This is a genomic window from Variovorax paradoxus, assembly GCF_000834655.1.
In the GTDB taxonomy this organism is placed as follows: Bacteria; Pseudomonadota; Gammaproteobacteria; order Burkholderiales; family Burkholderiaceae_C; genus Variovorax; species Variovorax paradoxus_F.
The window spans coordinates 1-54,749 of record NZ_JXQQ01000038.1 but is presented as its reverse complement, the minus strand read 5'-3'; the positions used below and the strand labels follow the sequence as shown (position 1 = coordinate 54,749).

Genomic DNA, 54,749 nt, shown 5'->3' with positions numbered 1-54,749 from the left:
CGTCGCGGCGCACGGGTTGCGCTTTGGCGCCATCACCGCATCGGCCGTGGGCGCCACCGCTTTCTCTTCGGACGACGCTGTCTATCGCGGTGCCAAGCAGGCCTGCACGGCGCTCGGCTTCATCGAGGTCGACGCCGAATGCCTCGCGCTCGCCTGGCATGCGCAGACCGAATGCATCGGCCATTTCGACGCCGACCGGTGGCCTGACGCGCCCGCCGATTTCGGCATGCGCTCGTTCCCGCCCGCAGCGCGCGACGACGCTTTCCTGCCCTGCCCCGAGCGGCTCGGCCTCTACGCAGTGCTGCCCGATGCGGCATGGGTCGGCCGCATGGCGCGTGCCGGCGTGCCGACGGTGCAGCTGCGCTTCAAGTCCGACGATGCCGCGTCCATCGAGCGCGAAGTGCAGGCGGCCGTCGAGGCCGTGCAGGGCACGGGCGCCCTGCTCTTCATCAACGACCACTGGCAGGTCGCCATCGCCGCGGGCGCCTATGGCATCCACCTCGGCCAGGAAGATCTCGATGCACTGTCGCCCGATGAACTGCAGCAACTGCGCGCCTCGGGCCTGCGCCTGGGCGTCAGCACGCACGGCTACGCAGAGATGGTGCGCGCCGATGCAGTGAGCCCGAGCTACATCGCGATGGGCGCGGTCTACCCGACCACCCTCAAGAAGATGGCGACGGCGCCGCAAGGCGTGGCCCGGCTCGCGGCCTATGCACGCCTCTTGCGCGGCTATCCGCAAGTGGGCATTGGCGGCATCGACGCGGTGCGGCTGCCCGAGGTGCTCGCCACCGGCGTGGGCTCCGTCGCGGTGGTGCGCGCGCTGGTGACAGCCACCGACCCCGAGGCCACCGCCGCCCAATGGATGACGGCCATGGGTGCCGCGACCGGCAACTGAAGACATCGATGAATCAACGACGCTTTCCCTCCTCCCCTGTCTCGCGTGCCATCGCGGTCGTGCTTTTTGCAGCCAGCTGCAGCGCGCACGCGCAGCAGGCTGAGCTGCCTGCGGTTGTCGTCAACCAGGGCCCGGCCGTGCCGCAGGCCGACGTCAGCGGCTTCGGCGACGTGCCGCTGCGCGAGCTGCCGCTCTCGGCCACCGTGATCGACAGCAAGCAGCTGAGCGCCAGCGGCGCGCGCCGGCTCGCCGACCTCACGCAGTTCGACGCATCGGTCACCGACGCCTACAACTCCGCCGGCTACTGGGACTACCTCACGGTGCGCGGCTTCGTGCTGGACAACCGCTTCAACTACCGGCGCGAGGGCCTGCCGATCAGCGCCGAGACCTCGATCCCGCTGGACAACAAGGAGCGCGTGGAAATCCTGCGCGGCACCAGCGGCATCCAGGCGGGCACCAGCGCGCCGGGCGGGCTCGTCAACTACGTCGTGAAGCGCCCGACCGAGCAGGACCTTCGCACGGTGCGCATCGAGACCACGAGCCGCGGCAGCGTGCTCGGCGCGCTCGACCTGGGCGGGCGCTTCGGCGAGAACCGCCAGTTCGGCTACCGGCTTAACGTGGCGAGCGAGAACCTGAAGCCGCTCGTGCACAACCTGGACGGCAACCGCAACATGTTCTCGCTGGCTGCCGACTGGCGCATCACGCGCGACTCGGTGCTGGAGTTCGAGGTCGAGCAAAGCCGCAAGACGCAGCCGAGCCAGAACGGCTACAGCCTGCTCGGGAGCGTGCTGCCTGCGCCGGTCGATCCGCGCATCAACCTGAACAACCAGCCGTGGTCGCAGCCTTCGGTGTTCAAGGCGTTGACGGGCACGGTGCGCTTCAGCCAGGCGCTGAACGCCGACTGGCGCTGGAGCGCGCAGATCGGCCAGCAGCGCCTCAGGAGCGACGACCGGCTGGCCTATGCCTTCGGCTGCGGCGCCGAGGGCAACTACGACCGCTATTGCTCGGACGGCACGTTCGACGTCTACGACTTCCGCAGCGAGGACGAGCGGCGCACGCAGACCGCGGGCAGCCTGAACCTGAAGGGCAACGTGATGACCGGCAGCGTGCGCCACGAGCTGGGCTTCGGCCTCCTTCAAAGCCGCATGCGCAATCGCTTCCAGAACCAGGCCTACAACTACGCGGGCACGGGCAACATCTGGGCCACGGCCATGGTGCCGCCGAGCCCCGACGCCACCGCGCCGCAGACCAACCGCGACGAGCGCTCGACCGAGCTCTCGGTGCAGGACGCCATCCGCTGGAACGATCGCTTCATCACGTGGCTCGGCGCGCGCCACACGCAGCTGGACCGCAGCAGCATCGGCAACGACGGCTCGAACCCGACGGGCTACAAGCAAGGCGTGACCACGCCGTGGATTGCCGCCAGCTTCGCCATCCAGCCCGGGCTCCTCGCCTATGCGAGCTGGGGCAAGGGCGTGGAGTCGCAGGTCGTGCCGAACCGGAGCGATCAATACAGCAACGCCGGGCAGGCCCTGCCCGCGCTGAAGTCGCGCCAGTGGGAGCTGGGCATCAAGGGCGGCAACGACGCCTTCAACTGGCAGCTCGCGTGGTTCGACATCCAGCGTCCGATGACGAATCTCGACGCATGCAATCGCCTTGGCATCGCGCCGTGCGAAGCGAAGTACGACGGCCGCGCCGTGCACCGCGGCCTCGAAGCCGGCGCGCAGTGGACCGAAGGCCCCTGGCGCATCGGCGGCAGCATGACGCTGATGGACGCCAAGCGCCGCGGCAGCACCGTCGAACCCGCGATCAATGGACAGTGGCCGACCAACGTGCCCAAGCAGGTGCTGCGTGCGCAGGCGGCGTATCGCGTGCCGTCGGTGCCGGGTCTGGAAGTGGCGGGCCAGCTGTCGCACGAAGGACGGCGCAACGTGCTCGCCGACGGCTCGATCACGCTGCCCTCATGGACGCGCGTCGATGCGGTGCTGCGCTACGACACGAAGCTGCGTGGCGTGGACACGAGCTGGACGCTGGCCGTCGACAACCTGTTCGATCGCCGCTACTGGAAGGAATCGCCTTACCAGTTCGGGCATGTCTATCTGTTCCCCGGTGCGCCGCGCACGCTGCGCCTGGGCCTGAGCGTCGCGCTGTGAAAACATCCGAGCGAAAGTTTTTTGCGCAAAAGTTGGGGAGGCTTGAGAAGGCCAAAAAAACCACGCTATAATCTGAGGCTTGTTCCTCGATAGCTCAGTTGGTAGAGCGCCGGACTGTTAATCCGTAGGTCCCTGGTTCGAGCCCAGGTCGAGGAGCCACAATAAGCCGCAAGGCAACTGGATGCCCCGCTACTCAAAAGGTAGCGGGGCATTTTCAATTGGGCGTCTTGAGTTGCGGGTTCTGAAGTTTTCAAATTCCAGCACCAAGCCTGCCTTCATTGCACGTGGTGCGTATCGATCACGATCGTTCTCGTCGCGCTGATCACACCCGCGTGCGCGCATCGTCCATATCTCGCAGCGATGGATTTGGCCTCCAAAGCAGGTTCAGTCGCGCGACGTAGTGATCCGAGGCTTCTGACTCAGTTGAATCTAAGGGCTGAGATACGTGAGTTCATGCGGATGAAACGGAATGCCCCGCGTCGTCCCCATCAGCCTGACCCTGACGCAGTCGCCCACCACCCCTGTAATGACGCCGCCGCGTCCCCGAATTTCGACCGCCCCGCCTCTGCGCGCAGGGACTGAGAATTTTTGGCGCAGGCACGCCAGGTTGTCTGGTTTCTTGAGAGTCATCGAAGATCCGTGGGAACAAAAAAGAGCCAGCGGTCGCCGATCCGATCGGACGATGCGTCAGCTCCACGTTTTGCAATAAAGAGAGCTTTAGTTAACACCTCCGCCGGCATGCCACATGTCGGACGGAGGCCTGCGCCAGCGAAGTCAGCAAGCCGCCAGCGGAGAGCGAGCAACGCCGCGCCCCCCGCCGGCACAGGTCAAAAACTGTGACCTGGTTCACAAAGCGAGTCCTTATCCGCATCGGCGCGAAACGGCTCAGGGGTTCCTGGCGTTGAGCTTGCAAGTCCGCATGGCCAGTCTGCGGTTCACAAACAGCCAAGGATCACCATGCCACTCTATTTCTTGATGAGGCTCCAACACCTCCAGCTGCCGCTGCGCGTTCAGACGCCGGAGGAAATCAAGCTCGTGTCGGTTCTGAAGGCAACGGGAATGATCGAAGCCGAGATCTACCCGCTCGAGGCGACCGAGTCGTACGCCCCCGCGCAGATGGCGATCGTCAACTGCATCACCGAGGAAGGCGTGGCCGAGCTCGGGCATTGGATCTACGAGCAAGGCCCGAAGGGGCGCCAGGCCGAGCACAAGCACCTTGGCGCCACCGAGCGTTGCTGAGGTGACGCTAGACTCGCCCCTCGTCCATCGAATCGAGGTCTTGAATGAAAAGCACGAGTCAATACGAATTCAGCCTGCCTCTTTGCAACGAAGAGCAGCAGCTCCAGGTGCAGAAGGTGCTCATGTTCCCCGGTGCAATCACGACGGCCACGGTCAACCGGACCCACGGCGCAGCCGGCGTGATCGTGCAGGCCAGCTTCACCCCGGCCCGGTCCCTCGGGCTCATGCACGCGGAGATCGTTTCGCGCATCGCGCCCCTGGGCCTCGTGCCGATGCGGGCCCCGTCCGTTGCGGCCTGATCTGGAAAATACACAAACCCTTCGCGGTTCCTGAATGCCTCGTTGCCCGAAGGGCAGCGAGGCATTTTCAATCGGAGCCCTTTGCCGCATAGACTCGGCGCGCAACGAAAGCTGACATGCCCGCCATCTCCCGCATCCAGAAAGAGCAGGCCCTGCGCGCCGCAGGAATCGCGCTCAGGCCATACCCGACGCTGGCGACCCTGGCGCCTGCAGGGGACCAGCGCGCAGCCGACCTCGCGCTGCTCGACGCAGGCACGGCCTGGGAACGCGAACTCGAGCGCCTTTACCTGCAACTGCTCATGACCCAGGCGCAGGCCGCTTCGGGCGATGCGGGCCAGGTGTTCGTGGAGTTCTCCCGGAAAGAGGGGCTGGCGGCCGGGCTGGAGCAACTGAACCGTCGCGTGCCGCACAGGTACACCGCGGTGTACCGCCTCGAGGGCAATCTGCTGCGGAACATCGAGCTCATCGACAAGGCTCATGAAGTCACACCTGAATTCCTGGCCGAGGTCCCGTTGGGCACGAGCTTTTGCCAGTACGTGCTGCGGGACGGCCTGTTCCTCACCAGCAACTCGGCACAGGACGACCGGCTTGACGGCCACCCCTATCAGGGCGTGATGGTCGCCTATCACGGCGTACCGATCATGGACAGCACCGGCGCCCTGTTCGGATCGCTCTGCCACTTCGATGTGGAAGAGCAGCCGCTGAGCGACCTCGAGTTCGAGCACCTCAAGGCCGTCGCCCGGGTCATCCGGCCCCTGTTGGACGGCGCGCCCTAGGCCGATCGAAAAGCCGCTGCACGGGAAGAATTCCTACCCGCGATTTCCGAAGGCGACTATCCCTGGACGCGAAACTCCCCGTCAAACTCCACCCATCGAAAGGAGCCGACGAGGAATGACGAGATGACGCGAAGCGAGTTCATCGCGCTGTGCAAGCGCGCCAGGCTGCGAGAAACGCCCTCTCGCGATGCCGCATACATGGTTCTTGTCAGTGGCACGCGGCCCAGCGTCGCGGCCCGCGAAGTCGGCACCAGCCCGCAGGCCCTGACCAACATTCTTCGCAAGCTGAGAGATGCCATGGAGGAGTCCCCAGGTCACAGCCGCGCACATTCCCCGGAGCAGTTGCACGTCAGGAATTGAGGAACAACCGCACGCCCCTTCGGCCGTGCGTCACCAGACGGACGATGGTTTCCCATACAGTGCTGCCCATGCATCTCAAGCCACAAGCTGAACCCCGATTTTCCGACCTCCCTTCAGCCCGATCGACCCGATCGACCCGATCGCTCATCCCTCATCGGATGGCATTGGCTATTGCCTCCGGCGCATTGAGCATCCTGCTCATCGGTTGCGCCAGCAAGCCGGCCCCAGCCCCCGCACCCGCGCCGAAGAAAGCGGCAAGTGGCAAGCCCGCCGCCCGCAGCGATGCCCGCCCCGCGCCCGAGCGCCGCTCGCGAGGCAGCGAACCAGCGCCTGCGACACCATCTGCCCCCGTGGCCAGGGCGGAGCGGAACTTCCTTCGCCCATCCAGCGGCACCGTCATCCAGCGATTCAACGGCGGCAACAGCAAGGGCGTCGACTTCGCGGGATCGGAGGGCGATCCCGTCATCGCCGCACGCGACGGCAAGGTCGTCTATTCGGCCGTGGGCCCGCGCGGCTACGGCCAGCTGGTGATGATCAAGCACGACGCGGTCTTCGTGACCGCCTATGCGCACAACAGCAAGCTGCTGGTCAAGGAGGGGCAGTCCGTCAGGAAGGGCCAGGTGATCGCCCACATGGGCCGCACCGAAGCCGAGCGCGTCAAGTTGCACTTCGAGCTTCGAAGAAACGGCAACGCGGTCGATCCCGTACCTTATTTCGCGGCGGACTAGGCACTTCTCCTGCCGCGCCCCGGTCGCTTTCTTGCGCCCGAAGATTTTTTGAATCCGAATGCGCCGCGCCTGCGTAGCACTTGCATGGCAAGTAGCAACAACACAGAACGCAAGACGGCCCCGCGCTCGGGCTTCGAAGACATTTGTGCGCACTTCAACGTTCCCGCGAAGAAGGGAGCGCGTGTCTATTTCCAGGGGCAACCGGGAACGGTCACCACCGCGCGGGGGTTGATGGTGCGGGTTCGCCTCGACGGCATGACCTGGTCGCGCCCGTACTCACCGGACGAACTCCAGTGGCTCGACGAAGAGCCGCCGGCCAGCCAGTGCATATACGCGACCGAAGCGCATCCGGCTTATCGGCAAGGCCCGTGAGGCCATTGCTTGACCGGCCTTCTCACCTCCCTACACTCGGGCGAATGGTTCTCTCGCCCGCGTTCCGCCCACACCCTGCATGCGCAGCCCTGCCTTCGGCAGCGGGCGCGCGTCGCACGGATATCGTTGCGGCGATCTCGGCGGTGTTCCGACGCACCTGCGCACTTTCCTGAGCCCGGTGGTCCGCTACTTTCCTTGATGCGCAAACCATAGACCGCCGGGCACCGCTCCCGCGCGTTCATTGGAGTGCTTCATTCATGCTTGCAACGATTCACGGAGAGCGCACGCTCACCGAACTGGACTTCGTCCGTCTTCAGAAACTGACGGGCAATCACCCTCCTGCGGCGCTCGCCGATCTCCTGGACATGGCGGACGTTCTTCCCTCACGGGAGGTGCCCGCGGACATCGTCACGATGTACACCCAGGTGGAAATCGAAGACCTGCCCACGCGGCAACGGCAGAAGCTGGTCGTCTGCTACCCCGACGATGCGGCGCCGAACGACGGCTTCGTCTCGGTGCTGTCGCCCGTGGGCATCGGGCTGCTCGGCCTGAAGGCCGGGGAAACGGCGCGATGGCACACGCCGGGCGGCGAAGAGAACGCCGCGCGCGTGGTCACGGTGCTTTTCCAGCCCGAGGCCAGCGGCGACTACACCACCTGACGACCCTGCGAGTCTGGTTCGATGCAGGTCAGTGCTGGACGACGGGAATGCGGCTCTTCGCGCTGTCGATGGTCGCGCTGACGGCGCTGGTGTTGACGGCCAGGGCCACGAGGATGGAGCCGACGAAGGCGGGATCGGAGGCGCCACTGAACTTCGAGGCACCGGCGATGGCCAAGGCCTGCGCGACCTGCTGGCGGGTCAGTTCGGCTGCCGCTTCGCCAACGACATTCTTCTTGGTGGTTGCCATCTGGAAACTCCTCGTGATGAAGGCCCGACTGTACCGGCGCCGCACCCAGCGCGAGGCCATCTCCCTGCGCGTTCCCGGGGGCCTTGCGGCCCTGTCCGCAGGCGCTCGCTGAGTGATAATCCCGCCCGCTTCGCTGCGCGCGGACCATGACTTTCGGCACTGGCTTGCCGATGCACCAGGTCGTATCGTCGCGCGGTCGCTGGCGGCGCGACGAATCGGGGGAGGTCATACAGGCCACGCGGTCCACTTCGGTACCCGATGAGTGGCGCTTCCCGGCGGGAGCGCCTCTTCATTCCTTACCTGTTGATCCGGACATGGCTTCTTCCAAACTTTCTTTCGCAAGCGCAAGCGTGCTTGCCGGCGCGCTGGTTCTCTCCGGCTGCGCAACCACCGACATGCAAATGGGCAGCCAGTCGGCCAAGACCGTGGCCACCGGCAGCGCCGCCGGCTCGGCCACCGCCGGCGAAAGCAGCGCGCTCGAGCGCTGCGATTCGCCGCTGGGCACCGTCTCGCTCATCGAGAACGTCAACGCCGGCTGGTACACCGTGCTCACCGGCGAATACAAGCTGCCGCCCACCGCCAACCTGTTGCGCCTTCTGGTGCAGCAATCGAACTGTTTCGTGGTGGTCGAGCGCGGCGCGGCCGGCATGAACGCGATGACGCGCGAGCGCGCCCTCATGCAGTCGGGCGAAATGCGCGGCGGCAGCAACTTCGGCCGCGGCCAGATGGTTGCCTCCGACTACGGCCTGTCGCCCGAGATCGTGTTCAGCAACAACGACGCCGGCGGCCTCGGCGGCGCGCTGGGCGGCCTGGTGGGAGGCGGCCGCGGCCGTGCCATCGCAAGCATCGGCGCGAGCCTGCAAACCAAGGAAGCCAGCGCGCTCCTGACCCTCATCGACAACCGCTCGGGCGTGCAGGTGGCGGCCTCCGAAGGCAGCGCCTCCAAGACCGACTTCGCAGGCTTCGCGGGCCTGGGCGGCTACTCCGGCGCGGGCGGCATCGGCGGCTACACGCGCACGCCGCAGGGCAAGGTGATCGCCGCGGCCTTCATGGACGCCTTCAACCAGATGGTCCGTTCGCTGCGCAACTACAAGGCGCAAACGGTGCGCGGCCAGGGCCTGGGTGGTGGCGGCCGTTTGGGTGTGGATGGCGGCGCCGCACCGTCGCAAACCTCGGCACCAGCCGCGCGTAACCGGCGCAAGTAAGCGAGCAAGCCCGTCGGCCCCGGTCTGAATTTCGCCGGGGTTCACAATTCATCTCTCTGGAGGTGAACACGATGGATGGTTTGGAAGAGACGGCGGAAGCGACCAAGGGCAAGCTCGTCTACCCCTTTGCGGAGCTTCCGCCACGCGGCAAGTCGATCGAGGTCGCCCCAGGCGTCCACTGGATCCGCATGCCGCTGCCCTACTCGCTCGACCACATCAACCTGTGGGCGCTCGACGACGGCGCCGGCTGGGCCGTGGTGGACACGGGCGTGCGCACCGAGGAAACGGTGGCCGTCTGGCGCGAGCTCTTCGCCAATTCGCCGGACACGCGCGGCCTCACCCGCGTCTTCGTGACGCACATGCACCCCGACCACGTCGGCATGGCCGGCTGGCTCACGCGCAAGTTCGGCGTGCGGCTGTGGATGACCCGCTCCGAATACCTCATGTGCCGCGTGATGGTGTCCGACACCGGCCGCGAAGCGCCCGACGATGCCATCGCCTTCTACCGCCGCGCCGGCTGGAGCGATGCGGCCATCGAGACCTACCGCACGCGGTTCGGCAATTTCGGCAAGCACATCCATCCTCTGCCAGACAGCTTCCGGCGGCTGCGCGACGGCGAGGTGCTGCGCATCGGCGCGCACGACTGGCGCATCGTCACCGGCAACGGCCATTCGCCCGAGCACGCGTGCCTTTATTGCCCCGATCTCAAGGTGCTGATCTCGGGCGACCAGATCCTGCCGCGCATCTCGTCGAACGTGTCGGTCTCGCCGATCGAACCCGACGCCGATCCGATGGCCGACTGGCTCTCGTCGCTCGCCAAGCTCCGGCGCGAAGTGCCCGACGACGTGCTCGTGCTGCCCTCGCACAACGAGTGCTTTCGCGGCCTGCATGCGCGCATCGACCGGCTCCAGCAAGGGCAAGACCGCGCGCTCGACCGGCTGCGCAATGCATTGAAGACGCCCAGGCGTGCCGTCGATGTGTTCGCGAGCCTCTTTGCGCGCAGCATCGCCGAGTCCGATGTGCAACTGCTGGGCATGGCAACGGGCGAGAGCCTCGCGTGCCTGAACTACCTGCGGCACCGCGGCGAGATCGTCTGCGACATCGCAGACGACGGCATCGGCTGGTACCGGATCGCCGACTAGCCGCCGAACCAGTCGCGCGCCGAGCGGCCCTGGTCGGGGCCCAGCATCGAGAATCCGCCGTCCACCGGAATGTCGGCGCCGGTCACGAAGCGCGCGGCGTCCGAGCACAGGAAAAGCACCACCTGCGCCACGTCGTCGCCGTCGCCCGCGCGGCCCAGCGGATGCAGCGGAGCGGCCATGCGGTCCGCGTAGGCGCGGTCGCCGCCCGCCATGCGGGAGAGCGCGTCCGACCAGGTCCAGCCCGGCGACACCGAGTTCACCCGCACGCGCCGGTGCGCCAGGCTCGCGGCCTGGTTGCGCGTGAGCTGCAGGATGGCCGCCTTGGCCGCCGGATAGAGCGCGCGGTTCGCAGTGCCGAACTTGCCGCCGACGCTGCCCATGTTCACGATCGCCCCGCCCTGCGCTGCCAGCGCATCGGCCGTCTTTTGCACCAGCAGCGCACCGGAGACCAGGTTGACGTCCAGCGCCTGCAGCCATTCGCCGCGCGAAGCCTCCAGTCCCTTGTCGCCGTAGACCACGGCGTTGTTGACAAGGAAGTCGATGCGCCCCTCGCCGGCCAGCGCATCGGCCACCAGCGCATCGAGCGCGGTGTCGGAGGCGATGTCGCACGCGATGAAGCGGCAGCGCGGACCCAGCTCGGCGGCCAGCGCCTCGCCGCGCGCGACATCGATGTCCACGGCCAGCACCTGCACGCCGGCCTTCACGAACGCGCGAGCGATGGCGGCGCCCAGCATGGCGGCCGCGCCGGTGACGATGGCGACTTTTCCTTCGAAGCTCATGACAACCCCTTCATCTGCGCGACCGCTTCGTCGACACGCACCACGTCTGCGAGCATGGCCAGCGTTTCCAGGCTCGCCGCGTGCAGGTGCGCCTGCGCGGTGCTGCAGGCGTCCGCGACGACCGCCACGTTGTAACCCATGTCGCTCGCATGGCGCGCGCCATGCTCCACCACGTGATTGGTCGCGATGCCCGCCACGTACAGCCGCGATGCGCCGGTGCGGCGCACCGCGTCTTCGAGCCCGCTGGCCCAGAACGGGTTGTTGCGCTTGTGGGTGACGACGACTTCGCCCGGCAGCGGCGCGAGTTCGTCATAGAACTCCGCGCCCCACTCCCCGTCGAGCACCGCGCCGGTTTCGGCCACGCGGCGGAACAGCGTGCAGTTGCGCAGGCAATCGGCATACCCCGGTGCGAAGGCGATGCGCACGAAGATCACCGGCACGCCGTTCGCCCGCGCACCGGCGATCAGGCGCGCGGCCGAGGCGATGAGAAGCGGCCGCGCCGGATCGTCCGCCGCCACGCCAACACGCACCTTGCCATCGGCATGCAGCACGTCGTTCTGGTAGTGCATCGCCAGCAGCGCGGCCTTCACATGAACACCTGCAGGGCTTCGTGCGGCGCATCGCAATTGACGAGCTCCACGCGCTTCATCCGAATGCGGAATTCGTCGCCCTCGCGCTGCAGGGTGTGCAGCACGCTGCCGCCGAAGGTGCGCTGCTCGGTCTTGCGCCATTCCAGGAGCAGGAAGGTCGATCGCACGACACAGCGTTCCCCGTCGCGCGATTCGAGCCCGATGTTGCCCACCACATGCACCGTGCGCGTGGGCGGCTGCTGCGAATAGGCGCGCGCCTGCTCGAGCCGCCGCGCCCGCATGGAGCGCAGCAGCGCGTCTTCGCAAAAGAGCGAGGCGTGATTGATGTGGTCAGCCTGCCCGTGTACCAGCGGCACCCAGTAGAGCCCCTCGGGCGTGAAGAGCCGCTGCCATTCGTCCCAGCGGTGCTCATCCAGGAGGCGCGCTTCGTGGTGCAGGAACTGCGTGATCGCCTGCTGCTCGTGCCAGTCGTTGAAGTTCATTCGGCGCTCCCGTTCTGCACGCCCATGTACGAGGCCCAGGCCGCGAACATGTTGCGCGACGGCATCTCGCTGTTGCCGTTGGAGGCCCGCCCGCCCGGCAGCGGCTGGTCGCGCCCGGCCGCGCGGTGCATGCTGACCCAGTCGCCGCCGTCGGAGCCCAACCCCTCCTGCACCCGGTTGTAGGCCTCCAGGTCGTCGGGCATCACGTTCGACGAGGGCGAGTTGACGATGTTGGTGTACTTCAGCGTGCGCTGGAAGGTCGCCTCGGGCGCCCCCTTCAGGCGGAAGCTGAAGATCTCCACCAGCGTGCGGTCCACCGACAGCGGCCGGATCACGCGGATCTGCTGGAACGAGGTGTGCGGCGAGCAGCTCGGATAGACGATGGTGTTGTGCCGGTTCACCCGCAATATCTCGTCGGCGCGCTGGGCCCCCTGGCTGGCCTCGAGCGCCGCCACGTAGGCCAGGCTCACCGGATCGGTGGGCGGCACGAAGATGCCTTCCATGAAGCCGTGGCCGTTGTCGTAACCCTTGAGCTCCAGGTTCTCCCAGAACTCCAGCGGCTCGCCGTTGCCGTCGACGATCACCACCTCGAAGGGCTTGGGCGTGCCCGAGGGCATGGCCTCGAACTCTTCCTTGGCCGCGCGCCACGACGACTCGTGCGTGGCCACCGCATGGATCGTGTCGTGCAGGTTCTCGAAGAAGATCTTCCAGTTGTTGCGCTGGATCACGCGCTGCACCCCGCCGGCCACCTCCACCTCGCCGTCGGGCGCGCGGTCGCAGAAGTTGTCGAGCGAGGTCGCCACGCCGCCGAGGAAGTCTGCGAGCTCGGGCCCCTCCTGCGAAAGGCTTGCGAACACGAAGCCGCGGTGGCTCGCCACGCGGGCCACCTTGCGCACCGAGTGCGACCCGCTCTTGAGGTCGAGCGCCGTGTCTTCGTAGCCGCTGCGCAGCGGCACCGACAAGAGGCTGCCGTCGCACTTGAAGGTCCAGCCGTGGTACAGGCACCGCAGGAACTTGCCCGCGCTGCCGCTGCCGTCGGGCACGATCTTGGCGCCCTTGTGCGGACAGCGGTTGTAGAGCACGTTCACTGCGCCATCGGTGTGGCGCACCATCACCACGGGCTCGCGGCCCAGGCGCGTGGTGAAGTAGTCGCCGACGTTGGGCACCTGGCTCTCGTGGCCCACGTACAGCCAGGCCTGGCCGAAGACGCGGTCCATCTCCAGCTCGAAGATGGCGGGGTCGGTGTAGACGCGCTTGTGCACGCGGTCGGGCTGCACGAGCGACTGGATGTCGATCGGGTTTGTCGCTGCAATAGGGATGATGGGGATCACGGAATTCATCGAGTGGGTCTCCTGAAGCGTCATCAGATGTCGAGCACCAGGTGCGGCGTCTTGGCGCGCGACACGCAGGTGCACAGGGTCTTGCCGCCCGCCTTCTCGCGCGGGCTCAGGTTGTGGTCGCGGTGGTCGGGCACGCCCTCCACCACGTCGACTGCGCACACGCCGCAGTCGCCCTGGCGGCAGTCGTACATCGGGTCGAGCCCGGCGGCGATCAGCACGTCCAGCAGACTCTGGCCGCGCGCCACCGTCAGCGTCTTGCCCGTGCGCAGCGTGCGCACCTCGAAGGCCGTGTCGCCGGCCTGCGAGATCGCGCCGGCGAAGAGCTCGAAGTGCACATGGTCGTCGGGCCAGCCCTGCGCGCGCGCGGTGTCGACCACGGCCTGCACCATGCCGCGCGGGCCGCAGACGTGCAGGTGGCGGCCGCTCTGCGGCGTCGCGAGCAGCGCGCGCAAGTCGAGGCCGCGCGCGGGGTCGCCGCCGTCGTGCACCACCGTGCCGCCGAGCGTGCGCACTTCGGCGAGGTAGGCGGTCGCCTCCTCGCTGCGCGTCGCATAGAAGAAGTCGAAGGCCCGGCCCTCGGCGGCCAGCGCGCGCGCCATGCACAGCAACGGCGTGATGCCGATGCCGCCTGCCAGCAGAAGCGGCCGCAAGCGGCCCTCGTCGCCTTCTTCACCTTTTTGCAGCGCGAAGTCGTTGCGCGGCGCGTGAGCGGCCAGCACCGCGCCGGGTGCGAGGCCGTGCATCCAGGCCGAGCCGCCCGTGCCCCCTGGCTCGTGCAGCACCGCGATCTCGTAGCTGCCGGAGCCATCGTGCGGCCGCACCAGCGAATACGCGCGCTGGCCGCTCGACGGCGCCGTCTGCACGCTCACGCTGAGGTGCGCGCCCGGTGCGAACGGCGGCAGGTCGCCGCCATTCGCCGGCCGCAGCACGAAGGCCTTGATGGCCGGCGTGAGCGGCGTGACCGAAGCCACCACCAGCGCCAGCATGTCCGTGCCCTGCGTCATCCGAGCGGCAGAGCGGGGTCGGCGATCGTGAGGCCGTCGGACTCGGGCCAACGCGGCATCAGCGTGTTCGACGGCAGCGTCTCGTCCACCAGCTTGCGCGCGGTCTCCACGCCCGCCACCGGCAGTCCCTTGGCATCGAGCAGGCCGATCTGCACCAGCACGCTGGCCTGGTCCCAATAGATGTGCTCGTGGTAGAGCTTGTCGCCGCGGAACTTAACGATGGCCACCAGCGGAATCTCCACCGGCTTGCCGGTCGGTGCGATGCCCGGCAGCATCCAGTCGATCTCCACCGTGTGGGTGAAGCGAAAGAGCATCTCGTCCACGATCTGCGTCGCGCCCACGGTGCGCGAGATGGGCGTGAGCTGCGTGTCGGGCGGCGTGGTCGGAATGAAATGGTGCTTGTAGAAGCGCGACAGCTCCTTCGCGCCCACGCCGCCGGTCATCGTCGGGATGTGGTTGACATAGGGCTCGCTCACCATCGTCCCCATGGTGGCGACCACGTCGCGCGTGGCGAACTCGTATTCGCAGTGCTTGTCCCAGAGCGCCGACAGGTCGTACACGGGCCCGATGGCCTCCTTGAAGAGCGCCATGGAGCGCTGGTGCGCCATGAGCGTGGAAGGCTTGTCGAAGTGCTCGCCGCCGGTGCGCGCGAAGGCGTGGTCCACGCCGGGGTAGACGTACATCTGCGCGCCGGCCTTGCCGGCAAAGGCCTCCAGCACCTGGGCGCGGGCCTCGGGCGGGCAGAACTTGTCGAGCTCGGCGAAGTGCAGCGCGATCGGGCATTCGATCTTTGGCACCAGGTCGAGCGCGGCCTCGATGCCGACGCCGTAGTAGCCCACCGCCGCATCCACGCCCGAATGCGCGGCCGCCAGGTAAGCCAGCTTGCCGCCGAGGCAATAGCCCAGCGCGCCCACCTTGCCGGTGCAGGCCGGGTGCGCGCGCAGCGCCTTCACGCTGGCGGTGACGTCGGCGATGCCGGCGTCGATGTCGAACTTCTGGAAGAAGCCGAAGGCGCGCTGCCAGTCTTCGGGCGAATAGCCGAGATCGACGCCGGGCTCCATGCGCCAGAAGAGATCGGGCGCGAGCACCACGTAGCCTTCCTCGGCGTAGAGATCGGCCACCTCGCGCACATAGGCGTTGATGCCGAAGATCTCCTGGCACAGCACGATGCCGGGGCCGCTGCCCGAGGCCGGCAGTGCGAGGTAGCCGCGAAAGCTGCGGCCGTCGCCGGCCGGGATGTCGATGTACTGGCTCATCGTGGGTGTCTCCTGAGTGATGGGGCTTGCGGCGCAATTCTGGGCAGCGCCCTCCCCCGGTGTCTGTCCACTTCTTGCAAGCGACGTCGCTGCAGGAAACGGATAGCCCGCCGCGGCGGCGGCACGCAGACTCCGACCCGCATTGCATTCACCCCCCACGCAACCGAATCCCTCCAGAGGAGATCTCTCATGTCGCAGGCAAGCATCCGGACGGCCTTGTTGGCCGTCGCCGTCGTCACCGGCGCATCGGCATCGTTGGCTCAGGGCCAACCCGTCAAGGTCGGCATCGCCATGGACCTCTCGGGCCCGTTCGCCGTCGGCGGCGCCGAGGCCAAGGCCGGCTTCGCGGTGGCGATGAAGCAGCTCAACGGCAAGCTCGGCGGCGTGCCGGTCGAGTTCGTCGAGGCCGACACCGCCGGGAACCCCGACCTCGCCCGCCAGGTGGTGGAGCGCATGCTGCTGCGCGACAAGATCGACCTGTTCACCGGACCCATCGGCTCGTCGGTCGCGCTGGCCGTGGGGCCACCGCTCTTCGCCGCCAAGGTGCCCTACCTGTCGAGCAACACCGGGCCTAGCGACTACTCGGGCGCCAAGTGCAACCCCTACTTCTTCGGCGCGTCGTACCCGAACGATGCGTACCACGAGGCCGCGGGCAAGTTCGCGAGCGACAAGGGCTTCAAGAAGGTGGCGCTCATCGCACCCAGCTACCCCGGCGGCAAGGACGCGGCCAGCGGCTTCAAGCGCAACTTCAAGGGCGCCGTGGGCGACGAGCTCTACACCAAGCTCGGCCAGCTCGACTACTCGGCCGAGCTTGCGCAGATCCGCGCGAGTAAGCCGGATGCGCTCTATTTCTTCCTGCCCGGCGCGATGGGCGTGAGCTTCATCAAGCAGTTCGTGGGGGCGGGCCTGTCGAAGGACGTGGCGTTGATCTCCACCGCCTTCTCGGCCGACGAGGACATGATCCCCGCCGTGGGCGAGCCGATGCTCGGGCTCTTCAACACCGCGCATTGGTCCTACGACCTGGACAACCCCGCCAACCAGCGCTTCGTGGCCGAGTTCCGCCAGCAGAACAACGGGCGCAACCCCTCGTTCTATGCCGGCCAGGCCTACGACGTGCTGATGGCCATGGACGCGGCCGTGCGCGACGCCGGCGGCAAGGTGGCCGACCGGCCCGCGCTGCTCAAGGCGATCAAGGCCGCGAAGTACAAGTCGGTGCGCGGCGACTTCAGCTACGGCGCCAACAACTTTCCCATCCAGAACTACTACCTGCGCGTGATCGGCAGGGACGCGAGCGGCCGCATCACCAACAAGGTGATCGGCACCGTGCTGCAGAACTACCAGGACACCACGGCCGCCAAGTGCGCGATGAAGTCCTAGAGCAGGCCTAGTGTCTGGAGGTCTCGCGCGGGAGCTGGCCGAAGCGCTCCCGGTAGCAGGCGGCAAAACGGCTCAGATGCGAGAAGCCGCAGTCGAGCGCGATCTGCGTCACGCTCGCGCCGTCGTGCCGCGCAAGCTGCGCATGCGCCGCATCGAGCCGCATGTTGCGCAGCACCTCCATCGGCGACAGCTCGCGGTGGCGCCGGAAGAGCTGCGCCAGCGTGCGGCGGCTCACGCCCGCGGCGTCGGCCACGTCCTCGAGCGAGAGCGCCGCATCGAGCCGGCTGCGCATGAACTCCTCAGCGCGCTGCAGTTGCCGCAGGCCGGTCGCCTCCGACCCGAGGCGCAGCGCGTCGTGCCGCCGCCGCACCGAGTTGGGCCGGTGGCACAGCAGGTAGAGCATGAGGTTGTCCTCGCAGTGGGCGAGCCAGCGCGGGTCGTACGAAGGGCTGTCGCTCGCAGAAGGCAGCAGCGACGCGAGGTTGGCCACCATGCGGCACCACTGCGTGCCGGCAGCGTCGTCCAGCCTGAGGGGCATGTCGAAATCGATCTCGCCCACCTCGTCGGCATGGCGCGTGGCGAAGGCGCGGCGCGCCACCTCCTGCAGGCGGCTGAGTTCGATCTTGAGCATCAGTTGCTCGCAGTCGGCATGCCAGCGCAGCCGCACCGGCTTGTGCGCCGAGACCACCGCGCCCTGCCCCGGATGGATGTGCAGCGTCTGGCCGCCGGTGTGGATTTCGGCATGGCCGCGCAGCGGCATCTGCACCAGCACGAAGTTGCCCAGCGCATCGGGCTCGATGTCGACGTCGCAGCCATAGCGCAGGATGCACAGCGACAGTGCGCCCAGCTCGGCGCGGCAGAAGACCGAATCGACCTTGCCGTGCCCCCAGACGCTGCGGTGGTCCTTCAGTTCATGGGCGACCAGCGCATGGGTTTCGTCCGCCTCGCGCGAGCGGAACACCTCGCGTCCGTACAAGGGAGAAAGCTGCTGGCTCGACCATGCGTCCACGGGCACTCCTGGGGGTCAGGGGGTTGGAAACCGTTGTTTGCCACTGGGGGCGTGCCCGCAATCTACCGCCGGGTCGCGCTTGCCGCCATGGGGCTTGCCCCGACGTGCAAGAAGCTTGCCCGGCCCTCCCCCGGCGCACCGGTCAGACCGTGAGAACCACCTTGCCGACGTGCCCGGCGCGTTCCAGGTATCGGTGCGCCTGCACCACGTCGCCGAATGCGAACTCGCGGTCGATCCGCACCCGCAGCGTGCCGCCGGCAAGGCCCGCGTCGATGAACGCCAGCGCACGGCCGAGCGCGCCCTCGTCGCGGGGCAGGCCCATCGTGGGCGCACCCGTGTGCTCCAGCACCTTGTACACATGGAAGCGCCAGCTCTTGCGGAATTGCGCGACCGCCGGGTACTTGAACTCGGCGCCGCCCGACAGGCCGTACAGGACGTACCAGCCGCGGTGCGCGACCACGTCGCCGAGCCGCTCGACCTGCGCGCCGCCAACGCCGTCGTACACAAGCTCGACGCCTCGGCCCTCGGTGAGCGTCAACACGCGCTCGACCGCGTCTTCCTCGTCCGTGACGACCACGTGCGCGGCACCGGCATCCCGCAGCGCCTCGCGCTTGGCGGCCGTGCGGGTGACGGCGATGGCGACGATGCCCGCCGCACGCGCCATCTGCAGCGCCGCGATGCCGGTGCCCGACGACGCCCCGGTGACGAGCACCGTCTGCCCGCGCTGCAGCCGCGCCATCTCGAACATCGGAAAGTAGCCCGTGAGGTAGGCCATGTACGCGCCCGCGGCTTGCGCGGCCGACAGGCTGGGCGGATACCGCACCACATGCGTGGCCGGAAAAAGGATGCTGTCGCCGTAGGTCGGGTACAGCCCCTGGCTCGCGCCCGGCAGCACCGCGACCCGGTCCCCTACGCGCAAACCGTCGACGCCTTCGCCCACGGCTTCGATGACGCCCGCGGCCTCGTTGCCGAGGCCCGCCGGCAGCGTTGCATCCTCGATGTAGAGCCTCTCGCGCCACAGCGCATCGGCCCGGTTCAGGCCGATGGCCTGCACCGCGATGCGCACCTCGCCAGCCCCCGGTGCCGGGGTCGGGGCCTCCTCGATCTTCAGGACCTCGGCGCCCCCGAATGCGTGAAAGCGAACCATCTTGCCCATCGAAATCTCCTGCTTCAAACGATCGATGGCTCGAATCTAGAAGCCGCGGGACAATCGAGGAAATCGATTCGCGGGATATCGGCTATGCGCGCAATCGATATCTCCAGGAATACCGATGAAGCCCATCGAACTCAATCGCATCGACCTGAACCTGCTCACCGTGCTGGCCGCGCTCATGCGCGAGCGGCACGTCAGCCGCGCGGCGGAGCGGCTGAACCTCGGCCAGCCTGCGGTGAGCCATGCGCTGGCGCGGCTGCGCGAACTCACCGGCGATCCGCTGCTGGTGCGCCAGGGCCGCGTGATGGAGCCGACCGAGCGCGCGCTGGCGTTGATGCAGGGCCTGGGCCCCGCGCTCGAACAGATCGAGGCCACGTTCCGCGCGCAGGCCGACTTCGAGCCCGAGCGTGCCGCGCCGGTGTTCCGCATCGGCCTGACCGACGACCTGCAGATCGCGATGCTGCCCCGCCTGCTGCGCGCCCTCAGCGCCGAAGTGCCAGGCGCCAGGCTGGTGACGCTCACGGTCTGCTACCGCAACGCCATGCGCTATCTGGAGCAGGGAGAGGTCAGCGCGGTGATGTCTTTCCTGAAGGACCTGCCCGCCGATGCGAAGGTGCGCAAGGTCCGCACTGCGCGCTTCGCCATGCTGCGCGCCGACACCGTGCCCGGGAAGCTCTCGCTCGACGACTACTGCCGGCGTCGCCACGTGCTCGTGACCTATGCCGGCGACCTGTGCGGCACTGTCGACGAAACGCTCGGCGAAATCGGGCGGCAGCGCGACGTGGCCTTCTCGGTGCCGCAGTTCGGCAGCCTCCCCGCCGTGCTCGCCGGCACCGACCTGCTGGCCACCGTGCCCGAGCACGTGGCGCTGGCGCTGTCCGCGCAAGGCGGGCTTCGCTTCGAGGCCCTGCCTTTCGAAAGCCCCGACTACCAGATCAAGCTCGCCTGGCGCGCGGTGACGGACAAGGACTCGGCGGAGATGTGGCTGCGCAAGGCGATGCTGAGGGCCTTCAACGACTAGGATGGCAACCCTCTTCCACAGAGGACACCGCATGCCAAATACCGAGACAAACTTCGAACTGACCGCCAACGACGGCCACCCGGTGGAAGCCCATCGCTGGCAAGGCGCCGCACCGCAGGCCATCGTGCAGCTCGCGCACGGCATGGGCGAGCATTCGCTGCGCTATCGCCCGCTCGCCGATGCGCTCACGCAGGCCGGCTGCGTGGTCTACGCGAACGAGCACCGCGGCCATGGCGCCTATGCCTCGGCGAACAACGAACTGGGTGAATTCGGCCCGCGCAATTTCGCCGGCCTCGTGGACGACATGGCGCTGCTGAGCCGGCATGCGCGCGCCGCGCACCCCGGCCTGCCGCTCATCCTCATCGGCCACAGCATGGGCTCGTTCGCCACGCAGTACTACCTGGTGCGGCACAGCGAGCTGCTGTCCGGCGCGGTGCTCTCGGGCACCGCGGCGCTGGACCTGCTGGGCACCGCGCTGCAGAGCGGGTTCCGCCTCGAAGACATGAACGCCGCGCTGCCCGAGGTGCGCACGCCGTTCGACTGGCTCAGCCGAGACCCTGCGCAAGTCGACAAGTACATCGCCGATCCGCTGTGCGGCTTCACTGTCTCGGCCGAGGGGCTGGGTTCGATGTTCGCGAACCTCGAGGACCTGACGCCCACGGCCATGCAATCGCGCATCCGGTCCGAGCTGCCGCTGTACCTCTTCATCGGCGATCAGGACCCGGTCAGCAACAAGGCCGAATGGTTCTATCCGCTGGTGCAGCGCTACCGCGATGCGGGGCTGCGCGATGTGTCGTGTCATGTGTTCGGCGGCGCGCGCCACGAGACGCTGAACGAAACCAACCGGGATGAAGTCGTGGCGGTGCTGCTGGCGTGGCTTGCGCGCGTCGTGCGCAAGCCCTGAAGGCCGGGCGCTAGCCGGTTGAAGCGCCGCCATCCGGGGCGCCGCACATGCGCCGGAGGCCGACACGCCGACATGGCGAGGTCTGGTAGAACAACGCCATGGCGACTCCTCTCGCGTCCTCCATCCTCCAACTGCTGTTCGGCGTGGACATCGGCACCTCCGATGAAACCGCAGGCAATCGCTTCGCGATCGAAGGCCTCGCCTGGGGACCGGAAAAGGATGGCGCGGCCAGCATCCGCATCGATCGACTCGAAGCGACATCCCTTCAGCTCACCTCGGGGGAGCTCACGCTGGAAATCGGCCGTGTGGCCGTGCGCGGCCTCGTTGCGCAGATACGCAACGAGGCCGGCGCGCCGCAGTTGGCCGGCGTCGAGGCGCCTGAGGCCGAGTTCTCGGGCCTGAAGCTGCATGGCCCTTTGCGCGTGCCGCCGCAGCTGCACGAGGCATGGAACACCGCGCCCGCCGCCGAGGCCCTGGCCTCTCAGGCATCGGCCGACGAGACAAGCCTCGCCCCGCTCGGCACGGCCCACGGCACCATCCGCGGACAGATCACCGATGCGCACCTGCTCTTCGATGCCGATGTGACGGTGCCGGTACGCGGTGGGCAGATCGATTTCAACGACGCGACGGTCGAGCACATCGGCCCCGACTCGCGCATGGGCGTGAGCCGCCTGGGCATCTATGTCGATGCGCCCAACGGCCGCAGCTACGTCTACCAGTTCGCCTCGGCCCCGCTCGCCGGCGTGACGTTCGAACGCCGCGGCGCACTGCTGAGCCGGTGGGTCTCCGAGCGCGGCAAGCTGCAGTTGCAGGAATTCGCCGAGTCGATGCTGCGCCGGGGCCGCGGCCAGGGGCACGAGGGGCTGACCGAGCAGGCACGCCAGCTGCTGGGACGCACCTCGCTGTCCGGTGACCTGCAGCTGGGCGACGGGCGCTTCGTGCTCCCGGGATTGCGAGGCCAACTGGAAGGCCGCGACGACGGCCGCAACCGCATCGGCTTGCATTCCGAGGCCGTGGGCCGCGGCGTGACGACGGAGATCGACTCGCTGTCGGTCCGTGACGCGGCCACCGCGGCGAAGAATGCGCACCTGCGCTGCGACACGCTTCAGGCGAAGCTCAGGCTCCAGCTTGTGTCAGAAGACGCAGGGATGCGCTTCGTGCTCGATCTCGAGAGCGGAACCGCTGCAGGACTCCGGTTCGATCGAAGCGCACCCGCGGCCCAGTGAGCGCCGATCGAAAGCGCCGATCAACCACCCGCTCGCTGCACCGTCGCCCGGAAATCCGGGGACCGCGCCACCACCGCCGCGATTTCCGCCATCAACGCCCTCGCCCCGGGTGACGCCAATGCGCCCTGCCGCTGCGTCAGCCCGATCTCGCGCCGCGTCTCGTCGAGCGGAAAGTCCAGCACCACGAGGCTGCCGTCGCGTATCTCGTAGCGCAGCTGGTGCGGGGAGATCGCGGTCAGCATGTCGCTCTCCAGCAGCAGGCCGCGCAGCACGGCGAGGTCGCCGGTTTCCACTGCGGGAATCGGCGGCGCCTCGCGCGCCGACGAAAAGAACCGTTCGAGCAGTTCGCGCGAGGGCGTGTTGTGCCGCGACAGCGCCCAGGTCGCCTGCCGCAGCGCATCGAAGTCGATGCGCTTCGCATGCGCCAGCGGGTGGCCCGCGCGCGCGATCACCGAGATGCGGTCTTCGAACAGCGCTTCCTGCTGCAGGTCCTTGGCCTCGGCGGGGCTGCGCAGCGCGCCGAGGATGAAGTCGATGTCGCCGCTGCGGAGCAGCGCGGCCAGCGCGTCGTACGGGCTCTCGACCGTGGCGACGTGCAGCCGCGGATGCCGCGCGAGCAGCGAGGCGATGGCCAGCGGCAGCACCTGCGTGCGCCCGAGCGGAAGCGCGCCGACGGTCACGCTCCCCTGCAGCGTGCCTTCGCTCGCAGCGATGTCGGGCCCGATGTGGCGCAGCTCCGCGAGCACGCGCTTGAAGTGGAAGGCCACGATCTCGCCGGCCAATGTGGGCGCGAGGCCGCGCGCCTTGCGCTCGAGCAGCACAGCGCCGAGCCCGCCCTCCAGGTCCTTCAGCGCGCTGCTGATGGCCGGCTGGGTGATGCCGAATGCGCGCGCGACCACTGGCATGTTGCGCTTCTCGACCAGGCTCGCAATGACCGCGAGCCGCCTGCCGTTGAGGATCGAGGCAAACAGCGATGGCACATCGGCGGCCGCGCCGATGCCGCCGCGCGCGACGAGCTGCACGCGCGCATCCTCGAACTCGCGCTCGATGCGGCGCGCGCGCACCAGCACCAGCTCGCCGTAGGAGTTGAGCGCCATGCCGCGCGCGCGGCGGTCGAACAGCGGCCGGCCCAGCACGCTCTCGAGCTCCGAGATCGAGCGCGTGACGCCCGAGGCGACGCGGTACAGGCGCTCGTCCGCGGCCCTGGCGATGCTGCCGGCCGCGGACACGGCCGAGAACGCGCGCAGGTGGCGCAGGTTGATGGCGAGCGCGCTGCCGATCACTTTGTCTTGCTGGTTCGCCGGACTCATTTCGATCCCCGGGGTAAACCCTATCGATAAGAAAGTCTGATGTTAGGGCAACCCGAACTCACCCCACGCGAGGGCGTGTGCAACCACACTCGATGCATTCGAGCCAACAACCGATTGGGTTGCAACAAATGATCATCGACTGCCACGGCCACTACACCACCGCGCCCAAGGCGCTGGAAAACTGGCGCAACCAGCAGATTGCAGGGCTGAAAGACCCCGCGATGAAGCCCCGCGTCGCCGACCTGAAGATCAGCGACGACGAGCTGCGCGAATCCATCGAAGGCAACCAACTGCGCCTCATGAAGGAGCGCGGCAGCGACCTCACGATCTTCAGCCCGCGCGCAAGCTTCATGGCGCACCACATCGGCGACTTCGAAACCTCGTCGATCTGGGCGGCGATCTGCAACGAGCTGTGCTTCCGGGTGAGCGAGCTCTTTCCCGATCACTTCATCGGCGCGGCGATGCTGCCGCAGTCGCCCGGCGTGGACCCGCGCAGCTGCATCCCCGAGTTGGAGCGCTGCGTGCGCGACTACGGCTTCGTGGCAATCAACCTCAACCCCGACCCCTCGGGCGGGCACTGGACCTCGCCGCCGCTGTCCGACCGCCACTGGTACCCGCTCTACGAGAAGATGGTCGAGCACGACATCCCGGCGATGGTGCATGTCAGCACGAGCTGCAACGCGTGCTTCCACACCACCGGCGCGCACTACCTGAATGCGGACACCACCGCGTTCATGCAGTGCCTCACTTCCGACCTCTTCACCGACTTTCCGACGCTGCGCTTCGTGATCCCGCACGGCGGCGGCGCGGTTCCCTACCACTGGGGGCGCTTTCGCGGGCTCGCGCAGGAAATGAAGAAGCCGCTGCTCAAGGACCACCTGCTTAACAACATCTTCTTCGACACCTGCGTGTATCACCAGCCGGGCATCGACCTGCTCACGCGCGTGATTCCCGTCGACAACATCCTCTTTGCGAGCGAGATGATCGGCGCGGTGCGCGGCATCGATCCGGAGACCGGGTTCTTCTACGACGACACGCGCCGCTACATCGACGCGACGCCGATGCTCGACGCCCAGACGCGCCACAAGGTTTTCGAAGGCAACGCACGCCGCGTCTATCCGCGCCTCGACCGCGCACTCATCGCCAAAGGCCTCTGACCCATGTCCAACACCCTTCAACAACAACTTGGCGTCGTCCATCGCAACATCGTGCGCGCCGACGCGGCCGCCGTCGAAAAGCTCTCGCGCTTCGGCGTCTCGACCGTGCATGAAGCGCTCGGCCGGCTCGGCCTGATGCAGCCGCGCATCCGCCCCATCCACCCCGATGCGCGCTTCTGCGGCACGGCCGTCACCGTGCTGCTGCAGCCCGGCGACAACTGGATGCTGCATGTCGCGGCCGAGCAGATCCAGCCCGGCGACGTCGTGGTGGCCGCCTGCACCAGCGACAGCACCGACGGCTTCTTCGGCGACCTGCTGGCCACCTCGTTCAAGGCGCGCGGCTGCAAGGGCCTGGTGATCGACGGCGGCGTGCGCGACGTGCGCGACCTGAACGCGATGCGCTTCCCGGTGTTCAGCCGCGCCATCCATTCGAAGGGCACCATCAAGGCGACGCTCGGCTCGGTCAACGTGCCGGTGGTGTGCGGGGGCGCGCTGGTGAACCCCGGCGACGTGGTCGTTGCCGACATCGATGGCGTGGTGGTGGTGCCGGCAGCGCGCGCGCAGCAGGTGGCCGACGCCGCCGAAGCCCGCGAGTCCAACGAGACCGCCAAGCGCGAGCGCTTCGCCGCGGGCGAAATGGGCCTGGACATGTACGCGATGCGCGAGCCGCTGGCCAAGGCGGGCCTGCGCTACATCGACTGAAGGAGACGGCCATGGCTCGCATCATCGGCGCCGTCGCGTGCTCGCACACGCCCACCATCGGCTTCGCGTACGACAAGCAGAAGCAGCAGGACCCGGTGTGGGCGCCGATCTTCGAGGCCTTCGCGCCCGTTCAGCGCTGGCTCGCCGAGCGCAAGCCCGACGTGCTCTTCTTCATCTACAACGACCACGTCAGCTCGTTCTTCTTCGACCATTACTCGGCCTTCTCGCTCGGCGTGGGCGAGCGGCATGCGGTGGCCGACGAAGGCGGCGGCGCGCGCGACCTGCCTGCCCTCGCGGGCCATCCGGCGCTCGCGCAGCACATCGGGCGCTCGCTGGTGGCGGACGAGTTCGACATGTCGTTCTTCCAGGACCGCGCGCTCGACCACGGCGTGTTTTCGCCGATGTCGCTGCTGTGTCTGCACGAGCCCGAATGGCCCACGCCGGTGATCCCGCTGCAGGTCGGCGTGCTGCAGTCGCCCGTGCCCTCGGCGCGGCGCTGCTACCGGCTCGGGCAGGCACTGCGCCGCGCGATCGAGAGCTACCCCGAAGACCTCAAGGTGGCCATCGTCGCCACCGGCGGCCTGTCGCACCAGGTGCACGGCGAGCGCGCAGGCTTCAACAACACCGCATGGGACGCGCAGTTCCTCGACCTCATCGAGAACGACCCGGTGCGCCTGGCCGAAATGACGCAGGCCGAGCTCGCGGCGCTCGGCGGCATGGAGGGCGCCGAGGTCATCATGTGGCTGGTGATGCGCGGCGCGCTCTCGTCCAACATCCGCAAGACGCACCAGAGCTACTACCTGCCGTCGATGACGGGCATCGCGACCGCCGTCTACGAGAACCTCGCGAGCCCGCCGGTGGCCGGCGAGGTGGATCGCCACCGCCGTCACATGGATGAGCAACTGGCCGGTATCGAATCGCTGGCAGGCACGCACCCCTTCACGCTCGCGACCAGCGTGCGCGCATACCGCCTCAACAAGTTCCTGCACGGCATGACGCGGCCCGCGCATCGCGCCCTCTTCCTCGCCGATGAAGAAGCCGCGTTCGAGGCGGCGGCATTGACCCCGCAAGAACGCACGCTGGTGCGCGAACGCGACTGGCGCGGGCTCATCCACTACGGCGTGATCTTCTTCATGCTGGAGAAGCTGGGCGCGGTGGTCGGCGTCTCGAACCTGCACATCTATGCCGCCATGCGCGGCCAGACGCTGGAAGCGTTCCAGCAGACACGCAACGCGCCCGGCGCGCTGTATTCGGTGGCCGGCAAGGATGCCGCGCCGCAGACCTGGGACGCACAGCAGTCCCAACCTTCCGTGAAACCATGAAGACCTCCTCCCTCCGCCGCCCATTCCTCGCCCTCTCGCTCACCCTCGCCGGGGCGCTTGCGCTCGGCGCTTCGATCCGCGCAAGCGCCGCGGACGCCTACCCTTCCAAGCCCGTGAAGATCCTCGTCGGCTACAGCGCCGGCGGCGCGGTCGATGCCATCGCGCGTTCGGTCGGCCAGCGCATGGCGAGCATCCTCGGCCAGCCCGTGGTCGTGGAGAACAAGCCTGGCGCCGGCACCAACATCGCGATCAAGTCGCTGACCACGAGCGCGCCCGATGGCTACACGCTGCTGCTGGCGGCCAATGCGCTGGCGGTGAACCCTTCGATGTACCAGCCCGCGCCCTACGACCTGGACCACGACTTCACGCCGATCTCGATGGTCGGCCGCGTGCCCGTGGTGTTCGCGGTGCGCGAGGGCTCGCCGATCAGGACGCTGCCCGAGTTCGTGGCCGCAGCCAAGGCCAAGCCGGGCGGCGTGACCGTCGCGACACCGGGCAACGGCGCGACGCCGCACCTGGCGATGGAACTGTTCCAGCACACCGCCGGCCTCAAGCTGAGCCACGTGCCCTACAAGGGCGGCGCGCAGGCGATCACCGACGTGCTCGGCGGGCATGTCGACGTGGTGGCGGTCAATGCGCTCGAAGTGCTGCCGCTCGTGAAGGGCGGCAAGCTGAAGGTGCTCGCGGTGATGAGCACCGAGCGCTCCGCCGTGCTGCCGGGCGTGCCGACGGTGGCCGAGTCGGGCTACCCGGGGTTCGAGGCCAGCGTCTGGTATGGCTTCGTGGCGCCCGCGGGGTTGCCCAAGCCAGTGCTGGAGAAGCTGCACGATGCGGTGCAGAAGGCGATCGATTCGAAAGAGGTGCGCGAGCAGCTCGCAGCAGCCGGCGGCGTGCCGCTGCCCGGACCGACCGCGCAGTTCGAGAAGCTGCTCAAGAGCGACGCGGCCCGCTACGGCAAGCTGATCCGCGAAGCCAACATCAAGCCGGACTGACCCGCATGCCAACGCCCCTCCGGGGAATCTGCTCGATGGCGACCCGCGGGTTGCTGGACGAGCTTGCGGCCGCGTACACGCAGCGCACCGACGTGCCGGTTTCGTTCGTGGCGGTGGGCGGTGTCGAAGCCGCGCGGCGCGTGGCCGATGGCGAGCAGTTCGACGTGGTGGCGCTGGCCTCGGATGCGATCGACAAGCTCGTTGCCGCGGGCAGGCTCGATGCGGCAGGCAAGGTCGATATCGTTCGTTCGGAGGTCGGCATCGCGGTGCCTGCGGATGCACAGCCGCCCGGCATTGCCACCGAGGATGCGGTGCGCCACGCCGTCCGGGCGGCAGCCCGCATCGCCTATTCGACCGGCCCGAGCGGCGTTGCGCTGATTGCCTTGTTCGAGCGCTGGGGCATCGCCGATGACATTCGCGGTCGCCTCGTGCAGGCGCCGCCGGGCGTGCCGGTCGGCTCGCTGGTCGCGCGCGGCGAGGCTGCGCTGGGGTTCCAGCAGATGAGCGAATTGATCGGCGTCGAAGGCATCCGGTTGCTCGGCCCGCTGCCGCCGGAAATCCAGATCGTCACGACTTTCTCCGCGGCACTGGGCCTCGGCGCTGCGCAGCCGGCCGAGGTGCGCAGCCTGCTCGACTTCATGGCCTCGGACGACAGCGCCGAAGCCAAGCGCCGCCACGGCATGGCGCCCGCCCCTCAGAGGTAACGCACCTCGGCCGGCACCTCGAACCAGTTGTTGTTGCGCCCGTCCATGTGGCGCACCGGGGCGGTCGAGAGTTCTTCCAGCGTCGCGTCGTCCAGGCAGGTCACGTTCACGCTGACGTAGGCGCCGCCGATCTCCGGCACGTTGCCGCGCCCGAACGACTTGATGCCGCAGGTCCTGCAGAAAAGATGCTCCGCGCTGTACGAACCGAACTGGTAGCTCGACAGGTCCTGTTCGCCCGAGAGGAGCGTGAAGTCTTCGGGCTTGACGATCGCGCCCCAGCCGCGGGACTTCATGCAGATCGAGCAATTGCACTTGCCGGTGCCTGCGGCCAGGTCGATCAGGGCCTGGAAGCGAACCTTGCCGCAGTGGCAGCTGCCGTTGTATGTCTTCTTCATGGGAATGTCCTTGGAGCGGTTGGAGAGAAACCCGAGGCTACGACCCATTGCGGACAGATTCTGTCCTCGATCCGGGGCATCATGCGGCCCATGCTGTCTGCCTCCGCACGCCTGATCCGCCTCCTCTCCCTGTTCCAGGCCCAACGCTCCTGGACGGGCGCCGGGCTGGCCGAACGCCTCGAGATCACCGAACGCACGCTGCGCCGCGACGTCGACCGCCTGCGCACCCTCGGCTACACGGTCGATTCGACCTCGGGCGTGGCCGGCGGCTACCGGCTGGGCGCGGGCACCGCCCTGCCCCCGCTGCTGCTGGAAGACGAAGAGGCCATTGCGGTGGCGCTGGGCCTGGGCAACCCGAGCGACGGCAAGGGCGACATCGAGAACGCCTCGATGCGCGCGCTGGCCAAGCTGGAGCAGTTGATGCCGCCGCGCCTGCGCAAGCGCCTGGACAGCGTGCGCGCGTCGGTGGTGCCGATCGCGCGCGGCAAGTCGGAAGTGCGGCTGAAGGCGGTCACGCTGTTCGCAGAAGCCTGTACCGACCGGGCCGAATTGCGCTTCGACTACCGCGACCACCACGCGAAGGCGACCGCGCGCACGGTGGAGCCGCACCGCGTGGTGCAGACGGGCCAGCGCTGGTACCTGCTGGCCTGGGACACGGCGCGCGAAGACTGGCGCACCTTTCGCCTCGACCGCATCGTGGCGCCCGTGCCGACAGGCGCGCGCTTCGCGGCACGCAGGCTGCCGCACGGCGATGTGGCGGCGTACATGGAGCAGGCGCTGCGGATCTCGCCCTACCTGCACTACGCGCGCATCGTGGTGCATGCGCCGGCCAAGGCGCTCGAGGCGCACCTGGGCTGGGTGGGCGGCGTGCCGGAGGCGATCGACGAAGGCACGACGCGCATTTCAACCGCGGCCAATTCGCTGGATGCGCTGGCCGTCTGGCTCGGTTGCCTCGGGCACGACTTCGAGGTCGAAATACCGAACGAACTGGTCGAACACATCGCGCGCGTGGCCGAGCGGCTCGGCAAGGCTGCACGCAGGCGATCAGGAGCGCGGGTCAGCGCAGCGCAAACGCCAGCGTGACCGCGCCGAGCGCCAGCAGCCCAAGCCCGGCAATGAACACAACCTCCCCCCAGGTCTCCAGCCGCACGCCCGAGCGGCGCGAACGCATCGAGATGAACGACAGCAGCGCGCTGGCCAGGAAGACCAGCGCGTCGATGGCAAGGAGCCTGTCGATCAGGAGCCGCATGTCGTCGCGCGGTCCGAGGTGGCCGATCGACATGACGGTCATGCACACGCCGATCATCGTGGCCGACGTGGGCAGGATGTGCGCGGAGAGGCCGCTGGCCGCCGCGCGCTCCTGAACCACGACGAGGGGCCGTTGGCCTGGCGGCTTCATCCGCTGCGCCCTGCGGTCAGCCGATGCGAACCGGGACGAAGATCTTGTCTTCGCCGCGCTGGATCAGGAGCGCCACCGACTTGTTGGTGGCCTTCGCCACCACCTCGCGCACCTGCTCCAGGCTCTGCGCCGGCGTGCCGTTGATGGCCAGCAGCACGTCGCCGGCCTGCACGCCAGCCTGTGCCGAGGGGCCCGCCGCGTCTTCGATCAGGAGGCCGCTCTCGACGCCGGCCTCGCGCTTCTCCTGCGGCTGCAGGGGGCGCAACGCCAACCCGAGCTTGCCCTGGCCCGTGCCGGTGTCGGCCTTGGCCACCTGGGCCGGCTTGTCGCTGGCATCGCCCAGCTTGGCCTGCAGCTCCTGGCGTTCGCCCTGGCGCCACACCTCGAGGGTGACCTTCTTGCCCGGCGCCTGCTGGCCGATCACCGCGGGCAGGTCGCCCGAGGAGACGATGGCCTGGCCGTCGACCTTGCGGATCACGTCGCCCGCCTTCAGGCCCGCCTTGTCGCCGGGGCCGCCCTTCTCGATGTTCGAGACCAGCGCGCCTTCGGGCTTGTCGAGCTTGAACGAATCGGCGAAGGCCTGGTTCACCTCCTGCACCGCGACGCCCAGGCGCGCGTGCGAGGCCTTGCCGGTCGCGACGATCTGGTCCTTCACCTGCACGGCGACGTCGATCGGGATCGCGAACGACACGCCCTGGTAGCCGCCGCTGCGGCTGTAGATCTGCGAGTTGATGCCGACCACCTCGCCGCGCGTGTTGAGCAGCGGGCCGCCGGAATTGCCCGGGTTCACCGCGACGTCGGTCTGGATGAACGGCACGTAGCTGTCGTCGGGCAGCGACCGGCCCTTGGCGCTCACGACGCCGGCGGTCACGGTGTTCTCGAAGCCAAAGGGCGAGCCGATGGCCAGCACCCATTCGCCGACCTTCAGGTCCTTGGTGTTGCCAAGGGCCAGCACGGGCAGGTTCTTCGCATCGATCTTCAGCACGGCGATGTCGGTCTTGGCATCGGCGCCCAGCACCTTGGCGCGGTATTCGCGGCGGTCGGTCAGCTTGACGGTGACCTCCTTGGCGTCCTTCACGACGTGGGCGTTGGTGATGATGATGCCGCTCGGGTCGACGATGAAGCCCGAACCCTGTGCGCGCACCGGCACGTCGCGTTGTTGCTGGTGGCCGCGCGGGCTCTGGCCCTGGAAGCGGCGGAAGAACTGGAACATCGGGTCTTCGGGGTCGATGCCCTGGATCTCGGCCGCGGCTTCGTCGTCGGACGCCTTCATGGTGCCGGTCACGCTGATGTTGACCACGGCGGGGCCGTCGCGCGAGGTGATGGTCGAGAAGTCGGGCAGCGTCACCATCGCGGGGGCCGCGGCGATGGGGGTGGCGTTGGTCGGTGCGCTCACGGCGCTGGTGTAGGCGCCGGCACCGATGGCGCCGATCACGCCGGCGCTCGCCAGGGCGATCACCAGGGCGCGGGGGGAAGTCAGGCGGGTGTTCATGGGTCGGTTCCTTTCAGTTGCGTTTGGACGCAAAACACGATGAAAGGAATGTCGTTGCGCTGACTTAAGCGCCGCTTAAACGGGAGTTGCTCTCTCTTCCCCTGGGAGATGTTGGTGTGAAGGCATCGGCCTTGACCCAACCGCCGCACCTCATCGGGCGCAGGGCACCCTCACCCCAGCCCTCTCCCCGAGGGCGAGGGAGCGAATACGACGCGCACGCGCAGCCCGCCGAGACTGGGGGATTTCTCCAGCGTCACCGTGGCGCCGTGCAGGTCGGCAATCGACTTGACGATGGCCAGCCCGAGGCCGCTGCCGGGCGCCTGCGGTTCGCCCGAACGGTAGAAGCGATCGAGCACGCGCTCGCGCTCCACCTCGGGCAGGCCGGGGCCGCTGTCGTCCACGCTGAGTTCGACCGCATCGCCGAGCCTGGCGATGCCGATGTCGACGCGCCCCTCCTCGGGCGTGTACTTGACCGCGTTGTCGAGCAGGTTGCGCAACAGCATGCGCAACGCCTCGGGCTGGCCTTCGACCACCGCGGCATCGGCATGGGCGACACCGATGTCGATGCGCCGGGCCTGCGCGGCCGCCACGGCATCCGAAATCGCCAGCCGCGCCACTTCGGCCAGATCGACCGGCTCCGGCTTCGCACCGGCCGCCATGCTGGCCTCGTGCCGCGCCAGCGCGAGCATCTGCTCGACCAGCCGCGTCGAGCGGTCGATGCCCGCGACCAGCCGGCTCACAGCGATGTCGCGCGCGGCATCGTCGGGCGCGCGCTGCAGGCCCTGCACCTGCAGCTTCAATGCCGCGAGCGGCGAACGCAGCTCGTGCGCGGCATCGGCGACAAAGTGCTTCTGCGCATCGAAGGCGTGGCGCACCCGGCCGAACAGCAGGTTGAGCTCCTGCACCAGCGGGCGCACCTCTTCGGGCAGGCCTTCTTCGCTGACCGGCGAAAGATCGTCGGCCTGCCGCGAGGCCACCTGCTTCCTCACGCGCGCCACCGGCGCGAGCGAGCGGCTCACGACCCACCACACGACCAGCATCAGGAGCGGCGCCATCAACGCGACCGGCGCGATGGTGCGCAGTGCCAGCGTGCCGGCCATGCTGCGCCGCGCCGCCATGTCCTGCGCCACCTGGATCACGAGGCCGCGCGTCTGCATCGAGAACACGCGGTAGGTGGTGCCACGTGCGCGCACGTCGGCAAAGCCCAGCACCGCGAGCTGCGGCAGCGCCGCCTGCTCGGCGGACTCGAAGACACGCACGCCGTCGGCGGTCCACACCTGCACCACGAAGTCGAAGTTCTGCTCGCCCCCGCCGATGCCGCCGACGGCCGCGCTGGGCGGCAGGCCCGAGCGCAGCGACATCGCCATCTGCTGCATGTGGTAATCGAAGATGTCGTCGGCCTCGTGCAGCACCGTGCGGTAGGCCACCAGGGCCTGCGCGCCGGCGGCCAGCACGATGGCCGCGAGCAGGAACCACAGCAGGCGCGCGCGCAGCGATCCGGTCAGCGAGCCCATGATCCTGCTCATGCGCACTCCCTCCGTGGGACGACACGGAACCGGCTTTGCCGGGCCGTTGGCGTCGCCCCCGGCAGGGGGTGGGCGAAGCGACACGAAGTACGCGAAGCCTGGGGGCGAGTCATATTTTCGGCACCATGTAGCCGACGCCGCGGACGTTGCGGATGAATTCGGCGCCGAGTTTCTTGCGCAGGCCGTGCACGTAGACCTCGACCGCATTGCTGCTGATCTCGTCCTTCCAGCTGTAGAGCTTTTCCTCGAGTTGGGCGCGCGAAAGCACCATGCCAGGGCGCGCCAGCAGCGGCTCGAGCACCGCCCATTCGCGCGCCGACAGCACCACCGGCTGCCCGGCCACCGTGACCTCGCGCGTGGCCGGGTTGATGCTCACGCCCATGTGCTCGTACACCGGCTCGGCGCGCCCGGCCGCGCGGCGCAGCAAGGCGCGGATGCGGGCCAGCAGCTCGTCGAGGTCGTAGGGCTTGAGCACGTAGTCGTCGGCGCCGGCATCGAGCCCTTCGATGCGCTGCTGCACCGAGTCGCGCGCGGTGGCGATCAGCACCGGCATGCGCTGCTTGCGGGCGCGCAGGCTGCGCAGCACTTCCAGGCCGTCGCGGCGCGGCACGCCCAGGTCGAGCAGCACCAGGTCGTATTGCTGGGTGCGCAGGGCCGACTCGGCGGCCTCGCCGTCTTTCACCCAGTCCACCGCGTATTGCTCGGCGCGCAGCAGGTCGAGCACGGCCTCGCCGATCATCACGTCGTCTTCGAGAAGCAGGAGTCGCATGGTTGTGTTCCGTTGTACGGTCTGCGGGATTCGAGGCAGTGGCCGTGGCGAAGTTCAGTTGAGAGGCTCAGAGGCAATTCGGCGCGACCGAGCAGGTTTGCGGGGATGAGCGGTCATGTCGGATTGCCTCTCAGCCTCTCAGAGCAGCGACCGGACTTCGCGCGCGGCCTCGAACAGAAGCGGCAGCATCTCGCGCTGCAGGGCCTCTTCCTGGTAGCGCGTGCCCGACAGCACCACGTTGAGCGCGGCCACCGTGTGGCCCTGCATGTCGCGCAGCGGCACCGCGAGCGCCTGCACGCCGAGCTCGTGCTCCTCGCTGGCAAAACAATAGTCGTCCTTGCGCGTGCGGGCAATCAGCTGCCGCAGGCCCCGCGCCTGCGTGACGGTGTGCGGTGTCAACCGCGCCAGGTGCCGCCCCTTGAGCCACTGCGTGAGCTGTGCGGCGGGCATCGCCGCCAGCAGCACGCGTCCGGTGGATGTCGCATGCGCCGGCAGCCGCGCGCCCAGGTGCAGGCCGTAGGCCAGCACCCGCGTCGGCGTGCCGTAGCTGCCGCTGCGCGCGACGATGACCACCTCTTCGCCGTCGAGCACCACGGCGGAGAACGATTCGCCGGTCTGCGCCGCGAGGCGGTTGAGCGTGGGTTGCAGCGCGCGCGGCAGGCGCGACGAGGCGAGGTAGCTGCCCGAGAAGCGAAGCACCTTGGGCGCCATCCAGAAGTAGCTGCCGTCGGTCTCCAGGTAGCCCAGGTGGGCGAGCGTGAGCAGGTGGCGGCGGGCGGCGGCGCGCGTGAGGCCGGCGCGCTCGGCGGCCAGCGTGGCATTGAGCCGCTGGCGCTCGGTGTCGAAGCTTTCGAGCACCGCCATTCCCTTGGCGATGCCCTCGATGAAATCGGCCTTGGCGATGGTCATTCGGGGTTTCCGTCGAACTGTTGCGCGATCATCGCGCACGCGTTCGCATGATCGCACAGAGCCTCCGAATGCCGTGAACCAGGCGGCCGGCCGCGCCCTACGCTTGGCAAAACCTCTATCGGAGACACGAACATGCGCACCCAGGTCGCGATCATCGGCGCGGGCCCCGCCGGCCTTCTGCTCGGTCAACTGCTTTTCAAGGCAGGCATCGACAGCGTCATCGTCGAACGCCAGAGCGGCGAGTACGTGCTCGGCCGCATCCGCGCCGGCGTGCTCGAACAGGTGACGATGGACCTGCTGGCGCGCGCCGGCGTCGATGCGCGCGCCCGCTCCGAAGGGCTGCCGCACGAAGGCATCGAGTTGCTCTTCAAGGGCGCGCGCCACCGCATCGACATGCACGGCCTCACGGGCGGCAAGCAGGTCACGGTGTACGGCCAGACCGAGGTGACGCGCGACCTGATGGAAGCGCGCACGGCCGAAGGGCTCACCACGATCTACAGCGCGGCGAATGTGAGCCTGCACGATTTCGACTCGGCCAAGCCGCGCGTGCGCTACGAGAAAGACGGGCAGACGCACGAGATCGAATGCGACTTCATCGCCGGCTGCGACGGCTACCACGGCGTGAGCCGCGCGAGCGTGCCGGCCGATGCGATCCAGACCTACGAGAAGGTCTACCCCTTCGGCTGGCTCGGCGTGCTGGCCGACGTGCCGCCGGTGTCGCACGAACTGATCTACGCGAACACGGAGCGCGGCTTCGCGCTGTGCAGCATGCGCAGCGCCACGCGGTCGCGCTACTACGTGCAGGTGCCGACCGAAGAGCGTGTCGAGAACTGGAGCGACGAAGCCTTCTGGAACGAGCTGCGCGCGCGGCTCGACCCCGAGGCCCGCGAGCGGCTGGTGACGGGCCCCTCGCTGGAGAAAAGCATCGCACCGCTGCGCAGCTTCGTTGCCGAGCCGATGCGCTTCGGCGCGCTCTTCCTCGCGGGCGACGCGGCGCACATCGTCCCGCCGACCGGCGCGAAGGGGCTGAACCTCGCGACGGCCGATGTGGGTTATCTCTCGCGTGCGTTCGAGATTTTCTACGCGGAGAAGTCGGCCTCGGCGCTCGATCGCTATTCGGACCTGTGCCTGCGCCGCGTCTGGAAGGCCGAGCGCTTCTCGTGGTGGTTCACCTCGCTGATGCACCGCTTTCCCGAAACGGGCGCCTTCGGCCAGAAGATCCAGGAGGCCGAGCTCGACTACCTCGTGCATTCGCACGCGGCCTCCACCGCACTGGCGGAAAACTACGTGGGGCTGCCGCTCGAGGATTTCTAGGCAGCCCGCTGCTCGAGCGTGGCCTTCATCGCCTCGCCGCCCTTGGCCATCATCGGCTCGACGTAGGCGGCGAATTCGTCGGGCAGCACGTCGGTGATCCAGACGAAGCGCGATCGGCCTTCACCTTCGGCAAACACCTGCGCGGATGCGTGGTGGTGGCTCGCCTTGCCATCGGTGATGGTGTAGGCCAGCCGGCGGTTCGCCTCGTCGATGCCTACCAGCAGTTCGCGCGCGACGAGCCCGTTGGCAAAGCTCACGATGCGGGCGCCCTGCCCGTCCAGCTTGCAGCCGGTGAGGAAGCCGGGCGCAAGGCGCGTGTGCACCGCACCGAAGTCGCGAAGGGCCTCCCAGACCCGCGCCGCGTCGGCCTCGACGGTGAATTCCTTGTAGATGGTTGCCATGGTGTGTCTCCGCGCCTGCGCGCCTAGGGGCAGACCGCCTCGACGTTGTTGCCATCGGGGTCGATCAGGAAGGCGGCGTAGTAGGTCGGGCTGTAGTCGGCGCGCGGGCCGGCGCCGCCGTTGTCTGTGCCGCCGGCCTCCAGGCCCGCCTTGTGGAAGGCCGCAACGGCCTCGTGATCGGGTGCGCGAAACGCGATGTGCGTGCCCGGGCCGTTGGCGTTTTTCGCGCCCTTGTCTGCATAGAGCCAGAGGGCTGGTGCGTCGGCCGGGCCGATGCCGGCATAGCTGTCGTCGTGGGGGCCCGGCACATGGCCGAGCGGTGCGAGCGCGGCTTCGTAGAAGCGCCGGCTCGCGGCGAGGTCTTTGACTTTCAGTCCGATGTGGTCGTACATGGCGATGACTTCCTGCTTGATGAATGAACCAGGCGGTCATCATCGAGCAGGGTCGCCATGCGGTCTTGGAGAATCTTGCGATCGCCCTTGGCGGCCTGGCGAAAGCCCCGGGGCGACACCCCGGCCGCCCGGTGGAAGGTGCGAACGAAGTTGCTGAGGTCGGCAAACCCGACGTCCAGCGCCACCTCGGTCACGGGGCGGTCGTCGTCCGCCAGCAGGCGCGCCGCATGGCGCAGGCGCGAGCGGACCAGGTACTGGTGCGGCGTCACGCCGAGCACCTGCGAGAACAGGCGCAGGAAATGGAAAGGGCTCAGGCCCGCCTCGGAGGCCGCGCCTTCGAGGCCGATGTCGTCGTGCGAATTGGCGTCGATCCACATCGCGGCATCCACGGCGCGGCGCCTGTCGCGCGGCGCGGCGGACTGCGGCGCCGGCTTGCCGCGCCCGCCCACCACTTCGACGAAGCGGCTGGCGAACCACATGCCCAGCTCGTCCAGGCCGATGTCGCTCTCGCCCTCGGCCGCGACCTGCGCGAGTTCGCCGAGCACCATGAGTTCGGGCAACGGCGGAAGCCCTGCCGTGCGCCAGGTCTGCCTGTCGCCGCCGACCAGGTCGACGAAGCCGGGCGAGAGGTGGAATGCCAGGCACTCGTCGCCGCAGATGTGGTGGTCGTGGGTGCAGACGTACTCGTCGCCCGGGCAACCCACCAACACCGAGCCGGCGACCAGTTCATACGCATTGCCGCGCGTGCGGTAGCCGAAGCTGCCTTTGCGCACGTAGGAGACCGAGTAGTCCTCGTGCATCTCGGTGAACGACGGCGCACCGGGGCCCGCGTCGCAGCGGTAGCTGGACACGCGGATCGGGTCGGTCTGCAGTTCGGTGGTGATGAGCATGGCTTCTGTGCCCCTCCAACACCTTGTCGTGGAAGGCGCTCAGTCCACCGTGTGCATGGCCGCCCACACCCGCGACGGGCTCAGCGGCATGTGCAGGCGAGGCGCGGTCGCAGCGAGGCCGTTGCGCGCGAAGGCATCGGCCACCGCGTTCACGATGGCCGGCGTGGCGCCGATGGTGCCCAGCTCGCCCACGCCCTTCACGCCCAGCGGGTTGTTGGTGCAGGGCGTCGATTCGTCCATTTCCATGTTGAACATGGTGTCGACGATGTCGGCGCGCGGCGCGACGTAGTCCATCAGGCTGCCGGTGACTGGTTGGCCGGTTTCTTGGTCGTACACCACCTGCTCGTACAGCGCCTGTCCGATGCCCTGCACCGCGCCGCCTTCGAGCTGGCCACGCACGATCATCGGGTTGATCACGCGGCCCACGTCGTTGACCGAGCTGTAGGCCACCACGCTGATTTCGCCGGTGGGCGGATCGAGCTCGATCTCGCAGATGTGGCAGCCGTTGGGCCAGGTCGGGCCGGCCACGGTGCTGGTGGAGTCCACGAAGATCTCGCGGTCGGGCTGCTTGCCCGCGAGCGTGAAGAGGTCGAGTTCCAGGTCGGTGCCGGCCACCGAGAAGCTGCCGCGGCTGTAGATGATGTCGTCGATGGCGGCCTCGAACTCCTGCGCCGCGAGCTCGCGCGCTTTGTCGATGGTGCGCTCCGCGCCGATGCGCACGGCCGAGCCGCCGGTGAAGAGCGAGCGCGATCCGGCGCTGCCGAAGCCGTCGCCGCGGTCGGTGTCGCCCAGCACGACGCGCACCTTCTCGATGGGCACGCCGAAGGCATCGACTGCCAGTTGCGCGAGCGAGGTGGCAATGCCCTGCCCCATCGCGTTGACGGCTGAGAACACCTCGATCACGCCATCGGCCTGCACCGACACGGTGACGCGCTCCTCGAACACGTTGCCGCCGGTCCATTCGAGGAAGGTGGCGATCCCGAGGCCCCGGTGCTTGCCGTTCTTCGCGGAGTCGGCGGCGCGCGCCTCGAAGCCCTGCCAGTCGGCCAGCGTGAGGGCCTGGTCCATCACCGACTCGAAATTGCCGGTGTCGTAGACCTGCGCCATCGGGTTCTTGTACGGCATCTGGTCAGGCTGGATGAAGTTCATCCGGCGCAGGATGATGCGGTCGATGCCGGTCTGGCGCGCGGCCTCGTCCATGAGGCGTTCGATGGTGAAAATGGCTTCGGGCCGGCCCGCACCGCGGTAGGCGCCGGTGGGCGCGGTGTTGGTGAGCACCGCCTTGAAATGGAAGTCGATGGTCTGGATGTCGTAGACGCTGGTCTGCACCCAGGGGCCGATGAGCAGCTGGATCGCGACGCCCGTGCCGGTGGCGTAGGCGCCCACGTTGGCCAGCGTCTTGATGCGCAGCGCGAGGATCTTTCCCTCGGCATCGAGCGCGAGCTCGGCCCGCGCCTCGATGTCGCGGCCGTGCGCGCTCGAGAGGAATTCTTCGCTGCGCTCGGCCACCCACTTCACCGGGCGCTGGACCTGCAGCGCGGCGAAGGCGACCGCGATGTCTTCGGGATAGGCGCCGGTCTTCATGCCGAAACCGCCGCCCACGTCGCCCACCACCACGCGCACCTTTTCCTTGGCAAGCCCGATGGCGGCACACACGGAATCGCGCACGCCCGAGGGCATCTGCGTGCTCATGCGGATCGTGAGGCGGTCGGTCTTGGCGTCGTGCGCGGCGAGCACAGAGCGCGGCTCGATGGTGAGCGCGACCACGCGCTGGTTGATGACGTCGAGCGCCACCACGTGGGCGGCCTCGGCGAAGGCGGCGGTTGCCGCCTCGCTGCTGCCGTGGCGCATTTCGGCGGCGATGTTGCCGGTGGCCTCTTCGCACAGCTGCGGCGCGCCTTCGGCGGTGGCGCTGGCGAGGTCGACCACCATGGGGAGGTCTTCGTAGTCGACCATCACGGCCTCGGCGGCGTCGCGCGCCTGCTGGACGGTGTCGGCAATCACCGCGGCCACCGCCTCGCCCACGAAGCGCGTGCGTTCGCTCGCCAAGGCATGGCGCGGCGGGCTGGCGCTGTCGCCGCCGTCGGCACGCTTGAACCCGGCGGCGCCCGGCATCGGCTTGACCTCCGCGGCCACCAGGTCGGCGCCGGTTATGACGCGCAGCACGCCAGGCATGCCGGCGGCCGTGCTCGTGTCGATGGAAACGATGCGTGCGTGCGGATAGGGAGAGCGAAGGAAGACGAGATGCGCCTGGTCGGGGAGCGTGACGTCGTCCGTGTAGCGTCCTGCGCCTGCCAGCAGGCTTTCGTCTTCGAGGCGGCGCACCGCCTGGCCGCTGCCAAAGCGGGTGGGGTTCAGTTCAGTGGTCAACGTGGTCCTCTTGTGCTGATCCCCGGCGGGCAACGTTGGCCAACTGGATCCGCTTTTGGGGGGCAAATAGATGCAGCACTATATGGGCTTCGGGAGTTCTTGTCCGCTAGGACAACAGCCTGTGGCGCACGAACCGCAATCGTTTGCGACTCTTGACCGCGCGGCGGGCATTTTCACCTATCCGCAGGGCCTGCGACCGAAGCCGTGTATACCTACGGCCATGCGACAACTGCCCTGGCTCGAACCCGGAGACACCCTGCCCGACCCGGCATCGGCATGGGGCGTGGCCGACCCCGTTCCCGGCCTTCTTGCGGCGGGGGGCGCGCTCGACGTCGATACGCTGGTGCAGGCATACAGCCGCTGCGTCTTCCCGTGGTTCAGCGACGACCAGCCGATCCTGTGGTGGAGCCCCGACCCGCGCATGGTGCTGCAGGTGGCCGATTTCAGGCTGCACCGGTCGCTTCGCAAGACCCTGGCCCGGTTCGCGTACACCCCGGGCTGCGAGGTGCGCATCGACCATGATTTCGCGGCGGTCATCAAGGCCTGCTCGCTCTCGCCGCGCGTGGGGCAGTCGGGAACGTGGATCGTGCCGGACATGGTGGAGGCCTATACCCGGTTGCACGCGGCGGGCCATGCGCACAGCGTGGAGACCTGGATCGACGGCCAACTCGCGGGCGGCCTCTACTGCGTGGCGCTCGGCCGTGCGGTGTTCGGCGAGTCGATGTTCACCCGCCGCCCGGACGCCTCGAAGATCGCGCTGGCTGCGCTGGTGAGCCTGTGCCGCAGCGCCGGCGTGCAGATGATCGACTGCCAGCAGAACACCGCCCACCTCGCCAGCCTCGGCGCCCGCGAGATGCCGCGCAATCGCTTCGTCGCCCATGTGGCCAAGGCCCGGGAACAGGAGGGGCCACGATGGCAATTCGAGCCCGTATACTGGACCGAACTCCTTTCCGCGCGACCTCTTTCACCGACGTGACGCACCTCAAGGATCTCCCGCTTCACACGCTGCAGTTCTATGCGACGGCGCCCTATCCCTGCAGCTATCTGCCGGATCGCCAGGCCCGGTCGCAGGTGGCCACGCCCAGCCACCTGATCCACAACGACGCATATTCCGACCTCGTGCTCAGCGGGTTCCGGCGCAGCGGCATGTTCACCTACCGGCCCTACTGCGACGGCTGCCGCGCCTGCATTCCGCTGCGCGTGCTGGCCAACAGCTTCCAGCCCACGCGCAGCCAGCGTCGCGCCGCCAAGCAGCATGCCGACCTGCAGGCGCGCGTGCTCAAGCTCTGCTTCGTGCCCGAGCACTACCAGCTTTACCTGCGCTACCAGAACGGCCGCCACGCGGGCGGCGGCATGGACCACGACAGCATCGATCAGTACACCCAGTTCCTGCTGCAGAGCCGGGTCAACTCGCGGTTGGTGGAGTTCCGCGAGACGCTGGCGGACGGCAGCGCGGGTGCGCTCAAGATGGTGTCGATCCTCGACGTGCTGAACGACGGCATCTCGGCCGTCTACACCTTCTACGAGCCGGATACCCGCGCAGCGCCGGGCCGCCCCGAGCAAGCGGACGGCCCCCTCGGGGGGCAGCGAGAGCACGCAGTGCCGAGCGTGGGGGCCACATCCACGGGCTACGGCACCTACAGCGTGCTCTGGCAGATCGAGCAGGCGCGCAAGCTGGGCTTGCCGCACGTCTACCTCGGCTACTGGATCGAGCGCAGCCCCAAGATGCACTACAAGGCGCGCTTTTCTCCGCACGAAGTACTGGTGGATGGACATTGGCAGCCATCCGGCGATTTCACAAGGTAAAATGGCGCTCGGTCATCACCGCACAGCGCCATGAGAAAAAACCAATCCGACGTTCCTGCCGTTCCCGTGATCCAGGTGATCGAGCGCATGTTCGCGCTGATCGACGTCCTGGCGTCTCGTGAGGAGGCCATCTCCCTGAAGGAAATCAGCGAGAAGACCGGGCTGCATCCTTCGACCACGCACCGCATCCTCAACGACCTGGCGGTCGGCCGCTTCGTCGACCGGCCAGAGGCTGGCAGCTACAGGCTCGGCATGCGCCTGCTGGAGCTGGGCAACCTGGTGAAGGGCCGGCTCAACGTGCGCGACGCTGCGCTCGGCCCGATGCGCGAGTTGCACAAGCTCACGCAGCAGCCGGTGAATCTCAGCATGCGCCAGGGCGACGAGATCGTCTACATCGAGCGCTCGTACAGCGAGCGCTCGGGCATGCAGGTCGTGCGCGCCATCGGCGGGCGCGCGGCGCTGCATCTCACCTCCACCGGCAAGCTTTTCCTGGCGGCCGACGACCCGGCACGGGTGCGCAGCTACGCCACCCGCACGGGCCTGGCGGGCCATACCCGCAACAGCATCACCCAACTGCCCGCGCTCGAGCGCGAACTGTCGAAGGCGCGCCAGTACGGCATCGCCCGCGACAACGAGGAACTCGAACTGGGTGTGCGCTGCATGGCCGCCGGCATCTACGACGACCAGGGCAAGCTGGTGGCCGGGCTGTCGATCTCGGCACCGGCCGACCGGCTGGACGAAGGCTGGCTGCCCAAGCTGCAGGCAACCGCCAACGAAATCTCGGGCGCGCTGGGATTCAAGGACGGTATGGCTGCGGCGACGACGCTCCCTTCCCCGTCAGGCGGAACGCCTCCAGCGAGCGCCTGACCCTCTTTGCAAGGGCTTTGAAAGACAAAACGGGCCCGAGGGCCCGTTTTCTTTTTGGCGGCCGCTATCGCGGCGCGGTGGCTCAGCCAGCGACCTGGTAGGTCACGTTGCGCGAAGCAGCCGGCGAGCCCGGGATGGCATGCGTTGCCTCGACCCAGCGGCGAACGCGCTCTGCATCGGCGATGCGGCTGAACTTGCCGGCCGAATCCAGGAACACCATGATCAGCTTGCGACCGGCAACCTTGGCCTGCATCACGAGGCATTGGCCGGCTTCGTTGATGAAGCCCGTCTTCTGCACGCCGATTTCCCAGTCAGGGCTCTTCACGAGGCGATTGGTGGTGTTGAACTGCAGCACGCGGTTGCCGACCTCGACCTGGTATTCAGGCGAGGTGGAGAGCGAGCGCACCGTGGCATCGGAATAGGCGGCGTTGACCAGCAGCGCCAGGTCTTGCGCACTCGATTGGTTGCGGCTCGACAGGCCCGTGGGCTCCACGTAGCGCGTGTCCTTCATGCCGAGCATCTTGGCCTTGGCATTCATGATGCTCACGAAGGTCGTGAGGCCGCCCGGATAGGTGCGGCCCAGCGCATGCGCCGCGCGGTTTTCGCTCGACATCAGCGCCAGGTGCAGCAGTTCGCCGCGCGACAGCGTCGAGCCGATGGTCAGGCGCGAGCGGCTGCCCTTTTCGGTATCGACGTCGTCCTGGGTGATGGTGATCAGTTCGTCGTTCGGCAGATGGGCTTCGCTGATGAGCAAGCCGGTCATCAGCTTGGTGAGCGACGCGATCGGCAGCACGGCGTGATCGTTCTTGCTGAACAGCACTTCATGCGTGTCTTGGTCGATCACGAGAGCGACGCTCGACTTCAGGTCGAGCGCATCGTCCGTGCCGTGCAGGCCGGCCATCTGGCCGAAGGACTGGCGGGGAGGCGCCTCGACGCGCACCACCGAGCGGCGCTGGACCGCCACCACGGTCTTGCCGTTCTTCTTGCGGATCGTGGCCACCACGTTGCGACCACCGCGAACGACCTTGTCGACCTTTTCATTTCGCTCGGCACGCCCGCCGCGAGAGGCGACCGCGGCGACGCGTGCTCCCTTGGCAGAGGCGTTGCGCTTGACTTCGACCGGCACCGGCCCCTTCGCCTTCTTGGAGGCAGCGGCATTGGCGGTCTTGGCGGCGGCGGGCTTTTCTTTCTTCGCGGCCTGGGCGCCAGGCAGCAAAAACGCCGTGGCACAGAGCGCGACGGCGATGAATTTGAATGCGGGTAGGAACCGCTGGCTGGAAACTCGGCGGAGACGGGCTTCAGGCATTAATAAATCTCCAGCGGCGACAAACGAGGACCGCAGTGTATCGAATTCAAAAAAGACACGCAATATCAGTTACTTGCATCCTCTTCTTCATTCGAATACCAAGGAACGCCTGAAAACCTAACCTTGCGCTGCAACTCTCTCAGATTGGCTCTGTAACTTATTGAGAGCACTCAAATAAGCCTTTGCCGAAGCAACCACGATGTCCGGGTCTGCACCCACACCGTTGACCACCCGCCCTGCGTTTTGTAACCGAACTGTAACTTCACCTTGGCTCTCTGTCGAGCCGCTGATCGCGTTCACCGAGTAAAGAACCATCTCGGCCCCGCTCTTGACGTGCGACTCGATGGCTTTCAGCGAAGCATCGACCGGGCCATTGCCCTCGGATTCTCCGGTCACTTCCTTGCCCTGGACGGTGAAGACGACCTTCGCCTGGGGGCGCTCGCCGGTTTCGCTGTGCTGGGAAAGAGAGACAAATGCAAACTGTTCGTCAACGTTCGACAACTCTTCCGCGCTGACGAGCGCGAGGATGTCTTCGTCAAAAATTTCGGACTTGCGATCGGCCAGTTCCTTGAAGCGCAGGAAAGCGGCATTGATGTCGGCCTCGCCGGCCATCGTCACGCCCAGTTCCTGCAGCCGCTGCTTGAATGCGTTGCGGCCGCTCAGCTTGCCCAGCACGATCTTGTTGGCGGCCCAGCCCACGTCCTCGGCCCGCATGATCTCGTAGGTGTCGCGCGCCTTGAGCACGCCGTCCTGGTGGATGCCCGATGCGTGCGCGAATGCGTTGGCGCCCACCACGGCCTTGTTGGGCTGCACCACGAAGCCGGTGGTCTGGCTCACCATGCGGCTCGCGGCCACGATGTGCTGGGTGTCGATGTTCAGATCGAGCCCGAAGTAGTCGCGGCGGGTCTTGACCGCCATCACCACCTCTTCGAGCGAGCAGTTGCCCGCGCGCTCGCCCAGGCCGTTGATCGTGCACTCCACCTGGCGCGCGCCGCCGATCTTCACGCCGGCCAGCGAGTTGGCCACGGCCATGCCGAGGTCATTGTGGCAATGCACGGACCAGATCGCCTTGTCGCTATTGGGAACGCGCTCGCGCAACATCTTGATGAAGTTGCCGTAGAGCTCGGGGATGGCGTAGCCGACGGTGTCGGGCACGTTGATGGTGGTGGCGCCCTCGGCGATCACGGTTTCGAGTACGCGGCACAGGAAGTCCGGGTCGCTGCGGTAGCCGTCCTCGGGGCTGAACTCCACGTCGCTCACGAGGTTGCGCGCAAAACGCACGGCGAGCTTGGCCTGCTCGTGCACCTCGTCAGGCGACATGCGCAGCTTCTTTTCCATGTGCAGCGGCGAAGTCGCGATGAACGTGTGGATTCGCCCGCGCGCCGCGCCTTTGAGGGCTTCTGCGGCACGCGCGATATCGCGGTCATTGGCGCGCGACAGGCCGCACACGGTCGAATCCTTGATCGCATTGGCGATCGCCTTGACCGCCTCGAAGTCGCCGTTCGAGCTGGCCGGAAAACCGGCCTCGATCACATCGACCTTCAGGCGCTCGAGCTGCTTGGCGATGCGCATCTTCTCGTCGCGCGTCATGGAGGCGCCGGGAGATTGCTCGCCGTCGCGCAAGGTGGTGTCGAAAATAATGAGTTGGTCAGCCATCGTGAATCTCCTTGGGTTCTATTCAGCCGTCGATCAGGCCGACGCCGGGCCGCTCCCAAGGCGGCCTGCGGCCCCCTTCGGGGGCTGCGACGACACGCGGTGCGGGAGCGCGGGGGTCATGCCTTCAGGCGACTTCAACCGCCGATTGTGCGCTGTGCGCGCCCCGGCTCCGCGCCCGTTGAACGCCCGAGACGATGGCCTTGAGCGACGCCGTGATCACGTTCGCGTCGATGCCGACGCCGAACAGCGTCTGGCTCTCGTCCACGCGCAGTTCCAGGTAGGCCACCGACTTCGCATCGGCTCCAGCGCCGATGGCGTGCTGGTGATAGTCCATCACGCGCACGGTGTGGCCCGTGGCCTTGCTCAGTGCCTGGGTGAAGGCATCGATCGGGCCGTTGCCGCGGCCTTCGATGGCACGGGTTTCACCATCCCACGGAAGATCGCCGCGCAGGACGACCGAGGCGTTGGCGCCCTCGCCTTCTTCCTCGATCACGCGATGCTGCAGCGACTGCGCGGTCTCGATGCCGTATTCGCTCACGAAGAGCTGCCAGAGGTCCGCCGCGGTGAGTTCCTTGCCGGCGATGTCCATCACGCGCTGCACGCTCTGCATGAATTCCATCTGCAGGCGGCGCGGCATCTCGAGGCCGTATTCGCTCTCGAGCAGGTAGGCCATGCCGCCCTTGCCCGACTGGCTGTTCACGCGGATCACCGCCTCGTAGCTGCGGCCCACGTCCTTCGGGTCGATGGGGAGGTAGGGCATGTCCCAGATGTCGCCTTCCTTGCGCGCGGCGAAGGCCTTCTTGATCGCGTCCTGGTGCGAGCCGGAGAACGAGGTGTACACGAGTTCGCCGACGTACGGATGGCGCGGATGCACGGGGATCTGGTTGCAGTGCTCGACCGTCGCGCGGATCTCGTCGATGTTCGAGAAGTCCAGCTCGGGCGAGACGCCCTGCGTGTAGAGGTTGAGCGCGACGTTCACGAGGTCGAGATTGCCGGTGCGTTCGCCGTTGCCGAAGAGGCAGCCCTCGATGCGCTCGGCGCCGGCCATCAAGGCCAGTTCGCCGGCGGCTGTGCCGGTACCGCGGTCGTTGTGCGGATGCACGCACAACACGATGGAATCGCGACGCGCCAGGTTGCGATGCATCCACTCGATCATGTCGGCAAAGATGTTGGGCGTTGAGTGCTCGACCGTCGTGGGCAGGTTGACGATGCACTTGCGCTCGGGCGTCGGCGCCCAGACTTCGGTGACCGCATCGACCACGCGCTTGGAGAAGACAACGTCGGTGCCCGAGAACATCTCGGGCGAATACTGGAAGGTCCACTTCGTGGCCGGCTGCCTGGCGGCGAAGTCGTTGAACATGCGTGCGTGGCTGCTGGCGAGTTCGACGATCTGGTCCTCGTCCATGCCGAGCACCACGCGGCGCATCACCGGGGCGACGGCGTTGTAGAGATGCACGATGGCGCGCGGGGCGCCTTGCAGCGATTCGAAGGTGCGGGCAATGAGGTGGTCGCGCGCCTGCGTCAACACCTGGATCGTCACGTCGTCGGGAATGCGGTCTTCCTCGATGAGCTTGCGAACGAAGTCGAATTCGACCTGCGATGCGGAGGGGAAGCCGATTTCGATTTCCTTGAAGCCGATCGCCACAAGGGTCTCGAACATGCGCATCTTGCGCGCGATGTCCATGGGTTCGACCAAGGCCTGGTTGCCATCGCGCAGGTCGGTCGACAGCCAGATCGGTGCCTTGGTCAGCACGGCATCGGGCCAGGTGCGGTCCTTGAGGCCGATCGGGGCGAATGCGCGGTATTTGGCTTGAGGTTGCTTGAGCATGTCGATTTCTCTGTGATGGTTGGTAATCAACCAGCAACCCCAAAAACAAACGGCCCGTTGCTGGTGCGAACGGGCCGTGGTGAGGGATTTGCGCGTGCGCTACCGTCTCCGCCCGTGAGGGAGGGCTAGTAGGGCCAGCAGCGAAATCTTGGTCATGAGGGTTGCGAATGTAGCACAAGCGAGATTCAGTTATGCAAGCCCCGCTCGTCCGGTTCTTCGGTCGAGGTGCTGATCACGCTGACCGGCTGGCCCTTGGCCTTGCGCCACGCATAGACCACATAACCGCTCAAGCCGTAAGCCACGAAGAGGCCGAACAGCACCGTTGGCGGATGGATGTTGATGACCGCGATGCCCAGTGCGATGAGCACGATCACGACAAAGGGCACGCTCTTCTTCATCTGCACGTCCTTGAAGCTGTAGAACGGCGCGTTCGTCACCATCGAGAGGCCCGCATAGAGCGTGAACGCGAAGGTGACCCAGGTGATCTGCGTCCACGAGAGGTACAGCACCTCACCGCCGCGCTTGCCCCATTCGTTCACGAGCCAGATGAAGCCCGCCACGAGCGCCGCTGCGGCGGGCGACGGCAGCCCCTGGAACCAGCGCTTGTCGACCACGCCGGTATTCACGTTGAAGCGCGCAAGCCGCAGGGCCGCGCAGGCGCAGTAGACGAAGGCCGCGATCCAGCCCCAGCGGCCGAGGCCCTTGAGAGACCATTCGTAGGCGATGAGCGCCGGCGCAGCGCCGAACGACACCATGTCGGACAACGAATCCATCTGCTCGCCGAAAGCGCTTTGCGTGTTCGTCATTCGCGCGACGCGCCCGTCCAGGCTGTCGAGAATCATCGCGGCGAACACGCCGAGCGCCGCGAGGTCGAAGCGCGCGTTCATGGCCATCACGACCGAGTAGAAGCCGCCGAACAACGCCGCCAGCGTGAACAGGTTCGGCAGGATGTAGATGCCCTTGCGACGCTTGCGCGGCTGCACATCGTCGGGGAGCGTGTCGTCATGCATTGAAATTGCCTCCATCCCTCATGGGCACTGCGCGAGCAGCTATCCAATCGATAGCATTTTGATCTGTGAGTCGCATGGTTCGCAGTGTAGTTCAGGGGGCGCCGCGCCCCCGACAAACAAAAGGGCCACCGCAACGGGTGGCCCTTGGAAAAGAGTGCCAAAGCACCCCTTCTGCTTCGCAGATCAGTTCCGGGTCTGGTCGACCAGCTTGTTCTTCTTGATCCAGGGCATCATCGCGCGCAGCTTTTCGCCGACGACTTCGATCTGATGCTCTGCATTCAGGCGGCGGCGGCTGATCAGCGCGGGCTGGCCGGCAGCGGCTTCGAGCACGAAGCTCTTGGCATATTCGCCCGTCTGGATGTCGCGCAGCACTTGCTTCATGACCTTCTTGGTCTCGTCGGTCACGATGCGCGGGCCCGTGACGTACTCACCGTACTCGGCGTTGTTCGAGATCGAGTAGTTCATGTTGGCGATGCCGCCTTCATAGATCAGGTCGACGATCAGCTTGAGCTCGTGCAGGCATTCGAAGTAGGCCATTTCGGGCGCGTAGCCGGCTTCCACCAGCGTTTCGAAACCAGCCTTGATGAGCTCGACCGTGCCACCGCACAGAACCGCTTGTTCGCCGAACAGGTCGGTCTCGGTTTCTTCGCGGAAGTTGGTCTCGATGATGCCGGCCTTGCCGCCGCCGTTGGCGGTGGCGTAGCTCAGCGCGAGGTCACGCGCCTTGCCGGTCTTGTCCTGGTGCACGGCCACGAGGTGGGGCACGCCGCCACCCTGGGTGTACGTGCTGCGCACGGTGTGGCCCGGGGCCTTGGGGGCGACCATCCACACGTCAAGGTCGGCGCGCGGCTGCACGAAACCGTAGTGCACGTTGAAGCCGTGCGCGAAGACGAGCGAAGCGCCTTCCTTGATGTGCGGAGCCACGTCGTTCTTGTAGACGTTGGCGATCTGCTCGTCGGGCAGCAGGATCATGACCACGTCGGCCGACTTCACGGCATCGGCGACTTCAGCGACCTGCAGGCCGGCCTTGCCGACCTTGTCCCACGAAGCGCCACCCTTGCGCAGGCCGACCACGACCTTGACGCCGCTGTCGTTCAGGTTCTGCGCATGCGCATGACCTTGCGACCCGTAACCGATGATTGCGACCGTCTTGCCCTTGATGAGGCTGAGGTCGGCGTCCTTGTCGTAGTAAACCTTCATGATGCGTCTTTCCTATTTAATCTCGAGCACCCCTCAAGCGGGGGTGCGTTCACTCACAGTTGGCCGGAGGGATTCCGGTCCTTCATTTGCTGGTTGATGGACACGAGGTTGTCGTGAATGCGGAACAGCAGGATCAGCAATTCGCTATAGACGCGAACCATGATCGCGCCGAAAACAAGAATACCGATGGCAGCCAGGATGCGGCCCTGGAACAACGAAATCACCGTTGCAGCCAGCACGCCCAGCAGTCCGAGGAAATACAGAATCCGAATGATGATCGGGGTCACCATCTTCTCGAAACCCAGCAAGTCTTGCATTTACCTTCTCCTCATGTTGATTTGAAACAGTGAAACTGAGGGGATCTTCACCCCCTACACGCGCAGGATGCGCTCGCCGCGCCCGATGCCGCTGGCACCGGTGCGGACAGTCTCGAGGATAGCGCTACGGTCGATCGCTTCCAAAAAAGCGTCGTTCTTGCCGTGATCGCCGGTGAGTTCGATGGTGTAGCTCTTGTCGGTGACGTCGATGATGCGGCCACGGAAGATCTCGGCCATGCGCATCATTTCTTCCCGTTCCTTGCCCACCGCGCGCACCTTCACCATCATGAGCTCGCGCTCGGTGTAGGCACCTTCGGTCAGGTCGACGACCTTCACGACCTCGATCAGGCGGTTCAGGTGCTTGGTGATCTGCTCGATCACGTCGTCCGAACCCGTCGTGACGATGGTCATGCGCGAGAGGCTGGCATCCTCGGTCGGCGCGACGGTCAGCGATTCGATGTTGTAGCCACGGGCCGAGAACAGGCCCACCACGCGGGAAAGAGCACCCGGCTCGTTTTCCAGCAGCACTGCAATGATGTGTTTCATGTTTGCGTGACTCCTCATTTCGCCAACGCGGAAGCTTTCGCTTTCGCCGCCCTCCCCCGCGCACGGTAATGCGCGGGCTCGGCGGGCAATAGATTCGTCAGTAAAGAGTTAAGCGAATGCGCCGCAGATCAGAGATCTTCGGAGCCCAACAGCATTTCGGTAATGCCCATGCCGGCCTTCACCATCGGGAACACGTTCTCGGTGGGGTCGGTGCGGAAGTCCATGAACACCGTGCGGTCCTTGAGCTTGCGCGCTTCACGCAGCGCGGGCTCCACGTCTTGTGGACGCTCGATCAGCATGCCGACGTGGCCATAGGCCTCGGCGAGCTTCACGAAGTTGGGCAGCGCGTCCATGTAGCTGTGGCTGTAGCGGCCGGAGTATTCGATCTCCTGCCACTGGCGCACCATGCCCAGGTAGCGGTTGTTGAGCGAGCAGATCTTGATCGGCGTGTTGTATTGCAGGCAGGTGGAGAGTTCCTGGATGCACATCTGCACCGAGCCTTCGCCGGTGATCGTGAACACTTCCGAATCGGGCTTGGCGAGCTTGATACCCATGGCGTAGGGAATGCCCACGCCCATGGTTCCCAGCCCGCCCGAATTGATCCAGCGGCGCGGCTCGTCGAAGCGGTAGTACTGGGCGGCCCACATCTGGTGCTGACCCACGTCCGACGTGATGTACGCGTCGGCGTCCTTGGTCATGTTCCAGAGCGTCTCGACCACGTACTGCGGCTTGATCACGTCCTTGTTGCCGCGGTCGTACTTGAGGCAATCGCGCGAGCGCCAGGCCTCGATGGTCTTCCACCAATCGGCCAGCGCACCGGCGTCGGGCTTGGTGGTGCTCTCGCGGATCATCGAGATCAGCTCGGTGAGCACGTCCTTCACATCGCCGACGATCGGGATGTCGACCTTCACGCGCTTGGAGATGCTCGACGGGTCGATGTCGACGTGGATGATCTTGCGTTCGTTCGTCGCGAAGTGCTTGGGGTTGCCGATCACGCGGTCGTCGAAGCGCGCACCCACGGCCAGCAGCACGTCGCAGTTCTGCATCGCGTTGTTGGCTTCGATCGTGCCGTGCATGCCCAGCATGCCGAGGAACTTGCGGTCGCTCGCCGGATAGGCCCCCAGGCCCATCAGCGTATTGGTGACCGGGTAGCCGAGCATGTCGACCAGCGTGCGCAGTTCGTTGCAGGCGTTGCCCAGGAGCACGCCGCCGCCGGTGTAGATGTAGGGGCGCTTGGCCGCCAGCAACAGCTGCAGCGCCTTGCGGATCTGGCCGCCGTGGCCCTTGCGCACCGGGTTGTACGAGCGCATCTCGACCTTGTCGGGATAGCCGGCGTAAGGCGTCTTCTTGAAGGAAACGTCCTTGGGCACGTCCACCACCACCGGGCCCGGACGGCCGCTGCGTGCGATGTGGAAGGCCTTCTTCATCGTCATGGCCAGATCCTTCGGATCCTTGACGAGGAAGTTGTGCTTGACGATGGGGCGGGTGATGCCGACCGTGTCGCATTCCTGGAAGGCGTCCAAGCCGATGGCGGCCGTCGGCACCTGGCCAGAAATGATCACCATCGGAATGGAGTCCATGTACGCCGTGGCGATGCCGGTGACCGCATTGGTCAGGCCGGGACCGGAGGTGACAAGTGCCACGCCGACCTCGCCGGTGGCGCGCGCATAGCCGTCGGCTGCGTGCACGGCGGCCTGCTCGTGGCGCACCAGAACGTGCTGGATGGTGTCCTGCTTGTAGAACGCGTCGTAGATGTACAGAACCGCGCCGCCGGGGTAGCCCCAGATGTACTGGACGCCTTCGGCCTGCAGTGCCTTGACCAGCACTTCAGCGCCCATGAGTTCTTGCGTTGGGTTGCCGGCGCCAGAGGACGCGGCTGCTGCGGAGATGATCTCCGCCTTCGAGATTTCCATGATCAACCTTTGTGTTTTTTCGGGAACGAAAAACCTTGGGTGCCCCTTGCCAACCCTTGTGGGGTCGCGCCAGGACTTGAGGCCATAGCCATGAGCGGACTGATGTTCCGCCGGACCTTGACCCGTTTGCCTTTTGACTTGCAGGGCGGATTATGACATCACCGGCCGTTCAGATTCGCTTCAGGTCGCCTGTAAAGGCGCCGGGGCATAATCCGCGGCGGACAACCATAAGCGTTCGCAAGACATCCCTTCCCACGCGGCGCGCCCTTCGCGCCCCCTCTCGCTTGGCCACTGAACAAGAACTCTCCGACTTCCTGAAAAGCGTCGAACGACGCGCTTTCAAGCGCTCGGTCTATCACGTGCGGGACGAAGAAGCGGCGCTCGACATCGTGCAGGACAGCATGATGAAGCTGGCGCAGCACTATGGCGACAAGCCGGCCAACGAGCTGCCGATGCTGTTCCAGCGCATCCTGTCGAACTGCACGCTCGACTGGTTCCGCCGCCAGAAAACACGCCGCGCGCTGTTCTCGAATCTCAGCGATTTCGAATCGGTCGACGACGACGGCGATTTCGACCTTCTGGAGAACTTCGTCTCGCCAACCGACTCCAGAGAGACGGAAAGCGCAGAAGACACCACCCGCCGCGCACAGGTCTTCCACGAGATCGAGGAGCAGATCGCCGCATTGCCGGGCCGTCAACGCGAGGCTTTCCTGATGCGTTACTGGGAGGAAATGGACGTCGCAGAGACGGCCGCGGCAATGGGCTGCTCCGAGGGCAGCGTCAAAACCCATTGTTCGCGAGCCGTTCACGCTCTGAGCAAGGCGCTCAAGGCCAAGGGAATATCGCTATGAACACTAAGGTTCCAACCTCTTCTACCGCCACCGAAGACCAGTTCGGTCAGCGCCTGGCTGCCCGGCTGTCCGCCGGCAACCAGGAACTGCCGCACGACATCGGCGAGCGGCTGCGCGTTGCACGCGCTCAGGCCGTGGCCGCGCGCAAGCAGGCGCCGCAGTTGCGAACCGCGCCCGAGGTGGTGCGGTCCGGCAGCACGCTCACGCTGGGCGGTGGCTGGTGGACCCGTGTGGGATCGGTGGTGCCGCTGATCGCGCTCGTGGCCGGCCTCATCACCATCAGCGTGATGCAGGACGACGACCGCGCCAGCGAACTGGCCGAAGTCGACTCCGCCCTTCTCACCGGCGACCTCCCCCCCGCCGCCTACACCGATCCGGGCTTCGCCCAATTCCTGAAGGCCGACGGCGCCTCCGACTGACCCTCCCCGACCGAATGCGACGCCGCCCCAATTCCAGCGCAAACACCCCCCGTCCCTTGCACCCGCTTACGGCGGGCGCATTCGTTTGGGCTGGCGCGTTTGCCGTTGCGGCCTTCGGCCTGACGCTCGCCTGCGCCCAGCCGCCCTCCGAGGCCAACAAGGCTGGGCAGACAGGCGTTGCGAATTCCGCGTCAGCCGGTAGCGCCAAGGCGGTTCCCGCGACCAAGCCGCTCTGGCACGAACTCACCGCCGAACAGCAGCAGGCCCTCAAGCCCCTGGTCCCGCACTGGACCACGATGAACACCGGGCAAAAGCGCAAGTGGCTGGCACTGTCACGAAACTACGCGAACATGTCGGCCGATGACCAAGTCACCCTGCACAGCCGCATGATCGAGTGGGCCGCCCTGAGCAACCAGCAGCGTGCCCAGGCGCGCCTGAATTTCGCCGAGGTCAAGCGTGTGCCAGCCGACGAGCGCAAGGCCAAGTGGGAGCAATACCAGGCCTTGAGCGAAGAAGAAAAGCGCAAGCTCGCCGAGCAGGCCCCGGCCAAGCCCCGCGGCGCGGCCATTCCCGTGCGCCCCGTCTCGTCGCAGAAGCTCGTGCCGGTGCCGGCCGTCACGCCGCCCGGCCAGCACACGCCCAGGATCGTGCTGGCACCGTCGCCGGCCGCGCCATCCGCATCTGCGGCCGTCCTGGTCACGACGCCGCCGGAGCGCGCGCCTGCCGCGGCCAGCCTCGCGCCCGCCGCGGCGCCTGCGCCCGTCGGCGTC

At 67.2% G+C, this 54,749-nt stretch carries 55 protein-coding genes and 1 tRNA gene (1 of these 56 running past the window's edge); 28 read left to right on the top strand and 28 right to left on the bottom strand.

The genetic code is table 11. The annotated features are described in order from the left end of the window. The 9 genes from thiE to RT97_RS17075 form a co-directional block, all read left to right on the top strand. Positions 1 to 895 carry the 3' portion of a thiamine phosphate synthase gene (gene thiE / locus RT97_RS17120; protein ID WP_042580016.1) on the top strand. It extends 41 nt beyond the left edge of the window, so 895 of the gene's 936 nt are visible here — the last part of the coding sequence; its start codon lies beyond the left edge, outside the window; its stop codon occupies positions 893 to 895. Positions 896 to 903: 8 nt separating this feature from the next. Then, complete coding sequence (locus RT97_RS17115) at positions 904 to 3,048, top strand: TonB-dependent siderophore receptor (protein ID WP_042579994.1); 2,145 nt, start codon at positions 904 to 906, stop codon at positions 3,046 to 3,048. Positions 3,049 to 3,131: 83 nt separating this feature from the next. Further along, a tRNA-Asn gene (locus tag RT97_RS17110) sits at positions 3,132 to 3,207 on the top strand. A gap of 798 nt (positions 3,208 to 4,005) precedes the next feature. Beyond that, positions 4,006 to 4,287 (top strand): hypothetical protein, encoded by a 282-nt coding sequence (locus tag RT97_RS17105; RefSeq protein WP_216595178.1) that lies wholly within the window; start codon positions 4,006 to 4,008, stop codon positions 4,285 to 4,287. A gap of 44 nt (positions 4,288 to 4,331) precedes the next feature. Beyond that, positions 4,332 to 4,586, top strand: a complete 255-nt coding sequence (locus RT97_RS17100; protein ID WP_042579993.1) for a hypothetical protein — start codon at positions 4,332 to 4,334, stop codon at positions 4,584 to 4,586. Positions 4,587 to 4,702: 116 nt separating this feature from the next. Next, positions 4,703 to 5,362: a hypothetical protein gene (locus RT97_RS32140; protein WP_052810683.1), complete on the top strand. Its 660-nt coding sequence runs from the start codon at positions 4,703 to 4,705 to the stop codon at positions 5,360 to 5,362. Positions 5,363 to 6,072: 710 nt separating this feature from the next. After that, on the top strand, positions 6,073 to 6,450 hold the full coding sequence (locus tag RT97_RS33840; protein ID WP_052810682.1) for a murein hydrolase activator EnvC family protein: 378 nt from the start codon (positions 6,073 to 6,075) through the stop codon (positions 6,448 to 6,450). 84 nt (positions 6,451 to 6,534) lie between these two features. Next, entirely contained in the window at positions 6,535 to 6,822 is a 288-nt protein-coding gene (locus RT97_RS33620; RefSeq protein WP_042579992.1) for a hypothetical protein, read from the top strand. A gap of 257 nt (positions 6,823 to 7,079) precedes the next feature. Beyond that, positions 7,080 to 7,481 carry a GreA/GreB family elongation factor gene (locus RT97_RS17075; protein ID WP_042579991.1) on the top strand — a complete coding sequence of 134 codons (402 nt, stop codon included), beginning with the start codon at positions 7,080 to 7,082 and terminating at the stop codon, positions 7,479 to 7,481. A gap of 28 nt (positions 7,482 to 7,509) precedes the next feature. Here RT97_RS17075 and RT97_RS17070 read toward each other — a convergent pair whose 3' ends face one another. Beyond that, entirely contained in the window at positions 7,510 to 7,728 is a 219-nt protein-coding gene (locus RT97_RS17070; protein ID WP_042579990.1) for a hypothetical protein, read from the bottom strand. Positions 7,729 to 8,042: 314 nt separating this feature from the next. On the opposite strand from RT97_RS17070, the gene RT97_RS17065 reads away from it, so the two are divergent. Both RT97_RS17065 and RT97_RS17060 read left to right on the top strand, forming a co-directional pair. Beyond that, the gene (locus tag RT97_RS17065; protein ID WP_042579989.1) at positions 8,043 to 8,933 is read left to right on the top strand and encodes a CsgG/HfaB family protein; all 891 of its coding nucleotides are present in this window, start codon (positions 8,043 to 8,045) and stop codon (positions 8,931 to 8,933) included. A 71-nt stretch (positions 8,934 to 9,004) separates the two neighbouring features. Then, positions 9,005 to 10,075 carry an MBL fold metallo-hydrolase gene (locus RT97_RS17060; protein WP_042579988.1) on the top strand — a complete coding sequence of 357 codons (1,071 nt, stop codon included), beginning with the start codon at positions 9,005 to 9,007 and terminating at the stop codon, positions 10,073 to 10,075. Here RT97_RS17060 and RT97_RS17055 read toward each other — a convergent pair. The 6 genes from RT97_RS17055 to RT97_RS17030 are packed head-to-tail and all read right to left on the bottom strand — an operon-like array spanning position 10,072 to position 15,526. Next, complete coding sequence (locus RT97_RS17055) at positions 10,072 to 10,854, bottom strand: SDR family oxidoreductase (RefSeq protein WP_042579987.1); 783 nt, start codon at positions 10,852 to 10,854, stop codon at positions 10,072 to 10,074. The genes RT97_RS17060 and RT97_RS17055 overlap by 4 nt on opposite strands. Then, positions 10,851 to 11,444 carry a cysteine hydrolase family protein gene (locus RT97_RS17050; RefSeq protein WP_042579986.1) on the bottom strand — a complete coding sequence of 198 codons (594 nt, stop codon included), beginning with the start codon at positions 11,442 to 11,444 and terminating at the stop codon, positions 10,851 to 10,853. The genes RT97_RS17055 and RT97_RS17050 overlap by 4 nt, the downstream gene beginning before the upstream one ends. Beyond that, positions 11,441 to 11,926 carry an aromatic-ring-hydroxylating dioxygenase subunit beta gene (locus tag RT97_RS17045; RefSeq protein WP_042579985.1) on the bottom strand — a complete coding sequence of 162 codons (486 nt, stop codon included), beginning with the start codon at positions 11,924 to 11,926 and terminating at the stop codon, positions 11,441 to 11,443. The genes RT97_RS17050 and RT97_RS17045 overlap by 4 nt, the downstream gene beginning before the upstream one ends. Next, positions 11,923 to 13,266: an aromatic ring-hydroxylating dioxygenase subunit alpha gene (locus RT97_RS17040; protein WP_042579984.1), complete on the bottom strand. Its 1,344-nt coding sequence runs from the start codon at positions 13,264 to 13,266 to the stop codon at positions 11,923 to 11,925. Before RT97_RS17040 ends, RT97_RS17045 begins: the two co-directional genes overlap by 4 nt. 23 nt (positions 13,267 to 13,289) lie before the next feature. Continuing rightward, positions 13,290 to 14,270: a PDR/VanB family oxidoreductase gene (locus RT97_RS17035; protein WP_042579983.1), complete on the bottom strand. Its 981-nt coding sequence runs from the start codon at positions 14,268 to 14,270 to the stop codon at positions 13,290 to 13,292. Next, a complete protein-coding gene (locus RT97_RS17030; protein ID WP_042579982.1) occupies positions 14,267 to 15,526 on the bottom strand; it encodes a dienelactone hydrolase family protein in 1,260 nt (419 codons plus the stop codon). The genes RT97_RS17035 and RT97_RS17030 overlap by 4 nt, the downstream gene beginning before the upstream one ends. A 189-nt stretch (positions 15,527 to 15,715) precedes the next feature. Here RT97_RS17030 and RT97_RS17025 point away from each other — a divergent pair, with 189 nt between their 5' ends. Next, positions 15,716 to 16,903, top strand: coding sequence for an ABC transporter substrate-binding protein (locus tag RT97_RS17025; RefSeq protein WP_042579981.1), 1,188 nt, complete (start codon positions 15,716 to 15,718; stop codon positions 16,901 to 16,903). A 7-nt stretch (positions 16,904 to 16,910) separates the two neighbouring features. Here RT97_RS17025 and RT97_RS17020 read toward each other — a convergent pair whose 3' ends face one another. Both RT97_RS17020 and RT97_RS17015 read right to left on the bottom strand, forming a co-directional pair. Beyond that, a complete protein-coding gene (locus tag RT97_RS17020; RefSeq protein ID WP_042579980.1) occupies positions 16,911 to 17,912 on the bottom strand; it encodes an AraC family transcriptional regulator in 1,002 nt (333 codons plus the stop codon). A 142-nt stretch (positions 17,913 to 18,054) separates the two neighbouring features. Next, positions 18,055 to 19,068, bottom strand: a complete 1,014-nt coding sequence (locus tag RT97_RS17015) for a zinc-dependent alcohol dehydrogenase family protein (RefSeq protein ID WP_042579979.1) — start codon at positions 19,066 to 19,068, stop codon at positions 18,055 to 18,057. A gap of 115 nt (positions 19,069 to 19,183) precedes the next feature. On the opposite strand from RT97_RS17015, the gene RT97_RS17010 reads away from it, so the two are divergent. From RT97_RS17010 to RT97_RS17000, 3 genes are all read left to right on the top strand, one after another. Beyond that, a complete protein-coding gene (locus tag RT97_RS17010; protein ID WP_042579978.1) occupies positions 19,184 to 20,086 on the top strand; it encodes a LysR family transcriptional regulator in 903 nt (300 codons plus the stop codon). Positions 20,087 to 20,117: 31 nt separating this feature from the next. Further along, positions 20,118 to 20,990 carry an alpha/beta fold hydrolase gene (locus tag RT97_RS17005; protein WP_042579977.1) on the top strand — a complete coding sequence of 291 codons (873 nt, stop codon included), beginning with the start codon at positions 20,118 to 20,120 and terminating at the stop codon, positions 20,988 to 20,990. A 98-nt stretch (positions 20,991 to 21,088) separates the two neighbouring features. Then, positions 21,089 to 22,216: a hypothetical protein gene (locus RT97_RS17000; RefSeq protein WP_042579976.1), complete on the top strand. Its 1,128-nt coding sequence runs from the start codon at positions 21,089 to 21,091 to the stop codon at positions 22,214 to 22,216. 20 nt (positions 22,217 to 22,236) lie between these two features. On the opposite strand, the gene RT97_RS16995 is transcribed toward RT97_RS17000, so the two are convergent. Next, positions 22,237 to 23,526 (bottom strand): LysR family transcriptional regulator, encoded by a 1,290-nt coding sequence (locus tag RT97_RS16995; protein WP_042579975.1) that lies wholly within the window; start codon positions 23,524 to 23,526, stop codon positions 22,237 to 22,239. Between the two features lie 128 nt (positions 23,527 to 23,654). On the opposite strand from RT97_RS16995, the gene RT97_RS16990 reads away from it, so the two are divergent. Genes RT97_RS16990 through RT97_RS16970 form a run of 5 tightly spaced genes read left to right on the top strand, consistent with a single transcriptional unit; the run spans position 23,655 to position 28,403 of the window. Continuing rightward, positions 23,655 to 24,683 (top strand): amidohydrolase family protein, encoded by a 1,029-nt coding sequence (locus tag RT97_RS16990; RefSeq protein ID WP_042579974.1) that lies wholly within the window; start codon positions 23,655 to 23,657, stop codon positions 24,681 to 24,683. 3 nt (positions 24,684 to 24,686) lie between these two features. Next, the gene (gene ligK / locus RT97_RS16985; RefSeq protein ID WP_042579973.1) at positions 24,687 to 25,385 is read left to right on the top strand and encodes a 4-carboxy-4-hydroxy-2-oxoadipate aldolase/oxaloacetate decarboxylase; all 699 of its coding nucleotides are present in this window, start codon (positions 24,687 to 24,689) and stop codon (positions 25,383 to 25,385) included. 11 nt (positions 25,386 to 25,396) lie between these two features. Then, complete coding sequence (locus RT97_RS16980; RefSeq protein ID WP_042579972.1) at positions 25,397 to 26,707, top strand: gallate dioxygenase; 1,311 nt, start codon at positions 25,397 to 25,399, stop codon at positions 26,705 to 26,707. Beyond that, complete coding sequence (locus RT97_RS16975; protein WP_042579971.1) at positions 26,704 to 27,699, top strand: Bug family tripartite tricarboxylate transporter substrate binding protein; 996 nt, start codon at positions 26,704 to 26,706, stop codon at positions 27,697 to 27,699. Before RT97_RS16980 ends, RT97_RS16975 begins: the two co-directional genes overlap by 4 nt. Positions 27,700 to 27,704: 5 nt before the next feature. Further along, positions 27,705 to 28,403, top strand: a complete 699-nt coding sequence (locus RT97_RS16970) for a substrate-binding domain-containing protein (protein ID WP_080898332.1) — start codon at positions 27,705 to 27,707, stop codon at positions 28,401 to 28,403. Here RT97_RS16970 and RT97_RS16965 read toward each other — a convergent pair. Continuing rightward, positions 28,394 to 28,798: a GFA family protein gene (locus tag RT97_RS16965; RefSeq protein WP_042579969.1), complete on the bottom strand. Its 405-nt coding sequence runs from the start codon at positions 28,796 to 28,798 to the stop codon at positions 28,394 to 28,396. The two genes, RT97_RS16970 and RT97_RS16965, sit on opposite strands and share 10 nt — an antisense overlap. Positions 28,799 to 28,888: 90 nt before the next feature. Here RT97_RS16965 and RT97_RS16960 point away from each other — a divergent pair, with 90 nt between their 5' ends. Next, complete coding sequence (locus tag RT97_RS16960; protein ID WP_042579968.1) at positions 28,889 to 29,881, top strand: helix-turn-helix transcriptional regulator; 993 nt, start codon at positions 28,889 to 28,891, stop codon at positions 29,879 to 29,881. Here the strand turns inward: RT97_RS16960 and RT97_RS16955 are convergent. From RT97_RS16955 to RT97_RS16935, 5 genes are all read right to left on the bottom strand, one after another. After that, complete coding sequence (locus RT97_RS16955) at positions 29,856 to 30,197, bottom strand: hypothetical protein (RefSeq protein WP_042579967.1); 342 nt, start codon at positions 30,195 to 30,197, stop codon at positions 29,856 to 29,858. The genes RT97_RS16960 and RT97_RS16955 overlap by 26 nt on opposite strands. A 16-nt stretch (positions 30,198 to 30,213) precedes the next feature. After that, positions 30,214 to 31,689: a DegQ family serine endoprotease gene (locus tag RT97_RS16950; RefSeq protein WP_042579966.1), complete on the bottom strand. Its 1,476-nt coding sequence runs from the start codon at positions 31,687 to 31,689 to the stop codon at positions 30,214 to 30,216. A gap of 170 nt (positions 31,690 to 31,859) precedes the next feature. Further along, a complete protein-coding gene (locus RT97_RS16945) occupies positions 31,860 to 33,215 on the bottom strand; it encodes an ATP-binding protein (protein WP_172672216.1) in 1,356 nt (451 codons plus the stop codon). A gap of 109 nt (positions 33,216 to 33,324) precedes the next feature. Beyond that, positions 33,325 to 33,984: a response regulator gene (locus RT97_RS16940; protein ID WP_042579965.1), complete on the bottom strand. Its 660-nt coding sequence runs from the start codon at positions 33,982 to 33,984 to the stop codon at positions 33,325 to 33,327. A gap of 138 nt (positions 33,985 to 34,122) precedes the next feature. Further along, a complete protein-coding gene (locus RT97_RS16935) occupies positions 34,123 to 34,893 on the bottom strand; it encodes an IclR family transcriptional regulator domain-containing protein (protein WP_042579964.1) in 771 nt (256 codons plus the stop codon). Between the two features lie 132 nt (positions 34,894 to 35,025). Between RT97_RS16935 and pobA the strand changes: the two genes are divergently transcribed. Continuing rightward, a complete protein-coding gene (gene pobA, locus RT97_RS16930; protein ID WP_042579963.1) occupies positions 35,026 to 36,207 on the top strand; it encodes a 4-hydroxybenzoate 3-monooxygenase in 1,182 nt (393 codons plus the stop codon). On the opposite strand, the gene RT97_RS16925 is transcribed toward pobA, so the two are convergent. The 4 genes from RT97_RS16925 to RT97_RS16910 are packed head-to-tail and all read right to left on the bottom strand — an operon-like array spanning position 36,204 to position 40,260. Further along, complete coding sequence (locus RT97_RS16925; protein ID WP_042579962.1) at positions 36,204 to 36,608, bottom strand: SRPBCC family protein; 405 nt, start codon at positions 36,606 to 36,608, stop codon at positions 36,204 to 36,206. The genes pobA and RT97_RS16925 overlap by 4 nt on opposite strands. Positions 36,609 to 36,631: 23 nt before the next feature. Next, positions 36,632 to 37,000 carry a VOC family protein gene (locus tag RT97_RS16920; protein ID WP_042579961.1) on the bottom strand — a complete coding sequence of 123 codons (369 nt, stop codon included), beginning with the start codon at positions 36,998 to 37,000 and terminating at the stop codon, positions 36,632 to 36,634. Beyond that, complete coding sequence (locus RT97_RS16915; protein WP_042579960.1) at positions 36,979 to 37,890, bottom strand: helix-turn-helix domain-containing protein; 912 nt, start codon at positions 37,888 to 37,890, stop codon at positions 36,979 to 36,981. Before RT97_RS16915 ends, RT97_RS16920 begins: the two co-directional genes overlap by 22 nt. 39 nt (positions 37,891 to 37,929) lie before the next feature. Next, complete coding sequence (locus RT97_RS16910) at positions 37,930 to 40,260, bottom strand: xanthine dehydrogenase family protein molybdopterin-binding subunit (RefSeq protein WP_042579959.1); 2,331 nt, start codon at positions 40,258 to 40,260, stop codon at positions 37,930 to 37,932. 220 nt (positions 40,261 to 40,480) lie between these two features. On the opposite strand from RT97_RS16910, the gene aat reads away from it, so the two are divergent. The 3 genes from aat to RT97_RS16895 are packed head-to-tail and all read left to right on the top strand — an operon-like array spanning position 40,481 to position 42,933. Next, a complete protein-coding gene (gene aat, locus RT97_RS16905) occupies positions 40,481 to 41,236 on the top strand; it encodes a leucyl/phenylalanyl-tRNA--protein transferase (RefSeq protein ID WP_042579958.1) in 756 nt (251 codons plus the stop codon). Further along, on the top strand, positions 41,233 to 42,066 hold the full coding sequence (locus RT97_RS16900) for an arginyltransferase (protein WP_042579957.1): 834 nt from the start codon (positions 41,233 to 41,235) through the stop codon (positions 42,064 to 42,066). Before aat ends, RT97_RS16900 begins: the two co-directional genes overlap by 4 nt. 30 nt (positions 42,067 to 42,096) lie before the next feature. After that, on the top strand, positions 42,097 to 42,933 hold the full coding sequence (locus RT97_RS16895; protein ID WP_042579956.1) for an IclR family transcriptional regulator: 837 nt from the start codon (positions 42,097 to 42,099) through the stop codon (positions 42,931 to 42,933). A gap of 82 nt (positions 42,934 to 43,015) precedes the next feature. Here the strand turns inward: RT97_RS16895 and RT97_RS16890 are convergent, their stop codons facing one another. From RT97_RS16890 to RT97_RS16855, 8 genes are all read right to left on the bottom strand, one after another. Continuing rightward, positions 43,016 to 44,239 carry a serine hydrolase gene (locus RT97_RS16890; protein WP_042579955.1) on the bottom strand — a complete coding sequence of 408 codons (1,224 nt, stop codon included), beginning with the start codon at positions 44,237 to 44,239 and terminating at the stop codon, positions 43,016 to 43,018. A 117-nt stretch (positions 44,240 to 44,356) separates the two neighbouring features. Beyond that, positions 44,357 to 45,895 carry a 2-isopropylmalate synthase gene (locus RT97_RS16885; protein WP_042579954.1) on the bottom strand — a complete coding sequence of 513 codons (1,539 nt, stop codon included), beginning with the start codon at positions 45,893 to 45,895 and terminating at the stop codon, positions 44,357 to 44,359. A gap of 124 nt (positions 45,896 to 46,019) precedes the next feature. Then, a complete protein-coding gene (leuA, locus tag RT97_RS16880) occupies positions 46,020 to 47,723 on the bottom strand; it encodes a 2-isopropylmalate synthase (RefSeq protein ID WP_042579953.1) in 1,704 nt (567 codons plus the stop codon). A gap of 185 nt (positions 47,724 to 47,908) precedes the next feature. Continuing rightward, positions 47,909 to 48,733, bottom strand: coding sequence for a CDP-diacylglycerol--serine O-phosphatidyltransferase (pssA, locus tag RT97_RS16875; protein WP_013540986.1), 825 nt, complete (start codon positions 48,731 to 48,733; stop codon positions 47,909 to 47,911). A 183-nt stretch (positions 48,734 to 48,916) separates the two neighbouring features. Further along, positions 48,917 to 49,933, bottom strand: a complete 1,017-nt coding sequence (gene ilvC / locus RT97_RS16870; RefSeq protein WP_042579952.1) for a ketol-acid reductoisomerase — start codon at positions 49,931 to 49,933, stop codon at positions 48,917 to 48,919. A gap of 53 nt (positions 49,934 to 49,986) precedes the next feature. Further along, positions 49,987 to 50,250, bottom strand: coding sequence for a DUF4282 domain-containing protein (locus tag RT97_RS16865; protein ID WP_042579951.1), 264 nt, complete (start codon positions 50,248 to 50,250; stop codon positions 49,987 to 49,989). 54 nt (positions 50,251 to 50,304) lie between these two features. After that, positions 50,305 to 50,796, bottom strand: a complete 492-nt coding sequence (gene ilvN / locus RT97_RS16860; protein ID WP_013540983.1) for an acetolactate synthase small subunit — start codon at positions 50,794 to 50,796, stop codon at positions 50,305 to 50,307. 128 nt (positions 50,797 to 50,924) lie between these two features. Beyond that, a complete protein-coding gene (locus RT97_RS16855; protein ID WP_013540982.1) occupies positions 50,925 to 52,709 on the bottom strand; it encodes an acetolactate synthase 3 catalytic subunit in 1,785 nt (594 codons plus the stop codon). 284 nt (positions 52,710 to 52,993) lie between these two features. On the opposite strand from RT97_RS16855, the gene RT97_RS16850 reads away from it, so the two are divergent. The 3 genes from RT97_RS16850 to RT97_RS16840 form a co-directional block, all read left to right on the top strand. Then, complete coding sequence (locus tag RT97_RS16850; RefSeq protein WP_042579950.1) at positions 52,994 to 53,560, top strand: RNA polymerase sigma factor; 567 nt, start codon at positions 52,994 to 52,996, stop codon at positions 53,558 to 53,560. Beyond that, complete coding sequence (locus RT97_RS16845; RefSeq protein WP_042579949.1) at positions 53,557 to 53,979, top strand: DUF3619 family protein; 423 nt, start codon at positions 53,557 to 53,559, stop codon at positions 53,977 to 53,979. Before RT97_RS16850 ends, RT97_RS16845 begins: the two co-directional genes overlap by 4 nt. Before the next feature lie 56 nt (positions 53,980 to 54,035). After that, positions 54,036 to 54,749: DUF3106 domain-containing protein (locus RT97_RS16840; protein ID WP_253278251.1), on the top strand; the 714-nt coding region annotated here is incomplete at its 3' end.

What these genes read in the sequence shown, in the direction of transcription:
- ilvC (WP_042579952.1), bottom strand. Translation starts at nt 49,933, where the DNA reads ATGAAGGTTTACTACGACAAGGACGCCGACCTCAGCCTCATCAAGGGC.
- RT97_RS17115 (WP_042579994.1), top strand. Translation starts at nt 904, where the DNA reads ATGAATCAACGACGCTTTCCCTCCTCCCCTGTCTCGCGTGCCATCGCG.
- RT97_RS16960 (WP_042579968.1), top strand. Translation starts at nt 28,889, where the DNA reads ATGCTGTCTGCCTCCGCACGCCTGATCCGCCTCCTCTCCCTGTTCCAG.
- pobA (WP_042579963.1), top strand. Translation starts at nt 35,026, where the DNA reads ATGCGCACCCAGGTCGCGATCATCGGCGCGGGCCCCGCCGGCCTTCTG.
- RT97_RS17100 (WP_042579993.1), top strand. Translation starts at nt 4,332, where the DNA reads ATGAAAAGCACGAGTCAATACGAATTCAGCCTGCCTCTTTGCAACGAA.
- RT97_RS16885 (WP_042579954.1), bottom strand. Translation starts at nt 45,895, where the DNA reads ATGGCTGACCAACTCATTATTTTCGACACCACCTTGCGCGACGGCGAG.
- aat (WP_042579958.1), top strand. Translation starts at nt 40,481, where the DNA reads ATGCGACAACTGCCCTGGCTCGAACCCGGAGACACCCTGCCCGACCCG.
- RT97_RS17045 (WP_042579985.1), bottom strand. Translation starts at nt 11,926, where the DNA reads ATGAACTTCAACGACTGGCACGAGCAGCAGGCGATCACGCAGTTCCTG.
- RT97_RS17035 (WP_042579983.1), bottom strand. Translation starts at nt 14,270, where the DNA reads ATGACGCAGGGCACGGACATGCTGGCGCTGGTGGTGGCTTCGGTCACG.
- leuA (WP_042579953.1), bottom strand. Translation starts at nt 47,723, where the DNA reads ATGCTCAAGCAACCTCAAGCCAAATACCGCGCATTCGCCCCGATCGGC.
- RT97_RS17075 (WP_042579991.1), top strand. Translation starts at nt 7,080, where the DNA reads ATGCTTGCAACGATTCACGGAGAGCGCACGCTCACCGAACTGGACTTC.
- RT97_RS16895 (WP_042579956.1), top strand. Translation starts at nt 42,097, where the DNA reads ATGAGAAAAAACCAATCCGACGTTCCTGCCGTTCCCGTGATCCAGGTG.
- RT97_RS16890 (WP_042579955.1), bottom strand. Translation starts at nt 44,239, where the DNA reads ATGCCTGAAGCCCGTCTCCGCCGAGTTTCCAGCCAGCGGTTCCTACCC.
- RT97_RS16950 (WP_042579966.1), bottom strand. Translation starts at nt 31,689, where the DNA reads ATGAACACCCGCCTGACTTCCCCCCGCGCCCTGGTGATCGCCCTGGCG.
- RT97_RS16925 (WP_042579962.1), bottom strand. Translation starts at nt 36,608, where the DNA reads ATGGCAACCATCTACAAGGAATTCACCGTCGAGGCCGACGCGGCGCGG.
- RT97_RS16955 (WP_042579967.1), bottom strand. Translation starts at nt 30,197, where the DNA reads ATGAAGCCGCCAGGCCAACGGCCCCTCGTCGTGGTTCAGGAGCGCGCG.
- RT97_RS16920 (WP_042579961.1), bottom strand. Translation starts at nt 37,000, where the DNA reads ATGTACGACCACATCGGACTGAAAGTCAAAGACCTCGCCGCGAGCCGG.
- RT97_RS16975 (WP_042579971.1), top strand. Translation starts at nt 26,704, where the DNA reads ATGAAGACCTCCTCCCTCCGCCGCCCATTCCTCGCCCTCTCGCTCACC.
- RT97_RS16965 (WP_042579969.1), bottom strand. Translation starts at nt 28,798, where the DNA reads ATGAAGAAGACATACAACGGCAGCTGCCACTGCGGCAAGGTTCGCTTC.
- ligK (WP_042579973.1), top strand. Translation starts at nt 24,687, where the DNA reads ATGTCCAACACCCTTCAACAACAACTTGGCGTCGTCCATCGCAACATC.
- RT97_RS17015 (WP_042579979.1), bottom strand. Translation starts at nt 19,068, where the DNA reads ATGGGCAAGATGGTTCGCTTTCACGCATTCGGGGGCGCCGAGGTCCTG.
- RT97_RS16980 (WP_042579972.1), top strand. Translation starts at nt 25,397, where the DNA reads ATGGCTCGCATCATCGGCGCCGTCGCGTGCTCGCACACGCCCACCATC.
- RT97_RS17105 (WP_216595178.1), top strand. Translation starts at nt 4,006, where the DNA reads ATGCCACTCTATTTCTTGATGAGGCTCCAACACCTCCAGCTGCCGCTG.
- RT97_RS17025 (WP_042579981.1), top strand. Translation starts at nt 15,716, where the DNA reads ATGTCGCAGGCAAGCATCCGGACGGCCTTGTTGGCCGTCGCCGTCGTC.
- RT97_RS17040 (WP_042579984.1), bottom strand. Translation starts at nt 13,266, where the DNA reads ATGAATTCCGTGATCCCCATCATCCCTATTGCAGCGACAAACCCGATC.
- ilvN (WP_013540983.1), bottom strand. Translation starts at nt 50,796, where the DNA reads ATGAAACACATCATTGCAGTGCTGCTGGAAAACGAGCCGGGTGCTCTT.
- RT97_RS16945 (WP_172672216.1), bottom strand. Translation starts at nt 33,215, where the DNA reads ATGAGCAGGATCATGGGCTCGCTGACCGGATCGCTGCGCGCGCGCCTG.
- RT97_RS17030 (WP_042579982.1), bottom strand. Translation starts at nt 15,526, where the DNA reads ATGAGCCAGTACATCGACATCCCGGCCGGCGACGGCCGCAGCTTTCGC.
- RT97_RS16855 (WP_013540982.1), bottom strand. Translation starts at nt 52,709, where the DNA reads ATGGAAATCTCGAAGGCGGAGATCATCTCCGCAGCAGCCGCGTCCTCT.
- RT97_RS17070 (WP_042579990.1), bottom strand. Translation starts at nt 7,728, where the DNA reads ATGGCAACCACCAAGAAGAATGTCGTTGGCGAAGCGGCAGCCGAACTG.
- RT97_RS16995 (WP_042579975.1), bottom strand. Translation starts at nt 23,526, where the DNA reads ATGAGTCCGGCGAACCAGCAAGACAAAGTGATCGGCAGCGCGCTCGCC.
- RT97_RS16940 (WP_042579965.1), bottom strand. Translation starts at nt 33,984, where the DNA reads ATGCGACTCCTGCTTCTCGAAGACGACGTGATGATCGGCGAGGCCGTG.
- RT97_RS16970 (WP_080898332.1), top strand. Translation starts at nt 27,705, where the DNA reads ATGCCAACGCCCCTCCGGGGAATCTGCTCGATGGCGACCCGCGGGTTG.
- RT97_RS16865 (WP_042579951.1), bottom strand. Translation starts at nt 50,250, where the DNA reads ATGCAAGACTTGCTGGGTTTCGAGAAGATGGTGACCCCGATCATCATT.
- RT97_RS16845 (WP_042579949.1), top strand. Translation starts at nt 53,557, where the DNA reads ATGAACACTAAGGTTCCAACCTCTTCTACCGCCACCGAAGACCAGTTC.
- RT97_RS17005 (WP_042579977.1), top strand. Translation starts at nt 20,118, where the DNA reads ATGCCAAATACCGAGACAAACTTCGAACTGACCGCCAACGACGGCCAC.
- RT97_RS17055 (WP_042579987.1), bottom strand. Translation starts at nt 10,854, where the DNA reads ATGAGCTTCGAAGGAAAAGTCGCCATCGTCACCGGCGCGGCCGCCATG.
- pssA (WP_013540986.1), bottom strand. Translation starts at nt 48,733, where the DNA reads ATGCATGACGACACGCTCCCCGACGATGTGCAGCCGCGCAAGCGTCGC.
- RT97_RS17000 (WP_042579976.1), top strand. Translation starts at nt 21,089, where the DNA reads ATGGCGACTCCTCTCGCGTCCTCCATCCTCCAACTGCTGTTCGGCGTG.
- RT97_RS16990 (WP_042579974.1), top strand. Translation starts at nt 23,655, where the DNA reads ATGATCATCGACTGCCACGGCCACTACACCACCGCGCCCAAGGCGCTG.
- RT97_RS17010 (WP_042579978.1), top strand. Translation starts at nt 19,184, where the DNA reads ATGAAGCCCATCGAACTCAATCGCATCGACCTGAACCTGCTCACCGTG.
- RT97_RS33620 (WP_042579992.1), top strand. Translation starts at nt 6,535, where the DNA reads ATGGCAAGTAGCAACAACACAGAACGCAAGACGGCCCCGCGCTCGGGC.
- RT97_RS16915 (WP_042579960.1), bottom strand. Translation starts at nt 37,890, where the DNA reads ATGCTCATCACCACCGAACTGCAGACCGACCCGATCCGCGTGTCCAGC.
- RT97_RS16935 (WP_042579964.1), bottom strand. Translation starts at nt 34,893, where the DNA reads ATGACCATCGCCAAGGCCGATTTCATCGAGGGCATCGCCAAGGGAATG.
- RT97_RS17065 (WP_042579989.1), top strand. Translation starts at nt 8,043, where the DNA reads ATGGCTTCTTCCAAACTTTCTTTCGCAAGCGCAAGCGTGCTTGCCGGC.
- RT97_RS17060 (WP_042579988.1), top strand. Translation starts at nt 9,005, where the DNA reads ATGGATGGTTTGGAAGAGACGGCGGAAGCGACCAAGGGCAAGCTCGTC.
- RT97_RS32140 (WP_052810683.1), top strand. Translation starts at nt 4,703, where the DNA reads ATGCCCGCCATCTCCCGCATCCAGAAAGAGCAGGCCCTGCGCGCCGCA.